Origin of the sequence: Pseudomonas sp. BF-B-15, assembly GCF_019946675.1 — a bacterium.
Classification (GTDB): domain Bacteria; phylum Pseudomonadota; class Gammaproteobacteria; order Pseudomonadales; family Pseudomonadaceae; genus Aquipseudomonas; species Aquipseudomonas migulae.
This window is the reverse complement of the sequence record NZ_JAGYFZ010000015.1, coordinates 1-55,861: the sequence shown is the minus strand read 5'-3', so window position 1 is coordinate 55,861 and position 55,861 is coordinate 1. Positions and strand designations below refer to the sequence as shown.

Sequence of the window (55,861 nt, the reverse complement as noted above, 5' to 3'; positions counted from 1 at the left end):
AGTAACGGACATGTACGCTGGTGTTGCCATGGATGCTCTCCTTGCTGAATAAATAAAGGTGCCCGGGAGGCGGTATCGCCCGGTGGGTGCATGACTGTTATCAAGGTCCGTGCCACAAACGATAAAAGCCATATAAAACAAGGCGTTGAGATTGTTTTGCGACTGTTTTTGAAACGCCGCGCAAGGCTCTACGCGTAATGTGCGCAAGAAGTTGCGCAGCACTGCGCAACTTCTTGCGCACTCGGCTGGAGGCCCTGATTAGCCGGATGTTGTGCAGTGAAACCGGAGGATTTGCTCGGTCGATTGCGCAACTTCTTGCGCATCAAGGCGGTTGGCCATCACTGAGAGAACCCGTGTAACAAGTGCAACGAACTGCGCAGCCGGGTGGTCAAAACTGCGCTGAGAAAACCGTACATTTCCCACATTCAAGGAGCGCGACATGAAAATCCTGATGGTTTTGACGTCCCACGATCAATTGGGCAATACCGGTAAGAAAACCGGCTTCTGGCTGGAGGAATTCGCGGCACCGTATTTCGCTTTCAAAGACGCCGGCGCTCAGCTGACGCTGGCGTCGCCCAAGGGAGGCCAGCCGCCACTGGACCCCAAAAGCGATGAGCCCGATGCGCAGACCGCTGCGACGGAGCGTTTTCGCAAGGATCCGGCGGCCCAGTCCGCATTGGCGTCCACCGCGTTGCTCGGCAGTGTGCGAGCCGAAGATTACGATGCGGTTTTCTATCCGGGCGGGCATGGCCCGTTGTGGGATCTGGCTGAAGACAAGGTTTCGATCGCATTGATCGAGGCGTTTTACAAGGCGGGCAAGCCGGTTGCTTTGGTCTGCCATGCGCCGGGCGTGTTGCGTCACGTCAAGGGCGCGGATGGCCAACCGCTGGTCAAAGGCAAGCGTGTGACCGGTTTCACCAACTCCGAGGAGGAGGCGGTGCAACTGACCAATGTGGTGCCGTTTCTGGTGGAGGACATGCTCCAGGAGAAGGGCGGGATTTTTTCCAAGGGGGATGACTGGGCGAGTTATGTGGTGACCGATGGTCTGCTGCTGACGGGGCAGAATCCGGCGTCGTCCGAGGCGGCGGCTGAAGCGCTGCTGGCGAAGCTGAAATAACCACGAACCTTGTAGGAGCCGGCTTGCCGGCGATAAGGCCCTGAAGAGCAATACAAATCCAAGGGCCCCATCGCCGGCAAGCCGGCTCCTACAAGGGGGGATTAACGGAGCGTTGCGAAGCATTCCTCGATCGAACGCCGTTGCGTCTCGGCATACAACCCCAACTCATCGATGGTCGATCGTCCCAGGGCTTGCTCGAATGCTTGCCGATTCGAATGCTCGCCGTAGTGAGTTTGTGCGGCATCCCCCAGGTTCGACTGGAAAATCCCCGCCGCGCTGACCGGCAGGAAATCTTCGTAAACCAGCGGTTCAACCCGCAAATAGCCTCCGCTGAGCAGATCTTCCAGAGACGAGGATTTAAGCGCCGGCGCTCCGACGCCTTTCTCCGTCACGAAATAGCGAAAGTACGCCAGTTCCTGTAGGCGCATGCCCTCGACGGTGTCAGGGAATTCGCTGAAATGCTGCGTCATCAGCGCGTTATAGCGTGCGGCGTTGCCTTCGTTGGGGAAGTCCCCGAGTTCGTCGCGAGCAGCATTGAGCAAACGGTCATACAGCGCTCGTCCTTTAGGCGTGAGCGCCGCGCCGCGCTGCTCGATTTCACCGAAACGAGCGCTGTGGCTGCCGCGACTTTCGGCCTGATCGGTGAAGGCGACAGGCTCGTCCAGCGCCTTGAAACTGGTCTGACGCAACAGGATCGGGCACTGCCGGCGGGGCGGGCCTTCGATCACCGCTTTAGGGGTAATGCCGTGGGCCGGCATTTGCGCCTGCACGATGTCGATGTCCAGCGTGCGCGGCGTCAGGTGGTTGATGTGCGGCCCCTTGAACGCCACCACGTCGGCGATCAGGCGATGCTGGGCGCTGAGTTTCTGGTACTGCTCGGCGGTGACCGTCGCGCTGTGGTGCCAGCGGAAGGTTTCCAGCGCTTGCTCGACGAAGTCCTGGGCCTCGGGCTCGGTGAGGCCACCTTCGGTTTCGGCACGATCAATGAGGTTCAATGCTTTTGGCGTGAAGATCGAGCGCTTATTCAGCACCGATTGCGCAAAGGCGCGCAGCTCAAGGTCTTCGATCAATTCCAGACGCAGCAACGAGGTGAACACTCGAAACGGGCTGACCTGCAGTGCGGCTTCATGCACCGCGCGGAACGCCGTGGAATGCACCGGCACGCCGGCCGGGGTCAGGTCGTAATAGCCGACCGGTTGCATGCCCATCACCGCAAACAGCCGGGCGAGGGTGGCCAGTTCAGCTGAAGTGCCGACGCGGATGGCGCCATGACGCTCCAGGTCCAGGCGCTGGATTTCGCCGGTGCTGTTCAACTGTCGGGCGATCTGCGGGTCGCTCTCCAGTACATGGCGGTTGGTCTGTTCCACCAGTTCCATCAGCGCGCCGTACAGCGGCACTTCTTCGCGGTACATGTCGGACATCGCTTTGGAGAAGCGTTGGCGGATCAGGTCAGGGCTGACAAAGCTCGGGTGGCTCATGAAAAAATTCCTGGCGCGGTGACGTAAAGGATGCAGAAAAGATCGCAGCCTTCAGCGCCGCCGACAAACGAAGAATCTTACGGACTTCATTCTTCCAAGGACTGCTTGCTCAATGCATCCTCTGGTCCTGAGGGCTTTCCGAGCGTTGGGATGCCAAAAACTCCCGATATAACCGCGCCGTGCTCCCTGGCTCTTCGACCATCGGCATATGGCCGATGCCGTCCCAGATTTCTACACGCAGATCCTCGATGCCTTTGCTCCAGATCGCCACGCTACTGACATCGATCAAGCGGTCCTTGCGCCCCCACAGCAGCAGCGCCGGGCACTTGATGTCGGGCAGTTTTGGCTCCATCGGCGGGCTGGTGCGAAAGTCGCTGAAGATTTCTGCCAACTCATCCCGGGATTGTTCATAACGCTGGGCGATGGCGTCCAGCACCACGCCGGGCACCCACGGTGGTTCGGCCATGGTCATGGCGTAGAAGCGCCGAAATTCTTCTCGGGAGTGAACCAGGAACGGGTTGTGCCCCTGGGCCAGGTGGCGTTCCAGGTCACTGATTTCGGGGGCGGTGACACCGGCCGGGTCGATCAGCGCAACCGACGCGATGCGCTCCGGGTAGGTGGCCGCGAGCCAGGCTGCCATGTAGCCGCCCATCGAGTTGCCGATCACGTGGACCTTCTCGACGCCGCAGACGTCGAGCAACTGGATCATTCGTTTGGCCTGCAAGGGAATGTCATAACCGCCGCCGGCCTTGAAGCCGGTTTCGCCATGCCCCGCGATGTCGGGAATGATCACCCGGTAGGTGCCGACAAAGTGCCGGGCAAAACGCAGCCAGATATTCTTGTCGGCGCTGTAGCCGTGGAGCATCAGCACACTGCTTGATGCTTCATAAGGCCCGCCTTGCCAGGTCGAGACGGTCATTTCGGCGATGGGCACGACGATTTTGTGTAGCCGATACAGCTTGGCTTCGGCCGCCATGTTCAAGTCATAGAGCCAATAACCGATGGCCGGGTAGCTCAACCAGCTCCAGGCCGCGAAAACCGCGATAGCGACAACCAACAAAAGCATCAGGCGTCTCCCTTCTCTCTGATCAGGACAGCATGTGATCGGCGGGTTTCAGTGCCCGGGTCAATCGGTGGTAGCTGAAACTGAACCCCGGAAACATGGCGATTACATGACCGCTCTTGCTTTGATACCAACTGTGGCAGCCTCCTGACTTCCATACAGTGCGTTCCATCTCCCGGTGGATCATTTCAGTGTAGGTACGTTCTGCCTCGGGGCGTACTTCGATGCTGCGCAAACCCTGTTCTTTTAACGTGCGAATGCAGTCGAGGATGTAATTCATCTGCGATTCGATGATGAACAGCGCCGACGTGTGGCCGATGCCGGTGTTGGGACCGGTGACGATAAACAGGTTGGGGAAGTCCGGCAGGCTGGTGCCGAGGTAGGCGCGAGGGTAGGTCGCCCAGAAATCCCTGAGTTGCTTGCCGTTTTTTCCGCTGACCGGGTAGGAAATGACCCCGTCAGTGGCGTCGTAACCGGTGGACCAGACGATCAGGTCCACGTCGATGTGCTGCCCGTCCTGCATGACAATGCCGGTTTCGTCGATGGCGGCAATGCCTTGCTCGCGGCTGTGCAAGGTCACGTTGTCGCGGCCGAGTGCCGGGTACAGGGTGCTTGAAACAATGACCCGCTTGCAGCCGATGGCGTAGTCCGGGGTCAGTTTTCGTCTGAGTTCAGGGTCGGGCACTTGTCGTTTGAGGAAGCGCAGGGCGTGTTGCTGGACCATGCGGATGGCCGGTTTCGAATATTTGAAGGCAATCACCCGGGTTTCGAATTGCCAGTAGATCATCCAGCGCAGCAGCTTGTAGGCGGGTTTGAGGCCGAGCAGCCAGCGCTGGAAAGGCCCAAAAGTGCGGTCGCCCCGTGGCAGCACCCAGTGCGGTGTGCGCTGGAATACATGCAAATGCGCGACGTCCGGAGCAATCGCCGGAATCACCTGGGCCGCGCTGGCGCCACTGCCAACGATGGCGACGCGTTTATGCCGATAGTCGTAGGCGTGATCCCAATGGTTGGTATGAAAAGTCTTGCCCTGAAAGCGCTCCTGGCCCTCGAAGCGTGGGACGACGGGCTGACTCAGCGGCCCTGTGGCGTTGATCAGGAACTGCGCGTAGAACGTGCCTTTGCTCGCGGTGTGCACCGCCCAGCGTTTGGCGTCGTCGTGCCATTCGATGCGTTCGACGTTCGCCTCCAGTTCCACCCTGTCGCGCAGGCCGAATTGCTCCACCACGTGCTGCGTGTAGCGGTGCAATTCGGCTTGTTCGGCGAACATTTGCGTCCAGCGATAGGGCGCAAAGGACAGCGAATACAGCGGCGAGGGCACATCGACGGCGGCGCCGGGGTAAGTGTTCTGGCACCAGGTGCCGCCGAAGAAGTCCCGACGTTCCAACAGACGAAAATCATCGATGCCGGCCTTGAGCAAATTGATCGCCGCACACTGGCCGCCGAAACCGCTGCCGATGATCAACACTTGGAAAGTCTGCATGGGCCTCCTTTTTTCTCGTTATTTGTCTCTTCAGGTATAGCCAAACATTCGGGGCTCGCCTCCTGTCTATACCGCGGTATTCAGACTGCTGGCCGGTGATGGCTATTTGACGTTGCCCTGTTAGACTTCGAGCACACCCGCTACCCCAGGTGTGATCAGGTTCCGTTCAGCGGTACAGAGGCCTTATGGGAAAAACGGGAGGAAAAGGACTTTCACTGGCCAGGAGGCTCTATGCATCGCGAAGCCTGGGGCTAGCCGCGGGACTGGTGTGTGTGGCCGCCGCGATGTACCCGCTTGATCCGCCATTGTGGGTCTGGGCGATGATGCTCTTCAACGGAATCTTCTGGCCACACGTGGCCTACCAATGGGCGCGTCGGGCGAAGGTTCCCTACCACGCCGAACACCGTAACCTGCTGGTCGACGCCTTTCTCGGCGGCTTCTGGGTCGCCGCCATGCAATTCAATCCGCTGCCCAGCGCAACCACCATTGCCATGATGGCGATGAACAATGTGGCCATTGGCGGTTTGCGATTCCTGCTGGTGGGCACGGTTGCGCAACTTCTGGGCGTTTGCGTCGGATACTTTCTGTTTGCGCCAGCCTTCATTCCTGAAACCAGTCAACTGCAGCTGTACGCCTGTTTACCTTTGCTGTGTCTGTATCCGTTGGCGCTGGGCTGGATCTGCTTTCGCCAGGCCACCACGCTTGGCCGGCAAAAGCGCGAATTGCTCGCCCTGAGTCGCACCGATAGCCTCACCGGCCTGCTCAACCATGGTGCCTGGAAGGACCAGTTGGAAGTCGAATTCCAGCGCTGTAAACGCCAGAATCGGGGTGGGGCTATTGCGTTGATCGACGTCGATCACTTCAAAGCCATCAACGACACCTACGGGCATGTCGCCGGCGATATCGTCTTGCGGCAGTTGAGCAAGGTGCTCAAACAGAACCTTCGGGCGACTGACGTGGCCGGCCGCTACGGCGGTGACGAGTTCTGTGTGATTCTCCCGGACCTTGCGCTCGGCAGCGCCGCGGCGGCCATGGATGCCCTGCGGGATCGTTTCGCGACCCTCAGTTACGAACAGAGCCCGGCGCTGAAAGTCAGCCTGAGCATCGGCCTTGCGGCTTTCACCCAGGCGCACACAGATGCGACGCTCTGGCTCAACGACGCCGATCAGGCGCTCTACCAGGCCAAGACCACCGGCCGCAATCGGGTCATCTGTAGCGGCGAGGGCGAACCTCGTCACGAACTGTTCGACCCGGTCTGAAAGCCTGCACAAATCCCCATGTGGGAGCGGGCTTCGGTCGGTAGAAACCGGGGACATCCTTTACGTTTTAAACCGCTGCCTTCGCCGAACCGCACAAACGAGTTCTCGCCGATTCTCAATCTGACTATTCCAGACCCAGCAGCGACAACGTCTGTTCGTAGAACGCTGTTTCCTGCGTTGCAATGCCGGGATAGGTCGGCAGGTAGTCCTCGTCGAAACACCAGGCCTGGGCGGAGGTTGTTGACGGCTGAGCATGAATGATCAGGCTTAGTGAGGAAGACATGCACTGGGGCGGCAGTTGTCGATGTACTTCGTAATAAGGTTGCATGTGCAGTACTTCGTTCTGGGCAAGTTTAAGTGTTGTTTCGTTGCCTAAGGGAGGTCGGGTACCCACACGCAATGGCGTCTGATCAAGTATTTTGCGTATAACGGTGGTGTAGCCGTCGCCGCTGTAGCCCACCGCATAAATCTCAAAATCGTGGGTGTGGTTCAAGTTGTAGATGAACGTTTCGCTCTCATCCTTGCTCGTCACTGGAGCCCAGAAACCCAGGCGGACGGTGTAGGCATCCGAATAGTGCAGCACGAAGGCGTAGGCGTTATACAAACTGTTTTTGGTGTTGTAACCGTCGCGTTGGAGGGTGTTGTAGAGATGCTCGCTCAGTAATGTTTTGTTGGTAGCGAGTTCGCGCAGGTCGGCAATGATTTGTGGTTTGTCACGATCCGGATCGTACCCTTCTATGCGCTCGATAAAAGTCTTCAGGTTCATGCGACTTCATCCCGGTGCTGGTCAAGCAAACGGTTCAGATGAGTATTTTGTAGCTTCCGCAATTGCGGCACGTATCTCCGAGCGTTACAGGGATCAGCGCCATATATGAGCTGGAACGCCTTCCACGCAACTGCGGGGTGATAGTGATAAATCAACTCTTCAGCCACTTTGCTAGAATCTGGGTCTTGTACGGCCTCAAGCAGTTCCAGACTGACCAGATAATGTGCGGCACTTTTGTCGTGGGGGAACCAGGCACATTTGCGTAATGACCTGCGTTCGAAAACACGGATATCGGCACTCTTATCCGGAAAGTTAAGGCTGCCGATAAACGCTGGGTGCCCGTTCCCTGTTGGATTGCTGTCAAACAGAACTTTTGTGCCGTCGATGAGCAGGGGGTTATCCGCGTCGACCGTGACTTGTGGTCCGAGTATCAGGTAGTCATCCGCCACTTCGTAAAGTTGAACGCGATACGACTGCGCATTGATTGCGAACAGAATGCTGTTACCCGGCACCGTATAGAGTTGCGGTGAAACAGGGGCATTGTCAGGTGCCTTCAAGCTGATATTGCCACTTGCGTTATAGTACAAAGTCAACGTTCCGGTATGGATGTTGGTTGAGCTCAAGATTGCTGCTCCCCTGGACAGTTCGGGGTCGTCAGCAGTTTTCTGATGCAATAAAGCGGCTAAGTGTTTTACTTCGGTGGTCAGATCCAGTGTCTTGAGAGTGTTAATAATTTGTTCTGGATGAAGGTCTGATCTGATAAGGGTCTTGATCATAGGCGTATCCATTGACTCAAAGTGTGTGAGTGAATGTGGGCGTATAGCCGCCATCAGCGATCGGGCGTGCAGTACAGGTTTTTGCTGGAAAAAAATGTGTGTATTGAGACTTTGGTGGTTAGACGTTGAAACTTGATTTAGTAGGGGTGCCTGGCGTTGCAAACTACGAAAGCCAAGCACTTGGTCGGACGTGTTGGTAGTGTTACTTAATAGATTGCGGTGCTTCAGTCAGTTGCCAGTAACGTTTGATTTCGTGGATATTGCCCACGTTGAGGCGAGGTGTATATCCGGACATGCAAGACAGTGCAGTAAGTTTATGTGTCGATGTGTTGATGATGTTGGTTTGAGCGTGAAATAGCGGGGTGCTACACCAGTTGTTGGTTGTTGTTTTCATGGTGGTCTCGCAAAATAATAATGGGTTGGTTTTGTTGTCGTAGTGACGTAAAGATAGTTGCACTGCTGGTGATGCAGGGCAAGGCTGTAGCTGTAAATGAATGTGAGTGGTTGTGTGTAAGTGTTGTGATGGAACTGACTTAAGAGGGTTTTATAGTTGGGTGTAGTGAGGGGGATTTATAATAAGTTGATGCCTGGCGTCACCTTGATGACGACGCCAGACTCGACTGAATGTCACTCTTTAACACTCATAAACTCTTCTGCCCAACGGATGTATTCCTCAGGCTGCGTATAGGTATGCGTCAGTTCCGTAGCGCTCAAGTCCGAGGTCTGAGTGAGGATCTGCCGCTGCTCGCGCAGGCTGTCGTAAGTCGCCTTGATCGCCGCAAAGTAAGCGCCATGACCGTCGATGGTGACCCGCACGCCCAACTCCGCCAGACGTTTGTCGTCGCGCAGCAGCGGGTTGCCGTAGGTGACCAGCATCAGTGGCACGCTCAGGTGTTCGGCGATCTGTTCGAGGTGGTCGAAGTCGCGCACGCCCACCATGCAAATCCCGTCCGCACCGGCCTTCTGGTACTGCTGGGTGCGGCTGATGATTTCCTGCACCGGCAGGATGCCCGCGTGGGTGCGGGCGATGATGGCCATTTCCGAGTCGACCCGGGCTTCCAGCGCTGCGCGGATCTTGCCGACACCTTCGGCGACGCCGATCAGGTCGGTGGACTTGCGGCCGAATTGCGCCGGCAGCAGGGTGTCTTCGATGGTCAGGGCGGCGATGCCGGCACGTTCGAGCTCGACGATGGTGCGCATCACGTTAAGGGCGTTGCCGTAGCCATGGTCGGCGTCGGCGATTACCGGCAATTGGGCGACACGGCCGATGCGAGTGGCCTGCTCGGCGAATTCACTCAGGGTGATCAGGGCGAAGTCGGGTGCACCCAGCACCTGTAGCGACGCGACGGAACCACCCAGGATCCCCACTTCGAAACCCAGGTCTGCGGCAATGCGTGCCGACATCGGGTCGAAAACCGACGCGGTGTGATAGCAGGTTTTGGAAGCGAACAGTTCACGGAAGTTACGGCGCAAATCTTGATGTGAAAGCCTGGACATATGAGTTCCACCAATGGAATGGAAGGGCTTGAGCAAAAGTGTCAACGCCGAAAAAACAAAAGGCTATCACGCTAAGGGGGGAAGAATGATGACGAATTTGCAGAGCGGGCCTGATCGAAACCGCCATTGAGCGGCGTGAGGTCGCTTCAAGCCGCCGCAGCCTGCTGCTGTTGATTGAGCAGCAGCACCGCGCGTACCGAGTTGCCGGGTTGCAGTTGCAAGCGTTTGGCGGTGAGCCGGTCGACGATCAGGCTGTTGCCGACCCGCCTGGCGGGGGCGGCGGTGATGCGGCAGTTTTCCAGTCGGCGGTTGTGGATCAGCCAGACCGGCGCCTGGTCGTCTGGCGTGCCGATGACCAGCGATAGCGCCTGGCTGTCGCGCACTGTGCGGATTTTCGACAGCGGTGCTTCGATGACCGGGCCGGCGTCGAAGATGTCGATGTAACCCTTGTGTGTGAAACCTTCGGCGGTAAGGATTTTCAATGCCGGTTCGGTGTTCGGGTGAGCCTTGCCGATCACGGCCTGGGCCTGTTCAGTGAGCAGGCAGGTATACAGCGGTTGGCGTGGCATCAGTTCGGCAATGAACGATTTGCTGCCCAGCCCCGACAAGTGATCGGCATGGTTGAAGTCCATCTTGAAGAAGTGCCGGCCCAGGCTGTCCCAGAATGGCGAGCAGCCTTGCTCGTCGGCGCTGCCACGCAGTTCGGCGATGAGCTTCTCGCCGAACAGGTGCGCAAACTCGGCAGCAAACAGCAAGCGCGCCAACGACAACAATCGACCATTGCTGCCGTGGCGTTGATCGTGACGCAGGAACAGGGAGCAAATCTCCGATTGCCCGGTCATTTCGTTGTTCAGGAACAGTGTCGGGATTTGCCGCCGGATGCCCAGATCCGGTGACGCACTGACTGTCAGCCCCACCCGATAGTTGTACCAGGGCTCACGCAGGCCAACGGCCCCCGTCAGGGCGCTGACACCCACCACTTGCTGATCGTCGTCTTCGAGCACGAACAGGTAGTCGGCATCGGCGCGTTCAACCTGTTCCGCGAAAGTCCGTTGCGCCCAGCGCACCCGGTGCGCCAGGCGGTCCTCGCTGGCGGGCAGGGTGGTAAAGCCGGGGCCGGCCTGCCGGACCAGCGCCAACAGGGCGGGCAGGTCGGTGATCTGGACCGGACGGACAATCATGATGCAGCTCCTTCTACGCGCAGGCTCGAGCGCTGTCGTTGGGCACTGGACGCGAGGATGCTCACAGCGCGATCACCCGGATCGGGCTGCCGTCGGTGACATTCAGTGCCTCGCACATCTCGGCGCTGAGGACCACGGGTTGCCCGGCGGTGTAGTCCAGATCGGCGACGATGGCGCGATAGTTACGCAGTGAATCGTTGCTCACCAGGTAGCGTCCGCGGGCATCGATGGTCGAGCCCGGTGTGGCGGTGCCATTCTGGCTTTGCGCGATAGTGCGGATGTTGGCGAGCCGTGCATACAGGGTCGGGCCGCCGTCGAACAGGTCGATGTAGCTGTTGGTCTCGAACCCCTCGCGCTCAAGGATATCGAAGGCCTCCTGGCCATCGGGGTGAATACGGCCGATGCAGTCCCGCGCGGCCTGGGGCAGCATCGGCACGTAGATCGGATATTGCGGCATCAGTTCGGCAAGAAATGTCCGGCTCTCCAGCCCGCAAAGGCGCTCGGCCTCGGTGTAGGGCAGGTCGAAGAAGTGTTTGCCCAGCGCATCCCAGAACGGCGACCGTCCTTCTTCATCGCTGAAGCCGACGATTTCGGTGATGACCGCTTCGGCAAAGCGCGGCAGGTGCGCGGCGATGAACATCAGGCGCGCCCGTGACAGCAATTCCGAGGACGGTGTGCGCACCAGTGCCGCATCGATGTGAAACCCGCGCAGCAAGGTGTGGCCACTGAGGTCGTGGCACAACGACAACGCCGGCACGCCGTGCTCGATGTTCAGTTCTCGCGAGGCGCTGGTGAAATGCCGGTTGCGCAGGCTGTAGAAGGGTTCGCCGAAACCGGCAGTGGCGAGGATTTCCGAACAGCCCGCGAGGCGCCGGGTGGTCAGGTCCTCCAGCACGAAGAAGTAGTTTTCCGGGCCATGCTGTTGCACGTTTTTATCGAACGAGGCGCAGGAGTCGAGAATCCGCTCGCGCAAGCGTTCGGTGTCGTCCGGCAGGGACGTCACGCCGACCAGGCTTTCTTGCGCCAGTCGCTGCAACTGGGGCAGGTCGGTTAACTCCACTGGGCGTAAGACCAGCATGGATGCACTCCTGTATCAAAGGGTTCGGCGGTTGGCACGAACCTGACTATCACTGTCGGTTTCCACGCATTGAATCGGCGGTCGCTTGATGCTGTTTGCCAGGCGCCACTCTTTTTCTTATCCAGTCAGTCGCTGCTTGCCGCAGGCAGCGTCATGCTGACACTGTCGGTCGGGTTCTGGGTGCGGGGGCGGTGGTGCATGTTGCTGGAAGCGGGCATCCGGGCTCCTGCTGGATGAGGGTGTTGTTTAGATTAGCCGTTACGGCAGTATTTATGGAACGATCGCCCCATGTCTAGTGAATTTTTGCTCGGCCATTTCTGGCCCTAAAATGGGGCGAAATGCCCGTATGTCGGGGGCTACACCAAAGTCGCTCAGCCTTGTAGGTCCTCGCTTACAGGGGTGTCGGAGATAGCGGTTTTTTAAGGGCGACAAGCGTTGGCAAGGGGTAAAACGAAACGCCCCCAATCGTGTTTCTTACGGCACAATTGCGTGATTGTTGGCGGCGTGACGCTGTTTTTCTTTCCTTTTACCGAGTGATCCTTCGTGCAGGCGACCCGTTTGACCCTGATGTGCCACGCTCGAACCGTCGCACAGAAATTGGCGCGTTTTCCTACGGATGAGCCGGTGGAGATGGATTGGCAATTGGCAAGAGGTTCGTTGGGTTCCCGACTCAAGAAGGCATCGCGCCTGTTCTGCGGTCCGGAATTGCGGACCCGGCAAACCGCCGGGTTGTTCGCCGATGACGTGGAGATTGTCGAGGCGCTGAGGGATTGTGATTTTGGGCGCTGGAATGGCTTGCGGATCGACGACCTGCAGCGTTCCGAACCCGAGACCTTGCAGGCCTGGCTCGATGATCCGCGTTCGGCGCCTCACGGTGGCGAGTCGGTAGCGCAACTCGGCGAGCGGGTGGCCGCCTGGCTGAAAACCCTGGAGGCAACACCGGGGCACAGCGTTGCCATCACCCACCCTTTTGTCATTCGCGCCGCGCTGACCCATGTGCTGCAAAGTCCCGCGTTCAATCTGATCGATGTCGAACCGCTGTCAGCCATCGAATTGCGCTTCAATGGTCGCTGGCGCTTACGTGTGTTGGGCACAGACCTTGAGGGAGCCTGTTGATGAAAAAACTGATGGTCATCGGCATCGGTGCCGGCAACCCCGACTACATCACGATGCAGGCCGTGAAGGCTCTGAACCTCGTCGATGTGTTTTTCCTCATGGACAAGGGCCAGAGCAAAGACAAACTGATCGACCTGCGCCGTGAGATTTGCCAGCGCTACATCACTGATCACACCTACCGTTTCGTTGAAGCCCACAGCCCGGAGCGCGAGCGCGGAGAGGTGGACTACAAGGCCAGTGTGGAAGACCTGAACCTTGCCAAGCAGCTGACCTTCGAACGGCTGATCAATGAGGAAATGTCCGACGGCCAGTGTGGCGGATTTCTGGTGTGGGGCGACCCGGCGTTGTACGACAGCACCATTCGGATCTTGCAGGCGATTCTGGCGTCCGGCCGCTGCGTCTTCGAGTTCGACGTGATCCCCGGTATCACCAGCGTTCAGGCATTGGCAGCCCAGCATAAAGTGCCGCTGAACCGGATTGGGCGCTCATTCGAAATCACGACGGGCCGCCGGCTGGCGGCAGGGCAGGTGAGCGATGCCGACAGCCTGGTGGTGATGCTCGACGCGGAAGATTCCTACCATCAGGTGGCGGATCAGGAGACAGAGATTTACTGGGGGGCTTACCTGGGGACACCGGATGAAATCCTCATCAGCGGCAAGCTCAAGGACGTGGCGGACGAGATCGAGCGAGTGCGCAAGGCGGCGCGGCTGGCTAATGGGTGGATTATGGATACGTACCTTTTGCGTAAGCCATGAAACCGCCTTCGCGGGCAAGCCTCGCTCCTACAAAGATCACGTATACCTTGTAGGAGCGAGGCTTGCCCGCGAAGGGGCCCTCAAACACACCTCAAATCTTCGCTTCAATCTCCCGCCCAAACCGCTCCCGATACACCGACGGCGGCACGCCGACCACGTTGCGAAACGCCACCCGGAAACTTTCCACCGAGCGATAACCACACTGCTCGGCGATCTGGTCGGTGTTTCTGCTCGTGCTCTCCAGCAATTCACGGGCCCGCGCCAGGCGTTCATGCTGCAACCACGCTTTGGGCGGCATGCCTGTGGCTTCGGTAAAACGACGCAGGAATGTCCGCTCACTCATGGCCGCCTCGCTGGCCAGGTCGCGGACCTCCAGCGGTTCATGCAAACGCTCCCGAACCCACTGCATCACGCGGGAAAGATCGCTGCGCGGCGTAGGACTGACCGGCGTCGGAATGAACTGCGCCTGTCCGCCGGTGCGTTGCGGCGACATCACCAGCCGTCGTGCCACCGAGTTGGCCACCTGGGTGCCGAAATCCCGTGCCACCAGATGCAGGCACGCATCGATACCAGCAGCACTGCCCGCCGAAGTGATCAGTTGGCCCGAGTCGACGTAGAGCACGTCAGGGTCCACCAGGATGTTCGGGAAACGCGCCGCCAGTTCCGAGGTGTAGCGCCAATGCGTGGTGGCACCATGACCGTCGAGCAAACCGGTCGCTGCCAGGACGAACACGCCCGAGCAGATCGACAGCAACCGTGCGCCCCGCGCATGGGCCTGGCGCAGGGCGGTGATCAACGCTTCAGGCACCGCAGCGTTGCGATCACGCCAACCGGGAATGATGATGGTTCGGGCGTCGCCGAGCAGTTCCATGCCGCCATCGGCCAGCACCTGAATGCCGCCCATGGCGCGCATCGGGCCTTGATCCACGGCGACGATCCGGTGTTCGTACCATGGGAAATCGAACTCTGGGCGCGCCAGGCTGAAAATCTCCACGGCGATGCCGAATTCGAAGGTGCAGAGGCCGTCGAAGGCCAGAATCGCGACTAATCCAGGGTTGGGTTGCATTTGGCGGAAAATTCCCGGTAGGTGTCTTGTGCGCCACTTTAGCCGCAAGCGTGCGGCGGATAAAGTCTTCTCACACCCACCCAAACGTTGGAGTACCGCTCATGACCAGCCTGGTCCGCAACATTCCCGCCGCCCCATCGGCCATTGCCCTGATGCATTTCAGCAACCGTCTGACCTTCGAGACCGATTGTTCCGACGTCCACGGCAGCCAGCAGGCAGGTGAAGTGGATTTTGTGCTAATGGACGTTCGCGGTCCGCTGGCGTTCGAGCGTGGTCATGTGCCGGGCGCGATCAATTTTCCGGGACGACTGCTGACTGCTGAAGGGTTGGCAACCTGGGCGAAATCCACGCTGTTCGTGGTGTATTGCGCCGGGCCGCATTGCAATGGTGCCAACAAGGCCGCGGTGAAACTGGCGGCTCTGGGCTATCCGGTCAAGGAAATGATCGGCGGAGTGACCGGGTGGCTGGATGAAGGGTTTGAGTTGAGCACTGAGGTGCAACGGCCAGCTGCCATCGGCTGCGAATGCTGAAAACGCAGTTCCAACATGAAACGCATTCCCTTGTAGGAGCTGGCTTGCCAGCGATGGCGGCCTCAGGATCGACGTAAGTTTCCAGAGCTTTCGCCAGCAAGCTGGCTCCTACAAGTTTGGGGTGTTCTTGCGATCTTTGGCTAATGCCCACCACTCATCCAGCGTCACCTGCAACCATTCAAAAACGGCGGCATGGGCGGCGCTGTCCGGTGCTCCCCGTGGCAGCGGCGATTCATCGGCAAAGTGCGCATTGAGCGTTGCCACCGATTCGGCATTCCACTCCGGATGAAACTGCAAACCCACCCGAGCAGGCCCTGCGCGATACATCTGCTGCTCGCACTGATCGCTGCTGGCCAATAGCTGCGCGCCGGGCGGCAAGTCGATGGCGTCTTCGTGCCATTCCAGCACCTTCAATACCCGGCCATCGGCAAAGCGCACTGGCGTCCAGCCGGTTTCGGTCCGATCCATTCGCCGCACATTTCCGCCCAGACTCAGCGCCAACAACTGCGCCCCCAGACAAATCGCAAACACCGCCGCGCCCTGTTCCAGGCTGCGCGCCAGCCACTGGCGTTCAGCCTCCAGCCATGCGGGGCCGGTGTTGGACTCATAGGGCCCGCCCAATAAAACCGCCGGTTCCGCGCTGACTGGCGGCAATTGACCGAGGTCGGCGCGGTAGACGTTCAGCAACAATCCCCGGGAGGCAGCCCAGTCGGCAATTGCACCCGGTCCTTCGGCGGGGTGGTGCTGGATCAGGTTCAAGGTGCGAATCTCATCGTTCATTCAGCTCGCCTTTTCTATAAGTATTTGTCGCATATGCACAATTTACGCGCTTGAAGCCGCTCTAGACTGCCCGCCACTTCGGTTTTCTCCAACAAAAAAGCGCTGACCGAACGCTACCAATCGAACGCTGCCAATAAAAGCCTCCGCCCACAGGAGTTATAAATGAAGAAGCTAGTGATGTTCGGTGCCCTGGCACTGTCGATGTTGTCCCTGACCGCTGTGGCCGATGACGCCAAGCCGATCCGCATCGGTATCGAAGCCGGTTACCCGCCATTCTCGATGAAAACCCCTGACGGCAAACTCACCGGTTTCGACGTCGATATCGGCGACGCGCTGTGTGAGCAGGCGAAACTGAAATGTACTTGGGTCGAGCAAGAGTTCGACGGCCTGATCCCGGCCCTGAAGGTCAAGAAAATCGACGCGATCCTGTCGTCCATGACCATCACCGACGACCGCAAGAAAAACGTCGATTTCACCATCAAGTACTACCACACCCCGGCGCGCTTCGTGATGAAGGAAGGCACCGACGTCAAAGATCCGCTGACCGAGCTCAAGGGCAAGAAAGTCGGTGTACTGCGCGCCAGTACTCACGACCGCTTCGCCACTGAAGTGCTGCAACCGGCCGGTATTGTCCTGGTGCGTTACGGCTCGCAGCAGGAAGCCAACCTGGACATGGTCTCCGGTCGCCTCGACGCGATGCTGGCCGACTCGGTCAACCTCGACGACGGTTTCCTGAAAACCGACGCGGGCAAGGGCTTCGCTTTTGTGGGTCCAACCTACGAAGACGCCAAGTACTTCGGCGGCGGCGCCGGCATCGCTGTGCGCAAGGGTGATAAAGAGCTGGCGGACAAATTCAACACCGCCATCACTGAAATCCGTGCCAACGGCAAGTACAAGCAAGTGCAGGACAAGTACTTCAATTTTGATGTTTACGGCGAGTAATCCAGCCGTATAAGAAAGTGGCAACCGTGAAAGCGGTTGCCACTTTTTTTATGTGCCGGTGTTTTTTTTGCCAACATATTTCCCTGTAGGAGCTGGCTTGCCAGCGATGACGGCCGTACATTCAACATCAATGTGACTGTTGGATCGCCTTCGCCGGCAAGCCAGCTCCTACAGGTTTCGTGATCCTGAGCGTCGGTTTCGACAGGAGTTTTTATGCAACGCATCGACCACCCATTGCCCTGGAGCCACCTGGGCTCCGAACGCACCCTCAGCGTATTTCGTTACGGCACGGGCTCGCGCAAGGTCTACATCCAGGCCAGCCTGCACGCGGACGAACTGCCGGGCATGCGCACGGCGTGGGAGCTGAAAAAACGCCTGGCCGAACTCGAAGCCCAAGGTCAGTTGCAAGGCGTGATCGAGTTGGTTCCCGTGGCCAATCCCATCGGCCTGGACCAACACCTACAAGGCAGCCACATGGGCCGTTTCGAACTCGGCAGTGGCAAGAATTTCAACCGCTCGTTCGTTGAACTGAGCGCGCCGGTCGGTGAGCTGATCGGCGATCAGTTGGGCGCCGATGCCCAGGTCAACATCGTGTTGATTCGTCAGGCCATGGGCCAGGTTCTCGACGGTTTGCCTGCACCGAAGTCGCAGCTGGAAGCCATGCATCGCTTGCTGCTGCGCCATGCCTGTGATGCCGACATCACCCTCGACTTGCATTGCGATTTCGAAGCGGCGATTCATATTTATGCGCTGCCGCAACACTGGTCGCAATGGAAGTCCCTGGCGGCTCGGCTGAAGGCAGGCGTTGCGCTGCTGTGTGAAGACTCCGGCGGCAGTTCTTTCGATGAGTCCTGTTCTTCGCCATGGTTGCGCCTGGCCAGGGCATTCCCCGAGGCGGCGATTCCACCGGCGAACCTGGCGACAACGCTGGAGCTGGGCAGCATGGGCGATACCCGGGTCGATCAGGCTCAGGCCAATTGCGAGGCCATTCTCGGCTTCCTTGCCGAACAGGGTTTTATCAAAGGCACCTGGCCGGCCGCACCGAGTGAATGTTGTGAAGGCATGCCGTTTGAAGGCACGGAATACCTGTTTGCGCCGCATCATGGCGTGGTCAGTTTTCTGCGCGAGGCCGGTGAATGGGTCGAGAAGGGCGATGCACTGTTTGAAGTGGTTGACCCGTTGAGCGACCGGGTGACCACTGTGTGCGCCGGCACCAGTGGTGTGTTGTTTGCGATTGATCGCGGGCGGTATACGCAACCGGGGACGTGGCAGGCGAAAGTTGCGGGGCGCGAGCCGATCCGCGTTGGGAAGTTGATTAACGATTGACCGGGATGCTTTGGTGTCGCTGATACCGCTATCGCGAGCAGGCTCGCTCCCACAGTTGAAATGCATTCCCCCTGTGGGAGCGAGACCGGCTTGCCGGCGATAGCGGTATCAGCAGCACTGCGAGTGCATCGGCAACAGGAGATGTTAGGCTCAACCCCGAATCCTGCGCTCTGTGAAGGAAGGTTTATGTTGAAGGTTCTCGCTCTGCTGACACTCCTGGCGTCCGCCGCCGTCCACGCTGAAACCCCGCTGCATACCGATCTGCCGCTCAAATACCTGGAGCAGGCCAACCCCGAATCGGTCAATCAACCCCTGGTGATTTTCCTCCACGGCTACGGCAGTAACGAGCAGGACCTGTTCGGCATCAAGGATGAATTGCCCGCCCGCTACAACTACCTGTCGGTGCGCGCGCCGATGGTCATGGAGGAGGGCAGCTATCAGTGGTTTCGCAAGAAGGGAGAAGGTGCCTACAACGGCGAGACGGATGACCTGAAGGCCAGCGGCCCGGTGTTGCTGGATTTCGTCGCACAGGCTGCGAAGAAATATCACACAGTACCGAACAAGGTTTTCCTGGTGGGCTTCAGCCAGGGCGCGATCATGTCTTACGAGGTCGCGTTGCGTCATCCCGAAGCCGTGGGCGGGATTGCGGCGTTGAGCGGGCGAATTTTGCCGGTGCTCAAGTCCGAGCTCAAACCCGATGAAAAACTTCAGAAGCTGGCGATTTTCATCGGGCATGGCACGGCGGACAAACGCCTTCCCTTCAACGACGGCACCGAGGCGAACAGCCTGTTACAGAGCCTGTCACTCAAGCCTGAATTTCATGCCTACCCAGGCGTTGGCCACAACATCAGTGCCGCCGAAATGCAGGATTTGAGCGCCTGGTTGCAGCGCCTCAACCCCTGAGCCTTACTTGCCGCTGACGATCTGTTTAACCAGCGCTTCGTGGCCGGCATTGTCGCTGAGACGGGAAATCACCTTTACCAGCGCCATGCGCGTGCCCGAGGCGGCCATCAGCGTGGTATCGAGGGTCTTGCCGCCGCCCTGGGTGGCGATGCTGTCGATCTCCCGCAGACCGAGGCCGGTGCCTTTCTGGGTCAGGCTTTTCTCACTGAGCTTGGTGAAATCCGGCAGCGCCTTGGCTTGTTGAGTGGCGAAGTCGGACGCCGTGGCGTCGAGGAACTCACCGTCGTTGTCCTTGGCGTTGACGCCACCAGGAATGGTGTTTTCAGCGGCAATCACCACAGTTTTCGTGGTTGCGTTGGTGTACATGGTGCCGCTCGCACCGGTCGCGTCCGCCGGCAGCGGGTTGGCAACGAAGCCCTTGGGCAGGTTGAATTTGAATTTTCCGCCCAGCATCGAGACGTTCTGCGCTGGCGCTACCTCTTTAGCCGCCTGTGCATTCAAAGCCCCCAGGCTGGCAACTGCTGCCAGCAGCAGGACAACGGCTTTTTTACTCAACAGTGACATTCAAAATCTCCAGGGTGGTCTCGCGGTGGGGGCGATCATCCCATGGAGGTCGTGACGCATTCCAGTGTGGGCTAACGGGCGGTCGGGTTGCTCAGCATTCGGGGCGAAGCATTCATTGATAGACCCCGTGTTCAATCCGGGTCAAATAGTCCTCTATGACTTGGACGCCGAGTGGGTTGTTGATCAGCTCCAAGGGGATTTTACTGCCCAAGTATCTGCATGGTTTCTTCAGCCAGTCTTCAACCGACTGCTGATCGCCAAATACGATTATGGCGTGCTTAAAGACCTCCTCAAACTGGAAGGAAACCGCATTTTGCGGGTGGTTGAGTCGCACCGTTTTGCTCTCCTTCAATTCGCGCCGAGATGGGTCTGTTACCGGATTTGGCTCTACCACGCTAATCCTTAAACTTCCGAAGGCCAACCCGAAAAACGCGTGGGAAAAATCCCTGGATTTTTGATTTTTGACGTCGTTTGTGGGAACCGCGATGAGGACAAATCCACGCATTCACGAATGTTGTTTAACCGCGCTCAGCGTTACTTCATGAAAGCTACAACACCTTGCGTCGTTGCCTACAGGTACGTAAGAATCCGCCGGCTTGTGCGCTTTTGGGGTGGGTTCTATTGTTTTCCGGTCGCTGAAAACACAGTGATCGGGTTTGGTAGACCCTCAGCATCGACGCATAGCGTCACCTTGTTCGGCCCTTTCTCAGGGCTGCGTTTTATGGTGGCCATGCGCAGGGCTCCTTCGGGGGCGCCGGTTCCGATGCCCGGTCTACCAACCTTCGTATGGCCGCCACCCTCCGTTTGGTAGCGAGAGGTTGATGGCTCCTTCTAAGTAGCATCGGAGCTCCATCTATGCCCAAACCAACACCCAATCCCCCCAGCCCGGACCTGTCCGCTCCAGCCCAAAGCGCTGACCAAGAAAAGCTCGAAGAGACCATCAAACTCGCCCTCGACTTTTACGCCAATCCTGCCGCGCACATTGCCCTGATCAACGCCACGCCAAGGCAACTCCACAGCATGTTCAGCGTCAACCCGGAACTCGATGTCCAGACCCTGCTCAGCCATGCGTGCGAGTCGCTGGCATCGGCCAATGTCATGGTCATGGACCTGGCGGATCATATGGAGGGGACCCGTCGCAATTCGCTGTTGGGCATTGCGCAGGTCATCATGCTTGGGGAGCTGGCGGTGAACCAGGCACTGGATAAACTCGACGCCGCCGAGTAATAGGGATGCCCGTGGTGAGAGGCTGGCCCTCACCACGGGATTTATGCCGTTACACGTCCCGGCGCACCGGGTAGCTCTCGATCACGTCCAGAAACTCGATCCGACGGTCGCTGGCCAACAGCGCCGGCAACAGCTTTTCGTAGTCCTGGCGATACGGCTTGCTCAGGTGACGGGTGATGAAGTCTTCCTTGCTGCAGTTCCAGGTTTCGTAGAGCACCAGAGTGTTCGGCTCGTCCTGCAACTGGTGGACCCAGGTGTTGACGAAGTCCGGCTCGGCCGACATCTGGTGCACCACGTCCAGCAGGCGCTGCTTTGTTTCGGCGAAGCGTTCCGGTTTGGCTGGCAGGTAAACGATAAACGCGACTTGATCACTCATTTCATCACCTTCGCATGCGGGGGAATGGATTACTGCGCCTGGTTTTGCGGGAACAGGTTGCGACGGGTTTCTTCGTCGAATTCCGCTTTCAGTACCAGCTTCTCTTTGAGGCCGTGAGCACGTACGGCTGCCGGGCGAGCGCCGATTTCATCGAACAGGCGCTTGACGTTCGGGTATGCCGCCAAACCGTTTTCGCCGAGGATGTACGGCGCGTAGTTGGCCCAGCCCCACAGCGCCATGTCGGCGATGCTGTAGGTGTCGCCGGCCAGGTATTGATGGTCGGCCAGGCGCTGATCGAGCACGCGGTAATGACGTTCGACTTCCTTGAGGTAACGGTTTTTTGCGTAGGCCAGGTCTTCCGGGGCGTGATGCAGGAAGTGCACCGCCTGGCCGGAAAACGGCGACAGGCCGGTGGCGATGAACATCAACCAAGACAGAAGCTCGGCCTGGCCGGCAACGGAGGTCGGCAGGAAGCGCTGATGTTTTTGCGCGAGGTGCAACAGGATCGCCTGGGAGTCGAACACGGTGGCGTCGCCATCGACCAGCGCTGGCACTTTGGCGTTCGGGTTGATCGCCAGAAAGGCTGGCTGGTGTTGCTCGCCCTTGAAGGTGTCGACGCCGATCAATTCGTACGGCGTTTGCAGTTCTTCAAGCAGCAGGGCGACTTTCATCGGGTTTGGCGAAGGGTGGAAAAAGAATTTCATGGTGTAGGCCTCAGTCAGTGGTTGGTCAGGAACTGAGGCTGATAGTGGGCGAAACCCGTTCGATTGACGTACGGGGTTGTTGTTCTACTCGTTCGAAATAGTTGAACGGGTTGCGGGCGTTGCCACCGGTTTGGCTAACAGGCGCCGGGTGACGCCGAGCATGGCTACCGACACCGCGACGCCCAGGCCAAAAGCCTTCAGGCCCATGCCCGGCAAGGTCAGCGCCAGGACCAGGCAGAACGCGCTGAACGAATACATGCCGGTGGCCGTGGCGCGCAACAAGGCGGCGGTAAACGCCGGGCCACGGGTTTGCTGGGAAAACACCGCCATCACGCTGCCCAGCACCGGGAACACCGCGAGCAGGCCGCTCCAGCGTTCGCCGACGGTGCTGGCGAGCCAGGTGACCGCGAGAGTGAGAAGGGCGCCGGCAATCATGCGCAGCAGCAATTTGTCGGACTTCGGTGCCGGGCCGGAGACGATCGGCTGCACCTTGGGAAACAGGTAAGGCGCCGCCAGCAGCGCGGTCGCGGCGGCGATCACCGAGAACACCAGGGACGGTGGAATCACCGACAGCACCACCGCCGCTGTGGCCCAGACCAGCAGCGAAACCGTCAGCGCCCAAGGCCATCCCGCGCGTTGGGCGACCTGGGCGTAGGTTACGCAGAAGGCAATCATCGCGAACATCGCGGATAACGCGGCGGTCGCCGATTGCGCGGCAAACACTTCGCCTTGTTCGATAGCGAGGAAAAACAGAATCGGCCCGACTACCACCGGCAACCCTGACAGCCAACCGGCGACACTCGGGCCCCAGCGTTTGCCCGCGAGGGAGATCAGTAAGAGAAACCCGGGAATGACCAGCAGTTTGAGCAGCAGCACGTAGGCGCCTCCGACCTGAGTGAAGCGGCAACGTTAGCATTGCGACAAGTAGATTGCTCTAAGGATTGGCTGTTTTTGTATACAAAGTTGAAAGCTTGTACAGCAACACTTTATGCGTATAAGTAACAGAACCCATACGCGCTGAATCGAGCCGATCATGACCCGACCACGATCACCTCTGCGACATACCCTGTGGCTGTTGGTATTACTGGGCAACCACGCGTTGGCCAATTGGCAGGAGTCTTTGCCTGGCGCCCAAATCGTTGGTACCGGCGAGTTCCGGATGTTCGGTTTCGATATCTACAACGCTCGTCTGTGGAGCGCCGCACAGCCATTTGCGAGCGACCAGCCGTTCGCCCTGGAGCTGATTTATCAGCGCAGGATTTCCCGGGACGATCTGGTCCAGGCCAGCGTCGAAGAAATCAAACGACTGTCGGGCGCATCGGTGAGTGCCGGGCAACTCGCGGTATGGCAGGCGCAGATGCAGCAGGCGTTTGTCGATGTGCAGGCCGGGACCCGACTCATCGGGGTTTACTTGCCGGGGCAGGGCGCACGTTTTTTTGTCGGCCCGCAGTTGCAGTACGAGGTGACGGACCCGGTGTTCGCCCGGGCGTTTTTTGATATCTGGCTCGACCCGCGCACGAGCAATCCCGAGTTGCGGGAGCAGTTGTTGGGCATTGCCAAGCCCTGATCATCACCCGCCGTTGCTTTTGCCTTTGTAGGAGCAGCCGGTCGACGCTCGATTGCTCGCGATGACAGCACCTCGGTGGTCCAGACGTTCCGCGTCATCGTTTATCGCGAGCAAGCTTGCTCCTACAAAAGCAAAGGCCGCAGCGGCGATCTTTGCGTTTTGTCTGTACACCGAAAAGCGCGAAACGTCTAAGCTGCGCCCTCCCGCCTGTTTTCTGGAATGTTTGCGTGAAATTCAGTTTGCCCAAAGTCGCCACTGCGCCGTTTTGTCCTCCGGAAGTGGCGGGCAGCGTTGCTGTTGACCCTCGCGCGTCATTTTTCAAGCGTGTCCTGCGTTTCGCCGGCCCGGGCTTGCTGGTGTCCATCGGCTACATGGACCCGGGCAATTGGGCCACCGCCATCGAGGCCGGTTCGCGGTTTGGTTACAGCCTGTTGTTTGTGGTGTTGCTTGCCAGTCTGGCGGGGATGGTGGTGCAGTGTTTGTGCTCGCGCCTGGGCATTGCCACTGGGCGCGATCTGGCGCAGTTGTCCCGCGAGCGCTACAGCACGCGGACCGCACGGACCCAATGGGTGCTGGCGGAGATCTCGATCATCGCCACCGACCTCGCCGAAGTGCTCGGCTGTGCGCTGGCGTTCCATCTGCTGTTGGGCTGTTCGCTGAGCGTCGGCATCGCCCTCACAGCGTTCGACACGCTGCTGGTGCTGGCCCTGCAGAACCGTGGCTTTCGCCGACTGGAAGCGATCATGCTGGTGCTGGTGAGCACCATCGGTGTGTGTTTCTTCGTTGAATTGTTGTTGATCAAGCCTTACTGGCCGGACGTCGCACGGGGTTTCACGCCGTCACTGTCGGCCATCGGCGATGCGGCGCCGCTGTACCTGGCCATCGGGATTCTCGGGGCCACGGTCATGCCGCATAACTTGTACCTGCACACCTCGATCGTACAGACCCGGATGATCGGCAAGGACCTGGCCAGCAAGCAGGACGCGGTGAAACTGGCGCGCATCGACACCATCGGTTCCCTGGCGCTGGCGCTGCTGGTGAACGCGGCGATCCTGATCCTCGCGGCCGCGGCCTTCCACAAGACCGGGCACACCGATGTGGTGGACATTCAGGACGCCTATCACTTGCTCGACCCGCTGGTGGGCGGCGCGTTGGCCAGCGTGCTGTTCGGCGTCGCGTTGCTGGCGTCCGGTCAGAGTTCGACGTTCACTGGCACCATCGCCGGGCAAGTGATCATGGAGGGTTACCTCAACCTGCGGATTCCCTGCTGGCAACGGCGCTTGATTACCCGGGGGCTGGCGTTGATCCCGGCGTTTATCGGTGTGTGGCTGATGGGGGATAACGCGATTGGCAAGCTGCTGGTGTTGAGTCAGGTGGTGCTGAGTTTGCAGTTGCCGTTTGCGTTGTATCCGTTGATTCGCATGACCAATGACCATCAGTTGATGGGGCCGTTTGTGAATCGATTGCCGACGCGGGTGTTGGCGTGGGGGTTGTTTGCGGTGATCAGTGGGGCGAATAGTTGGTTGATCTTTCAGTTTTTTGGGTGACTGTTCGGCCGCCATCGCCAGCAAGCTGGCTCCTACAGGGACATGGTGAACCTGTAGGAGCCGGCTTGCCGGCGATGAACGATGACGCGGTCTATCGCTGGAATGACTCAACCACAAAATCGATAAATACCCGGGTCTTGGCCGGCATCAGCGTCCGGCTCGGGTAATACAACGAGATCGGCCCCGCATCGGCGTGCCAGTCCGGCAACAGGCGCACCAGTTCCCCGCGCTCGATGTTCGCTGCCACATCCGGCAATACCAGCAGCGTCACCCCCAGGCCCAGGAGCGCTGCCTCACGCATGGCGGCAGGATCGTTGAGCACGATGTTTTCGTTCAGACCGGCGCTCTCTTCATGGCCCGCTCGATCGTGCATCACCCACTGACGAATCCGCCCGGTGCGAATGCCGCGCATCACAATGCCGGTGTGTCCGATCAGGTCGGCCGGTGTGCGCGGCATCGTGCGTCCTGCCAGGTAGGCCGGGGAGGCCACCGCGACGATATCCGCCGCCGCCAACGTCCGTGAGATGACTCCAGGCGTGAGTTCGAAGCCGCCGCCGATGGCCGCGTCATAACCTTCAGCAATCAAGTCCACCTGGCGATTTTCGAAGTGCCATTCCGGGCGAATCAACGGATAACGCGCCAGGAACTGCGGCAACAACGGCAACACATGACCGATGCCAAACGTCGGCGCCAGGCTGACCTTGAGCACACCGGCCGGCTCCCCGCGATCACTGCTCACGGCACTGATCGCCGCTTGCAACGCCTCCAGGTTGCCGCCGATGCCGGCCAGAAAACCCTCACCGGCTTCAGTGAGCGACAGCTTGCGGGTCGAACGCTGAAACAACCGAACACCCATATTGCGCTCCAGCATCGCCACGTTGCGGCTGACCGCGGCGGGTGTCAGCGCCAGCAAACGTGCCGCGGCGGAAAAACTGCCCGTTTCAGCACTGCGTACAAAAGATTCGAGGTTGGCGAGGGTTTCCACGGCTGGCACCTGATATGAATACTTGAAAATCATTCAAGTCATTACCCGCTAATCAAGGGCTAATGACAAGCGCAGTATTCACGCCAACGACAACCCCTTGGAGTGAATCACCATGAGTACTATCGGCATCATCGGCGCTGGCGCCATTGGTTCAGCGTTTGCCAGAGCCTTGTCCCGTCAGGGCATCGAAGTCGTCATCGCCAACAGTCGTGGTCCGGAGACCTTGGCCGCCCTGGTGGCGGAGCTCGGCCCGACTGCGCGCGCCGGCACCCGTGAAGAAGCGGCCGCCCAGCCAATCGTTCTGGTGGCGGTCAACTGGTCGAAGTTGCCGACAGCACTCGCTGGTCTGCCGGACTTCGGCGGGAGGATCGTGATCGACGCCAATAACTCGATTGAGGCGCCGTTGTTCAAGGCTGTGGATTTGCAGGGCCGTATGTCCAGCGAAGTGTTCGCTGAATGGGTGCCGGGGGCGAGAGTGGTGAAGGCGTTCAATCACCTGGCGGCGCGCTTGCTGGAGAGTGATCCGGCGGCGGAGGGCGGTCGGCGGGTGCTGTTTGTGTCGGGCGATGATGCCGAGGCGAAAGCTCAGGTGGTTGCGTTGACCGAGCGCTTGGGCTTCTTCGGGATTGATCTTGGGGAGTTGAGTGTCGGTGCGCGGTTGGCGCAGTTTCCGGGTGGGCCGTTGCCAGTGTTGAATCTCGTGAAGTTCGCCTGACACGGATTGCGGCAATAAACGCAAATCCTGTAGGAGCCGGCTTGCTGCGGGCGGCGTTCCGACGATGGCGGTGTATCGGGCAACATCAATGTTGAATGTTGCTCCGCCATCGCCAGCAAGCTGGCTCCTACAGAAATGCTCCCTCGTTTGAGAATGAGGGGTGTTGCCGGATGGCGCGGATCTTCGTGGGTCCCCGCGCCGTCCGTTGAACGCGTTAAGCCCGTTCGATCGCCAGTGCCACGCCCTGACCACCACCGATGCACAGGGTGGCGAGGCCTTTCTTGGCGTCGCGCTTGATCATTTCATGCAGCAAAGTCACCAGCACACGGCAGCCCGACGCACCGATCGGGTGACCGAGGGCAATGGCGCCGCCGTTGACGTTGACCTTGTTCAAGTCCCATTCCAGGTCCTTGGCCACCGCCAGGGATTGCGCGGCGAAGGCTTCGTTGGCTTCGATCAGGTCCAGTTGGTCGATGGACCAGCCGGCTTTGCTCAGGCAACGGCGAGTGGCCGAGACCGGGCCGATGCCCATGATCGCCGGGTCCACACCTGCGTTGGCGTAAGCCGCGATTTTTGCCAGCACCGGCAGGCCCAGGGCCTTGGCTTTGTCCGCGCTCATAAGGATCACGGCGGCGGCGCCATCGTTCAGCGACGAGGCGTTACCGGCAGTCACCGAACCGTCCTTTTTGAAGGCCGGTTTCAGTTTGCCCAGGGCTTCGGCGGTGGTGCCGGCGCGTGGCTGTTCATCGGTGGCGAAGGACAGCGGATCGCCCTTGCGCTGCGGAATCAGGATCGGCGTGATTTCATCGGCAAAACGCCCGGCTTCGATGGCGGCCGTGGCTTTCTGCTGCGAGGCCGCAGCGAAGGCGTCCTGTTGCTCGCGGGTCAGGCTGTACTTTTCAGCCAGGTTCTCGGCGGTGATGCCCATGTGGTAATCGTTGAACGCATCCCACAGACCGTCGCTGATCATGGTGTCGACGATTTGCGCGTGCCCCATGCGCAGACCGGTGCGCGCACCTGGCATGACGTAGTTGGACAGGCTCATGTTTTCCTGGCCGCCGGCAATGATCACCTCGGCGTCGCCGCAGCGAATCGCCTGGGTGGCCAGGTGCAGGGCCTTGAGGCCCGAGCCGCAGACCTTGTTCAGGGTCATGGCCGGCACGGTGAACGGTAGGCCCGCCTTGATCGCGGACTGACGCGCAGGGTTTTGCCCGGCGCCGGCGGTCAACACCTGGCCCATGATCACTTCATCGACTTCAGCCGGGTTCAGGCCGGTTTGCGTCAGCAACTGACGGATCACCGCAGCACCGAGGTCTACGGCGGACACATTGGCCAGCGAGCCCTGGAAGCTGCCGATGGCAGTACGGGTGGCGGCGACAATGACGACTTCTTGCATGGAATGATTCCTCACTGGGCAGCGAACTGCATTTCCGGAACGTGGTCCGGCACGATCAGTTTACCGGCAGTCTTGGCGACGATCTCTTCGACGCTGACGCCCGGCGCACGCTCTTTGAGAATGAACGCGCCGTTTTCGATTTCAAGATACGCCAGGTCAGTCAGTACGCGCTTGATGCAACCGGCGCCGGTCAGTGGCAGGCTGCATTGGGACAACAGCTTGGACTCACCGTCCTTGGACGCGTGGGTCATGATGACGATGATGTTGTCGGCGCCGGCCACCAGGTCCATCGCGCCGCCCATGCCCTTGACCAGCTTGCCGGGGATCATCCACGAGGCGATGTTGCCTTGCACGTCGACTTCAAAGGCGCCCAGCACGGTCAGGTCGACATGGCCCCCGCGAATCATCGCGAAGGACTCGGCCGAAGAAAAGATCGATGCGCCGGTACGCGCAGTCACGGTTTGCTTGCCGGCGTTGATCATGTCGGCATCGATGGTTTCTTCAGTAGGAAAAGGACCCATGCCGAGCAGGCCGTTTTCCGACTGCAGCATGACTTCCATGCCTTCGGGAATGTAGTTGGCGACCAGGGTCGGAATGCCGATGCCCAGGTTCACGTAGAAGCCGTCCTGCATTTCGCGGGCGACGCGTTGAGCCATTTGTTCGCGGGAAAGTGCCATTGTTGTTATTCCTTCATTCGGTCCGGGGGCAGGGGATCACTTACGCACGGTGCGCTGTTCGATGCGCTTCTCGAACGTGCCGCAAATGACCCGGTCGACGTAGATGCCAGGGGTGTGGATCTGCGCCGGGTCCAGCTCGCCGGGTTCGACAATTTCTTCGACTTCGACCACGGTGATCTTGCCGGCGGTGGCGGCCAGCGGGTTGAAGTTCTGGGCGGTGTGGCGGTAGATGACGTTGCCGAAATGGTCGGCTTTCCAGCCTTTGACGATGGCGAAGTCACCGGTGATGGATTCTTCCATCAGGTACTTGCGACCGTGGAATTCGCGCACTTCCTTGCCTTCGGCGACCGGGGTGCCGACGCCAGTAGCCGTGAAGAATGCCGGGATGCCGGCGCCGCCTGCGCGCATTTTTTCGGCGAGGGTGCCTTGAGGCGTCAGGACGACTTCGATTTCGCCTTTCAGCAGTTGGTCTTCGAACAGCTTGTTTTCGCCAACGTAGGAGGCCACTACTTTTTTGATCTGCCGGTCTTCCAGCAGCACGCCAAGTCCGAAACCGTCGACGCCGCAGTTGTTGGAAACCACGGTCAGGTCACGGGTGCCTTTGCGCTTGATCTCGGCGATCAGGTTTTCCGGAATGCCGCACAGGCCGAAGCCGCCAGCGATTACCGTCATGCCGTCTTCAAGACCTGCCAGAGCTTCCTCGTAGGAACTCACGCGCTTGTCGAAACCTGCCATATGCACCTCTTTTATTCTTTGTGGGCGGCTGGCTAGCCGTATGGGATGGAGTGTCGCGCTGGAGGATTTATTTGTTAAGTTGATTTTTAAGGTTGATTGATAGATAAAACTCACCAATTAATCCTGTAGGAGCATGGCTTGCCTGCGATGACGATCTCCAGGACGCCATCGCAGGCAAGCCATGCTCCTACAGAAAGCACCTGCGCTCATTACTGGAGCAGTTAGCCTATGACAGTCAAGCAGATCAGGGCTTTTTTAGCCGTGGCCCAGAGTCTGAGCTTTGCCGTCGCCTGCGAACGATTGCACCTGTCGCAATCGGCGTTGAGCCTGACCATCAAGGCGCTGGAGGAGGGCCTGGGCGGGCGGCTGTTTACCCGCAACACGCGCAACGTGGCGCTGACGCCCGAGGGGGAGTCGCTGGTGCCGTTGGCCCGCCGATTGATCGCGGACTGGGACAATGTCGAGGACGAATTGCGCCAGCGTTTTACCCTGCAGCGCGGGCGCGTGACGCTGGCGGCGATGCCGTCGTTTGCTGGCAACCTGCTGCCGCCGATCCTCAAGACGTTTCGCGCACGCTATCCCAAGGTCAACGTCACGGTGAATGACGTGATCAACGAGCAGGTGCTGGAAATGGTGCGCGATCGGCAGGTCGAGTTGGGCGTAGCGTTTGAACCGACGCAAAGTTCGTCGCTGCAATTCACGCCGTTGTACCGGGACCGGTTTGTGGCGGTGGTGCCGTTCGATTCGCCTTTTTCAGGGCGCGAAGACATTGATTGGCAGACGTTGCTTGAAGAGCCTTTCATTACCTTGCAGCGACCTTCGACGGTGCGGGTGATGCTGGAGGAGCACTTGCAAGCGCGAGGGATGAAGTTGCCGGTGGAGTTTGAAAGCCATCAGTTGGCGACAGTCGGGAGAATGGTCGCCAGTGGCCTGGGGGTGAGCGCGGTGCCGGCGTTGTGTGCCGGGCAGATGCGCGAGTTGGGCGCACGGTGCATTACCCTGCGTGACCCGGTGGTGGAACGGGCGATCGGGGTGTTGACCAAGCCTGGGGTGGAGTTGTCGGCTGCGGCGCAGGCGTTGTTCGATATTCTCAAGGAAGAACACTTCGACCAACGCCTTGCCCTGTGAAACCGCTCGGTTCTACTTTTTAGCGGTCGACAACGGTGGGGTTCGAGGCGGGATCATGCGTTTGGTCCCCGTCGATTCGAATGCCGAGGCGAAGCGCAGCAGCGTCGAATCGTCGTAGGCGCGACCGGCAAACGTCAGGCCGACGGGCATGCCGATGTCCGGCATCACGCCCATCGGCACGGTGACCGTTGGTACACCCAAATGCCGGATGGCGAGGTTGCCGTTGGCCACCCAGATGCCGTTGCTCCAGGCGATGTCCGCAGAGGCCGGGTCGATATCGGCATTCGCCGGCGCAACGTCGGCCACTGTCGGGAACAGCACCGCATCGAGCCCCAGCCGATCCATCCAGTCTTCCAGGTCGATTCGACGGGTTTTTTCCAGCCCGCGCAAGCCATCAGGCACTGTGGAAATCTGATCCCACGGGGTGATGCCGCGCTCGGCCATCCGCACGTATTCGTCCATGCCGGCGACCAGGTCGCCCTCGCGGTTGGGCAGGGTTCCCGGGTCGTGCGGGAAAATCAGCGGCCCGTCGACATCGACCAGACGGTTCAATTTCGGGTCGCCGTTGGCCTGCAGGAAGTCATCGAATGCCCAGGCCGTCAGGTCCCACAACTCATGATGCAGGAACTCTTTAGACACCAGGCCTCGGGTAAACACCGTCGGCGCACCCGGACGATCACCCTCGCAATTGGAGACCAGCGGGAAGTCGACTTCAATCACTTCGGCGCCCGCCGCTTCAAGTGCCTTGCGGGCCTCTTCCCAGAGCCCGATCACCGATGGACGCGTGTTGATGCGCTGCCCCGTCGGCCCACCGATGCCCGGTGCGTCGCTCGTGCCCGCGTCGGGATCGGCGTTGATGTACATGCGCGGAACGCCGAGGCGTTTGCCGGCCAGTGCATCGGTGTTCGCCGCAAGTTCGGCATAGGATGCCGGGCGCACCGAGGCGACGCTCGGAATCGGCACCCAGGGTTGCAGCCGCCACAGATCGCCGCGGGTGTCGGGATCTTCCGCCACCACCACGTCGAGCACTTCAAGCAGGTCGGCCATGGTTCTGGCGAAGGGCACGACGACGTCCATGGTCGGCGTCAGCGGCCAGTTGCCGCGCACCGAGATCACCCCGCGCGACGGCGTGTAGGCGCACAAACCGTTGTTCGAGGCCGGACCGCGACCGCTCGACCAGGTTTCTTCCGCGAGACCGAAGGCCGCGAAACTGGCGGCGGTCGCCGTCCCGGCGCCATTCGACGAACCCGAGGCGAAAGGGGCGGTGAGGTAGTCAGCGTTGTACGGGCTTTCGGCACGGCCGTAGACCCCGCGCTGCATGCCGCCGTTCGCCATCGGCGGCATGTTGGTTTTGCCCAGGCAGATCGCACCCGTGGCGCGAAGCCGTTCGATGGTGAACGCATCGCGATAGGCAATCAGGTGGGCGAAAGCGGGGCTGCCAGAGGCGGCGGTCAGCCCTTTGACCAGATAACTGTCTTTGGCGGTATAGGGAATGCCATCGAGCGGCCCCAGCGTTTGACCTTTGGCCCGACGGGCATCGGACGCCTGCGCTTCATTGAGCGCCTCGGGGTTGCGCACCACCACGGCGTTGAGCGCGGTGGCGGTGTCCGGGCCATCGTAGGCATCGATCCGGGCCAGGTAAGCCTGCACCAGTTCGACGGCGGTGGTCTGCCCGGATTCGAGCGCCGCGCGCAGTTCGGCAATGGACACTTCAGTGACTTCGATCATGCGCTTACCACCGGCTGCTGAGGGGTGACGGGTTGAATGTTTCCATCACGCGGGAGCGTTGGCTCAGGGGTATCACTTTTCTCAAAATGGGTTCTCATATCCGTTCTCGTTGCACTGCATTACGCGACAGCGTGCTATTTAACACCAAGTTGGGCCAGATAGAGTTGTCGATACGCGTCAACCAGTTGATCCAGGGTGAAAGCGCGATTGCGGCCACTGGGGTTGGGCAAGACCCAGACCGAGGCGTTACCGAACGTTTGCGACTGAAGCCCCCAGGCAACGTTGCGCTGGCCGGATAATGCGCCATAGGCGGCCTTGCCGAGAAAAGCCACAAAGCGTGGCGCATAGTGCGCGATCTTCTGTTCAAACTGCGCAGCGGCGGCGATGAATTCATCCACCGACAACTGATCAGCGCGCGCCGTTGGCCGCTCAACCACGGTCGTTAATCCACAGTGATACTGCACGATTGTCCGGTCATCTTCCGGGCGAACTTCCTGCGGCGTAAAACCGGCCAGATGAAGGGTGCGCCAGAAGCGATTGCTGCGGCCCGCAAAATGATGCCCTTGGGCGGCGGCCATCATGCCGGGGTTAATGCCGCAAAAAACCACCGCCAGATGCTTGGCCAGCCTGTCTTCGAGTCTGTTGCCCGTCATGACGTCGCTCAACCGCAGATCACATTGACCGCATTGCGTGCCAGCCCGGTCAGTTCCGCCCGGGATTTGCCCGCCCGCGCACGGATGGAAATGCTGTGCAGCAGGGAGGAGGCGAGCACGGCGAGGGCCGCAGCGTCGACATCGTCCTTGAGCTCTCCTTTATCAATGGCCACGCGCAGACGCGCTTCCAGGTCGGCATCCAGTCGGCTGAGTCGATCCGACAGCACATCGCGAATTTCCGGATCTTCGACCGCTTCGGTGGTCGCCGTGCCAATCGCAAAGCAACCACGGGGTTGGCCGTCACCCGAGAAGTAGATCGATAACTGCCCCTCGTAAAACTGCATCAATGCCTGGCGCAACGTCAGCTCTTCGCTCGTCAGCGCCTCGTGCATGGCGGCGGCGGCAAACTCCCAATACTGCTCAAGCGCTTTGATATAGAGCGCGTGCTTGTCACCGAATGCGGCGTACAGGCTCGGCCGGTTCATCCCGGCTGCGCTGGCGATGCTGTCCAGAGACGCACCGGAATAGCCGGTGTTCCAAAACACACCGAGCGCTTGTTGCAAGGCGGTCTGCGGGTCATAGGCGCGAGGACGGCCGCGTCCTTTGCCCTCGGTAGTTTTATTTTGTGCCATGTCGTACAAAATCCTTGAGTCTGGGAGTGGCGTGGCTATATTCTTACACCATCGCACAAAATTAAGGAACCAGAAATTCCTTGCTTGCGGGTTTGTTGTAGCGGAGCTCGATCGGGGTATTGCGGCTACGAAACAGGTGCGGCGGAGCGATCCTCCCGACCGCACACGGTAAGGCGCTGTTCCAGTGGGTGTTAGCCCGATTTCCCGGTTAAAGGTGTATTCGATCATGACTAAACAGTTCGATCTCTCAGCGACACAGACCCTCGGGCATCCCGGTCCGAACCCGGCTGACGCGCCCGTGAAGAAACCGTTCAAAGCGAAAATGCGGCCCCTGCTGATGGTCGGTGTGCCGCTGCTTTTCGCCGCGTTTGGCTACGCACGCTATCAGGCGGGCGAGCCCTTTGTTTCGACCGACAACGCCTACGCCCGGGTGGCCAAGGCCTCGATCAATGCACGTGTTTCCGGACAGGTCGTCGAGATTGCGGTTCAGGACAATCAGCCTGTGCGCAAAGGCCAGGTGCTGTTCCGCCTCAACCCGGAGCCGTTTCAGATCGCGGTCAACCGTGCAGAAGCACAGTTGAGCGTCGCACGGCTGCGCATCGATGGGCTCAAGGCCAGTTACCGGCAGCAGCAGGCCGAGTTGCAGTCCGCCAGGGAGTCGGCGGATTTCGACCAGAAAGAGTTCGCCCGCAAGAAAGCGCTGGTCGCCTCCGAGTTTGTCTCGCGGGCCGTTTACGAGCGGGCGGACACCGACCTGAAAGTGGCACGGCAGCGCATTGCGTCGATCGAGCAACAGATCGCCAGCACCGTCGTCGCGCTCAGCGGCAACCCGAACATCGACGCGGACAGTCACCCGACAGTGCGCGAGGCCAGGGCTCAACTGGACGAGGCGCAGCTCTACCTCGGGTATGCGACGGTGTACGCGCCGGACGATGGCATTGTCGCCAAGGTTGACGACTTGCAGGTGGGCAACTTCGTCAACAACGGCGCGCCGGCCTTTGCGCTGCTGTCCGATCGCGAGATCTGGATCGAGGCCAACTTCCGCGAGACGCAGGTCACCCATATGCGCCCCGGGCAGGCAGCGACCATCAGCATCGATACCTATCCCGATCACGTGTTCAAGGCCCACGTTACCAGCATGAGCCCGGGGGCCGGCTCGGACTTCGCCCTGCTGCCGCCAGAGAACGCGACCGGCAACTGGGTCAAGGTGGTGCAGCGCGTTCCGGTGCGCCTCGAACTCGATGAGGCGGATCCTGCCCTGGCGCTGTTCTCGGGCACCAGCGCCACGGTCAAGGTCGATACCGGTTATCGCACGCCGTGGTGGCATCCGCTCAAAGCATTGTTGACTGCGGGTGGCGCCTGATGAACAGCCAACAGAGTGGACACCCGGCGGGAGAGGGGGCGCATGCGCTGAGGTTCGCGGCGCTGCTGGCGACGTACATGCAGTCGGCGAACCTGCCTGTTCCGAACGCGGTACTCAGGTTGATTCAGGGCAGCCTGTCGATGACCGACGATCAGGCAGGCTGGATCTTCACCTCGTACCTCGCGGCAAGCGCCATCACCCTGCCGGTCGCGCAATGGCTCGCCGGGCGTTATGGCTTGAAGCGTGTTTATCTGACCGCGCTGGCCTTTTTTGCCCTTGGCTTGCTGCTTGCGACGTTGGCCACGACGCCGCTGGAATTCGTCGGCGCGCGGATCATCCAGGGGCTCGCGAGTGGCGTGCTTGCGCCGTTGTCGATGGCGATTTCAATGGAGACCCTGGCCCTCGAGAAGCGTGCGAAGTTTGGCGCGACGTGGACCGCCATCGTGCTGTTCGGCATCGTCAGCGGGCCGAGCATCGGTGGCTGGGTCGGCGAACACTTCGACTGGCGGCCGATCTTCTACATCAGCCTGCCGTTGTCGGCGTACATCTTCCTGGTGATGGCGCTTTTGCTGAAGGAGAAGAAGGCCGAGCAGCGGCCGTCATTCGACTTCTTTGGCTTTGGCACTTTCACGCTGGGTTTGATCAGCCTGCAAATGCTGCTCGACCGTGGTGAACGCCTGGACTGGTTTGCCTCGACCGAGATCTGTCTGGAAGCGCTGGGCAGTGCACTGGGGTTCTATCTGTTCGCGGTGCATGTGCTGACGGCGAAGGTGCATTTTCTCAACAAGCGATTGTTCGACGACCGCAATTTTGTGCTGTCGACGGTCATCTTTTTCGCCGTGGGTTTCGTGCTGTTGTCGACCATGGCGCTGACCTCGCCGATGCTCGACGAGATTCTCGGCTACCCGCCGGACACCACGGGGTTCCTGACGATCCCGCGTGGCGTCGGACTGGTCGGCGCGTTCCTGCTGATGGGGCGTGTTCCCGAGCGCTTCGACCGCCGCGGGTGCGTGGCGGCAGGCGTCGCCCTGGTGGTCTATGCCAACTGGCTGATGCTCGGTTATTCGCCGTTGATGGACGAGTGGCCGGTGGCGGTGGCCGGTGCGGTTCAGGGCATTGGCATCGGCGTCTTGATGCCGTCGCTGACCAAGGTTGCGTTCAGCACGCTCGCCCCCGCATTGCGCCCCGAAGGCACTGGTTTATTCAACCTGTCACGGGTGTACGGCAGCACGCTGGGCGTTGCGATTGTGCAGTTGTTTTTCTTCAACAACACGCAAGCGATGCACTCGGCGCTGGTCAGCAACCTGACGCCTTATCGCGCCGCTGCGCTTTCCGTGCCGACGTCCCTGCAAGCCCTGGAAGGGCTCAACGAAATGATCACGGGCCAGGCGGCTTTTATCGCGCTGATCGGTCAATTCAAGATTTTGCTGGTGGTGATGCTGGTGGTGAGTCCACTGGTGGTCTTCCTTCGCAAGCCGGCTACGGCCAACTAGTTTTCGTGGAGTGTGCCAAATGAAATCTCATGCGCTCGCAATCAACAGACAGACATTCAAAACCACGTTCGGCGCGGCGGCAGTGCTGGTGTTCCTGACCGCCTGTACCGTCGGCCCCGACTACCAGATGCCTGCGCCGAGCCAGTCGCAGCACTACGATCAACAGGCCGAACAGCGTCTTGGTCAGCGTGGCAACAAGCAGATTGATCTGGGCCAGAAGGTCCGCGGTGACTGGTGGACGGCGTTCCGCTCGCAGAAGCTCGACACGGTGGTGCGTCGGGCCATTGCGGGCAACCTTGAACTGGTGGCGGCGGATGCAACCATTCGCCAGGCGGCGTCCTCGGTGACGGCGGCGGAAGGTGCGTTGTACCCGCAAGTCGATTTTGGCGCCCAGGCGGGCCGTCAACGGGTTCATAACGCCAAAGAGCCGGCCGTCTCCAACTTCTATGCGATCGGGCCACGGGTCGGTTTTGACCTGGACGCGTTCGGCGGCAACAAGCGCTTGGTGGAACAGCAGGAAGCGTTTGCCGATCTGCAAAAGCATCGCTATGAAGCGGCGTACCTGACCCTGACCGGGAATGTCGCCAGTCAGGCGTTGCTGGTGGCGTCGGCGAATGCGCAGATGCAAGCCGTCGAGAGGCTGCTGGCCAACGACGCGAAAAACCTCGACCTCGTGCGCATGGCCCACGCCAATGGCAGCACCACGCAGATCGATGTTTCGCTGGCCGAAACCAGGCTCGCTCAAGACCGCACGTTGTTGCCGCCTCTGGCTCAGCAACGCGACTCGGCTCGCCACGCACTCTCGATTCTGACGGGCAAAGGCCCGGGCGACTGGATCGCGCCGGACTTCGACCTGGCCGAGTTTGTATTGCCGGCCAACGTGCCTGTCAGCTTGCCTTCTGAAATGGCCCACGACCGGCCGGATGTGCGCCAGGCAGAAGCAGAACTGCACATGGCCAGCGCTGCCGTCGGCGTCGCGACCGCGAACCTCTATCCCCACGTCACGTTGTCCGCGTCGCTGGCACAGGCCGCTTCGGGCAATGGCGGCGCCGCACTCTGGGGCTTCGCGGCAGGGCTGGCGGGGCCGATCTTTGATGGCGGAACGCTCAAGGCTGAACGTCAGGCTGCCATCGACGGCTACAACGCGACGCTCGCCGGTTACCAGCAAACCGTGATCAGTTCGTTCGGCCAGGTCGCCGACACGTTGCAAGCCATCAACCATGACGCCGAGGAAAACCTCGCCCAGGAAGACGCGTTGCGTGCGGCCGAAACCAGTTTGCGCTTGAACCAGCAAGCCTACGCGCAAGGAGAGAACAGCATTCTCCAGGTGCTGGAAGCGGAGCGCGCTTATCAGCAGGCGTTGCTGGGCCGAATCCGGATCAAGACAGCGCAATACCTCGACACGGTGCGCCTGTACGTGGCGCTCGGCGGTAATTCCGTTGGCGCATTCGAGCAACGGGTGGCCACACGCGAAGCACAGAACCCTGCGTATCAATAACGGCTGCGGCCCCGACAATTGGAGTAAAGAGATGCCTTACGAAGCCTTTCACGATGCACTTCGCGATCACCGTTTTGCGCTCAACCATGGCGCGGGTGAAATGCCGGCGGTTGGGTTCGGCACGCTGTTTCGAGATCTTGCGGTCACCACGCAAGCGGTCAAGGAGGCCCTGCACGCGGGCTTTCGTCATTTCGATTGTGCAGAACGTTATCGAAATGAAGAACAGGTCGGCATTGCCCTGCAAGAGGTGTTGGCGAGCGGAACAATCCGCCGCGAAGAGCTGTTCATCACCACCAAGCTGTGGAACACCAACCATCGCCCCGAGCGGGTTCAACCGGCGTTCGAGGCCAGTTGCCGACGGTTGCAAGTGGACTATATCGACTGCTACCTGATCCATACGCCGTTTGCCTTTCAACCCGGTGAAAACCAGGACCCGAGGGACGAGCAAGGCAACGTCATCTACGATTCAGGGGTCACGTTGATCGAGACATGGAGGGCACTTGAGCGCCTGGTGGATGAAGGTCGGTGCAAGTCCATCGGCTTGTCGGACATCACGTTGCCGGCGTTGCAGGCGATTGTCGCCTAGGCGCGGATCAAGCCCGCCGTCGTGCAGGTCGAGTCCCATCCTTATTTGCCTGAATGGGAACTGCTTGAGTTTTGTCAGCAACATGGAATTATCGTCCTGGCGTTTGCACCACTCGGCCATGGCATGGAGCCCAATGTGCTGGAAGATTCGGTGATTACCGGGATCGCCCGGCGCGTGCAGAAGACCCCGGCGCAAGTGGCGCTGGCCTGGTCGGTGCAGCGGGGCGTGGCGTTTCTGACCACGTCGGCGACACCGAGCCACATCCGGGAAAACTTCGATCTGTCCACGCTGCCACACCGGGCGATGCTTGAAATCAAGGAAGAGATCACCATTCGGGTACGGTTCAACTCGGTGGTGGAAACCGGTGTTCCCGGGTTTATTGCGCGCAAGAAGTAATACGATTCGAGAGGGGCGGCTTTCTGTAAGGCCGCCCTTTTTTATCCAGACCCTTGAGGCCTAGCGATGGACATTTTCCAGACCATGCGTTTTTTCGTGGCTGTCGCCCAAACCGGCAGCTTTACGGCGGCGGCGCAGATGCTGGACACCACCACGACCAACGTTTCCAAAGCGGTGACCAGTCTGGAGGCGCGGCTGCAAACACGTCTGATCAACCGGACCACTCGACGCCTGGCTTTGACCGAAGCCGGTGTGCGCTACTTGCAGCGCTGCGAGAAAATTCTTGAAGAGGTGCGTGAAGCCGATGAGGAGGCAGGAACCGCTCACATCACGCCGGTGGGTCGGCTGAAGATTCATGCGATGTCGGCCATCGGCAACCATTACGTGATCGATGCGATTGCCAAGTACCGAGAGACTCACCCCTCGGTGATGTTTGATCTGACCCTGACCAATCGGCTGCCCGATTTGCTGGAGGAGGGGTATGACATGTCGATCGTGTTAGCGCGGGACCTGCCCGATTCCGGGTTTGTCGCGCAAAGGCTGGGCATCACTTACAGCATCCTCTGCGCTTCGCCGGCGTACTTGAAGAAACGCGGACACCCTGATTCTCCAGGGTCGCTTGGCGTACATGATTGTCTGCGGATTGTGAATACGGTCATGCCGGTTGAAAACTGGGCATTCGAGGGGCCGGACGGCGTGGAGACGGTGAACGTTCCGATCTCTCCCTTTCACGTCAACACCGCCGATGCGATGACGGTCGCGATCAAGAATGGAATGGGGATCGGTATTCAACCCATTGCGTCCGCCGTGGACGGACTGAGAGCGGGCACGTTAGTGCGCGTATTGCCGGATTATCATTTCGAGGAATTCAACTTGTTTGCCATCTACCCGTCACGAAAGTTCGTGGATGCGAAGATCAAGACATGGGTGGAGTTTCTGAAAGACTACATTCCGGGTCTGTTGGCCTCCGATGAGGACATTGTCGGTTCGCCAGCAAAACCCTGACAGGCGCGGCAGGCATGGAGTGTCGACCCTCCATCGTCCGCACGCTACTCAACCGTTCGAGCAGCCTGTGCCCATGACTTGATATTGCAGGATATGCCGTTGACCGTGAGAGTCTTCATACGTCATTTGGGCCGGCACCGGCGCGCATTCGTTTGCAATGTCCGACACCGTAATGATCTTCTGAATATCGAGCTTCATTCCGTAGGTGTAACTTTCAACGGGTACCTGGCCGGCTTCAGCATTGGCATGGCTTTCGTCTGCAAAGGCCTGTGCGGTTAAACTTCCAAGAGCAAGGAACAGCGCAGCTTTTAAAGCGTTCATGGTATTCACCTTGGCATCGACTATTTCGGGGTTGTTGCCTGGCGAGCAAGTTGCTGACAACTTCAATGGCTCGCTGGGTAGAGTCGATGCTAGGTGTTTACGACTTCGCCATATATCGGTCGACCGGACAAACACTGTTGTCGGATTTCACATGAATCCTGAATCGGCAGGCTCAGGCCGGCTGTTTTCGTTCTTGAGTTTTCAGCGTCTTTCAGACTCAAATGGTCCTTTTCGGGACGGTGACGATATGGAACATCGGTGTGAAGTAGCAGTGCTCGGACTCGGCGCGATGGGCGCCGCGACGGTGTATCAACTGGCGAAATCCGGGGTCAGGGTCATCGGCGTTGACCGCCACCATCCTCCCCACACGCAGGGCTCCAGCCATGGGGACACGCGCATCACTCGGCTCTCGGTCGGCGAAGGTGCGGCGTACGTGCCCATTGTCCTCAACTCGCATCGGATCTGGCGTGAACTCGAAGCACTGTCCGGCGAGTCGCTGTTCGAGCAGTGCGGCGTGCTGGTGTTGAGCTCCAGCCCCGGCTATGACGCCAACGATGCCAACGACTTCACGAACCGCACCCTTCAACTGGCGAACACCTACGGCATCGAGCATGAGGTGTTGTTCGCCGAACAGATTCGCCAGCGATTCCCGCAGTTTTCCCAGGTGCTGGACACTGCCGTCGGCTACTTCGAACCGAGTGGCGGTTACGTCCGGCCGGAACGCTGCATCGCGGTGCAATTGCAGCTCGCCGAGGAACACGGCGCCACGTTGTTCAAGGGCGAAACCGTCACGCACATCCGCTCGGACGAGCAGGGCGTCACCCTCACCACTGATCAGCGCACGATCCGCGCCGACAAAGTCGTGGTCAGTGCCGGCATGTGGTCCCGGGATTTGTTGGGACAGCCGTTTGACCGCTTGTTGCGGGTGTGTCGGCAGAAGCTGTTCTGGTTTGAGCAGGAGGAGCACGCACGGTTTGCCGAGGTGTCACCGACGTTCATCTTCAGCCACGGTCCGGCGCAGTCCTTTTACGGCTTCCCGCCGTTACCGGGCGAGGGCAGCGTGAAAGTCGCGACGGAGCAATACATTGAAGAATCCTCGCCAGACACGCTGGACCGCACCGTCAGCGCCGTTGAAGAAAGCGACATGTTCGAACGTCAGGTGCGCGGCCGGATCGCAGGCGTGACATCGCGTGTGGTCAAGTCGGCAGTGTGCGCGTACACCGTCACGCCGGATTCGCACTTCATCATCGACGAGCATCCGACACTGAAAAACACCCTGGTGGTGTCGGCCTGTTCGGGACATGGTTTCAAGCATTCCGCAGCGTTGGGCGAGGCGGTTGCGCAGTGGTGCGTGCGTGGCAGCAGTGACCTGGACCTGTCGGCGTTTTCGTTGAAGCGGTTTGCCTGACTTGCCGATCCCGGCCACCCCGCGATCCGTAGGAGCCCGGCTTGCCGGCGAAGGCGTCCATGAAATCGCCATCGCCGGCAAGCCGGCTCCTACAGGTTTGGTGTGAATCCCCAATCCCGGGCATCCCCGCGATCCGTAGGAGCCGGCTTGGTGTGAATCCCCAATCCCGGACATCCCCGCGATCCGTAGGAGCCAGGCTTGCCGGCGAAGGCGTCCGTGAAATCGCCATCGCCGGCAAGCCGGGCTCCTACGGGTTTGGGGTGAATCCATCATCCCGGACACCCCACGATCGCAGGCGCCAGGCTTGCCGAGGTGGGTGAGCTGATACTAATTGGCCATCATTTCCGGTAGAGTGTGCGCCGCCCGAGAGACGGATCCCGGGCGTTTACCCAAGGAGTCATTCAGTGAATCACCTCAGCAAAGTTGTTGCCGTTACCCTGTTCGGCCTGGTTCTGGCGGGTTGCACCGGCGCCCCGATGAAGACTCAGCAATACGATGCAAGCCAATACACGGTGGTTGGCCACAGTGAAGCGAGCGCCACGGGCCTGATGCTGTTCGGCGTCATCCCGATTCGCCAGAACAGCCGTTTTGTTCGCGCGCAAGACGCGGCGATCAAGGCCAAGGGCGGCGATGCACTGATCAACACCCAAGTGCAGGAAAACTGGTTCTGGGCCTGGGTCCTGAGCGGTTACACCACCAAGGTTTCCGGTGATGTGATCAAGCTGAAAAACGTTCAGTAAGCGATCGCCAGTGCAGCCTGCCGCAATGGCAGGCCGCACTTGTCGTCCCGGTCAGATCAGGTTGATCACGACATCGATGTTGCCACGGGTCGCCTTCGAATACGGGCAGGTCTGGTGCGCGGCATCCACCACCGACCGTGCAACTGCCGGGTCCAGGCCGGGAAGGCTGACGTTGAGGCGCGCCTGCAGGAAAAAGGCGTTTTCGGTCTTGCCCAGGTCTATTTCGGTATCGACAGACACGTCAGTCGGCAAGGTCACTTGCAACGCGATGGCTGCCTTGCCCATGGCACCGATGAAGCAGGCCGACCAACCAGCGCCCAGCAGTTGTTCAGGGTTGGTGCCGCTGCCGGAAGAACCTATGGCGCTAAGCTTGACGTCCAGACGGCCATCGTCGCTTCGCGATTCGCCATTGCGGCCTCCGGTTGTGTGGGTCTTGCCGGTGTAAAGCACGGTGTCGATTTGATTGATCATGGCGGTTCCTGCTGAGGTTGGTGGGCGCTTCTAAATCGCTGTTCATCGGAAAACATCTGAATTTCCGATGTGGCCCACTTTTCCACTTCCATGTAATGCGGATGTGTCCTGAACCGGCGCTTGTGTATCGCCGTGTAAGATCACCCCGCAAAAATACACACTGATACAAATCGACAGTGATTGTAGGAGCGAGCTTGCTCGCTCCTACGGGTAAAGCCTTCACGCCTGCTTGTTCAACGCTGCCTCCGCCGCCGCAATTTCCGCCTGGCGCTTGATGATCAGGTCACCCATCGGCGGCCCCTGAAAGCGCCGCGCTTCAAAACCGAACCAGACGATGGCCGTCAGCACCAGGAAGCCGATGGTGATGTACAGCGCCCAATCGTTCGGTGGCTGGATGCCGATGACGAAGATCACCACCATCGAGAGCACCGAGAGCACGGCGAACAAGGAGTAAAAAGCGTGCCCCATGTTCCACGGCCCCATGGTTGGCCACTTCGAGGTTCCGTAGGCGAACAGGCCCAGCACGATGGGAATGATGAAAGAGAAAAACAGGAAGATCACCGTGCAGGAGACCACGATGGTGTAGACCGGCGTTGCCCCGATCGAGATCACCGACGAGCCCCAGTCGAACAAGACCGCCAGGGTCGCGCCGGTCCAGATGGCTGCCACCGGGCTGCGATATTTCGGCGAGACCGAGGCCAGTGCTTTCGAGCAGGGCAGGCCACCGTCGCGGGAGAACGCGAAGATCATGCGTGACACCGAGGTCACGGTCGCCAGCCCGCAGAGAAACTGCGAGATGAAAATCGCCACGTACAGCGCGAATTTCACGTTAGGGCTCACCTGGGCGTTCATGCCCCAGAAGAACACGTTCCAGCCCTGTTTCGCCGCTTCGTCCATGTTCGGCAGCATCAGCACGAACGAACAGAGCATCACCCAACCGAACAGCAACGACCAGATCACGGACATGACCATGCCGCGCGGCACCGACATCGCGGCATTACGGGTTTCTTCTGAGGTATGCGCCGACGCGTCATAACCGGTGATGGTGTAGATCGGCAACAGCAGGCCGAGCATGAACACCCAGCTGTTCGACACCTGTGGCCAGACACTGCCGCCGGCTTCACCGGAATAGTTGCCGAAAGTCCACAACCGGGCGAACTCATAGCTGGGTGCGGAGATCAGGCAGACGATGGTCAGCGCGAGCGCCGTGGCGAAAATCAGGTAGCCCGAGAAGTCGGTGAGTTTCGCGGTCAGGCCGATGCCCAGATGGTTACACAAGGCCTGGATGCCGGTCAGGATCGCCAGGAAAATCACCCTCACCGTGGTGGTGTCTTCCATTCCCAGCGCCGGTCCGAAGGCCCCGAAAAAGAAGTAATAGGTGCCGACGTTGATCGCGCCGAGCACCGTGACCAGTCCCAGCAGATTGAACCAGGCTGTCAGCCAGCCGGTGAAGCGGTTTCCGAGAATCGAGCCCCAGTGATAGAGACCGCCAGCGGTGGGGTAGGCCGAAGAAATCTGCGCCATGGCCAGCGCGAACACCCCGGAGATCAGGCAACCGATGGGCCAGCCGATGCCAATCGCCGCACCCCCTGCGCCCGAGGTGCCCTGGGCCAGTGAGTTAATGCCGCCTGAAAGGATGCAGATGATCGAAAAGGAAATCGCGAAGTTGGAGAAAACACCCATTCGTCGCGAGAGTTGCTGGGCGTAGCCCATGCTGTGCAGCACCTTGACGTCCTCGTCGTGCGCGTCGGTGCCGGGCTGGCTTGCTGGGTTCATGCTGTGTACCCCATCAGGTTTTGATTCAATCCATTGGCGTGTGCGCAATGGGCTGGCCTTCAACACCTTGTCGTACTGCTCCTTTTTCCAACCGATACTGCTCTGGATCTAAACGCGGCCGTGATAAGCCGCGTCGAAAATGCTGGCCACACCGAGCTTGGTCAATGGCAGGGGATTGCCGCTGGCCGAGGGATCGACAATCGCCATGTCCGCGATCAGGTCGGCCTGCCGGTCATCCACGCCCAACTCAACCAGCGTGTGCGGCACGCCGATGTCTTTGCGCAGCTTGAGCACGAAGGCCAGAAAACTGTCGAAGCCGGGGGAGGGCAGGCGCAGATAAGCCGCGAGGCGGATGATGCGTTCCTCGATGGCCGGGCGATTGAACTGCAACACATACGGCATGAACGTGGCATTGGTCATGCCGTGATGGGTGTCGTACAGCGCGCCCACCGGATGCGAGAGCGCGTGCATTCCACCGAGGCCTTTCTGGAACGCGGTGGCGCCCATCGCGGCGGCGGCGAGCATGTGTGCGCGCGCTTCAAGGTCCGAAGGTGTATGGACGGCGCGCACCAGAGCGTTGGCCACCAGGCGCATGCCTTCCACCGCAATGCCGTCGGCCAGCGGGTGAAATCCGGGAGCGCAATACGCCTCCAGGCAATGGGCGAACGCATCCATGCCGGTGCCGGCGGTGACTTTTGCCGGCATGCCCACGGTGAGTGCCGGATCGCTGATGACCACGCGCGGCATCATTTTCGGGTGGAAGATGATGCGTTTGGTGTGCGTGCGCTCGTCGATGATCACCGCCGCACGGCCGACTTCGGAACCGGTTCCCGCTGTGGTCGGCACGGCAATCACCGGGGCGATGTGGCTGTCGTCGGCTCGGGTCCAATAGTCGCCGATGTCTTCGAAATCCCACACCGGTCGGGTCTGGCCGCTCATGAACGCGATGAGCTTGCCCATGTCCAGGCCGCTGCCACCGCCGAAGGCAACCACGCCATCGTGCTGGCCGGTGCGCCAGGCTTCGAGCCCTCCGGCCAGGTTGGCCTCGACCGGATTGGGCTTGAGGTCACAAAACAGCGCGACGCCAAGGCCGGCGGCGCGCAACGCATCCACCGCCGCCGTGGTGATCGCCGCACGCCCCAGGCCGCTGTCGGTGACCAGCAACGGGCGTTGGATACCCTGGCTGCGGCAGATCTCGGCCAGCTCGGCGATGCGCCCGACACCGAAGCGAATGCTGGTGGGGTAGTTCCAGTTTCCAGTCAGGTTCATGGCCTACACCTCGTGGCGCAGATGAAAGGATTTGGCGCGGGTCAGGTGCTCGTAGCCCAGGCGCGACAGGGTGACGCCGCGTCCGCTGTTCTTGACCCCGGTCCAGGCCAGCGCCGGGTCGAGGTAATCGCAGCGGTTCATGAATACGGTGCCGGTGGCGATCTCGTTGCCGAGGCGTTCGGCGGCGGCGAGGTCCTCGGTCCAGATCGACGCGCTGAGTCCGAACTCACTGTCGTTCATCAAGGCGATGGCTTCTTCGTCGCCAGTCACCGGCATGATGCCGACCACAGGGCCGAAGCTTTCGTCGCGCATCACCGACATTTCATGAGTGACGTCCACCAGTACCTGCGGCGCCAGGTAGGCGCTGCCCGGTGCGTCGGCGGGAAACGCCTTCGGATCGATCAGCGCTTTGGCGCCCTCGGCCAGCGCGTCGGCAATCTGTCCGCGAACAAAATCTGCGGCGGCCGGCGAGACCATCGGACCCAGCGTGGTGGCTTCGTCCAGCGGGTTGCCCAACACGTACTGGCGAGTCAAATCGGCGAAGCGCTCGACGAAGGCGGGATAGATTTTCTCGTCCACATAGATGCGCTCGACCGCACAGCAGCTTTGCCCGGAGTTGAAGAAGCTGCCGTCCACCAGGTTTTCCACGGCGTGTTCGAGATTGGCGTCGGCGCGAACGTAGGCCGGGTCTTTGCCGCCGAGCTCCAGGCCCATGCCGATGAAATCCGTGATGGCGGCTTGTTGGACTTGCAGGCCAGCGTCCACCGAACCCGTGAAGTTCACCTGTTGTACGTCGCCGGTAACGATGGCTACTGAGGTACTGGCATGACTGAGCAGCAGGTTCTGGAACAACCCTTCAGGCAGATTGGCCCGGCGAAAAGCTTCTGCGAAACGCTCGCCGACCAGCAGGGTTTGCGAGGCGTGTTTGAGGATGACGCTGTTGCCCGCCATCAACGCCGGAATAATCGTGTTGACGGCGGTCAGATAGGGGTAGTTCCACGGGGCGATCACGAGCACCGTACCTAGCGGCTCGCGTTTGATGTAACGCCGAAAACCTGCGACCGGTGCGGGTTCAACGGCTGCAAGCGCTTCGGGCGCAATAGCGATCATGTGCCGGGCTCGCTCTTCGAAACCGCGCAGCTCGCCAGCGCCATAACGCACCGGTCGACCCATTTGCCAGGCCAGCTCCGGCACGATTTCATCTTTCATGGCGAGCATCGCGTCCACAGCGGCACTGCAAAAAGCTGCACGCTCGCTCAGTGGTCGGCGCTTCCATTGCGCCTGGGCAGTTGCAGCCGCCTCAAGCGCCTGAAGGAGCCGGGCCGTATCTATTTGCTGGCGCTCGACGTACACCCGGCCATCGACCGGAGAAATAAGCTGAATCTTCGCAGTCATGGTGTGCTCAATAGCGCTCGAAGCCGCGCTGCAGTTCCCAGTCGGTGATCCGCCGGTCGTACTCTTTCTGCTCCCACTCGGCGGTGTGCACGTAGTGATCGACCACTTCATCGCCGAACGCCTCGCGCAACATGCTCGACCCCTTGAGGGCGGAGCAGGCATCGCGCAGGGTTTTCGAGACTTCCGGCAAATGCTCATCGAGGTAGGCATCGCCCTCGAACGGCGCGGCGAGTTCGAGCTTCTCGTCGATCCCGGCCAGGCCCGCCGCGATCAGCGCGGCGAAGGCCAGATAAGGGTTGAGGTCGGCGCCGCCGATGCGGCATTCGATGCGGATGGATTTGCTGCCTTCGGCACACAAACGAAAGCCGGCGGTGCGATTGTCGCGGCTCCAGACCGCCCGCGTCGGCGCGAAAGTGCCAGCCTGGAAGCGCTTGTACGAATTGATGTAGGGCGCCAGAAAACAGGTGATGTCGTTGGCGTACTTGAGCTGCCCGGCGACCCAGGCGCGCATCAGTTTCGACATGCCGAACTCGGCTTTGGCATCGAAGAACAATGGCTTCTTGGCGTTCTTGTCCCACAGCGAATTATGGATATGGCTGCTGGACCCGGCGGCGTCATAACGCCACTTGGCCATGAACGTGATCGCCTTGCCTTGCAGCTGCGCGATCTCTTTGCAGGCGTGCTTGATGATGACGTGGTGGTCGGCCATGGTCATGGCATCGGCGTAACGAATGTTGATTTCTTCCTGGCCGGGGCCCCATTCGCCCTTGGAGTTTTCCACGGGAATGCCCGACGCTTGCAGATGCTTGCGAATCGCCCGCAGCACCGGTTCCTCGCGGGTGGTCTGGAGGATGTTGTAATCCTCGATGTAATGCCCGGCGGTTTTCGGTTGGTGATAGTTGCGCTGGTGGATCGCCTCGTAGCTCTCATCGAACAGGTAGAACTCAAGCTCCGAAGCGAACATGCCGGTGTAGCCCCGTTCACGCAGGCGCTCGACCTGTTTTTTCAGAATCGCCCGCGGGCTGTGGGGCAAGTCCTTTCGATGGTGATGATCGAGCACATCGCAGAGCACCAGCGCCGTGCATTCCAGCCAGGGCACACGCCGCAGCGTGGACATGTCCGGTTTCAGGACGAAGTCGCCATAGCCTTTGCTCCAACTGGCTGCGGCGTAACCCGGCACCGGTTCCATGTCGATGTCGTCGGCCAGCAGGTAATTGCAGCAGTGGGTTTCTTCGTGGCCGCTGTCGATAAAAAACTCGACCTGGAAGCGCTTGCCGACCAGGCGTCCCTGCATGTCGACCATGCAGACCAATACGGTGTCGATTTCGCCAGCGGCAGCCGCGCGCTTGAGTGCATCAAAGCTGAGGAGGGGCTCGGTCATCACGTCAATCCTGCGTGAAAGGGTTGGGCCTGTCTGAGATAGCTGTTGCAGACGCTCTCCAGAACAACCAAAACCCTGCAGAATCGAGCATCGTGAGCAATAAGCTGATCCAAGCTTAGCCTACTGTTGAAAACTGCAAGTCCTTATGAGCCGCTAAATTCACAGCTTGTAGCCAATCTGCCGCAACAGGTTTTTGCGCCACAGAATGTCTTCGTCGCCTTCAATTTCCTTGGCGCAGAAGCCATCCACCACACCCAGAATCGCGCGTCCCTGTGCTGTCTCGGCGAGCACCACTTCAGTGGGGTTGGCGGTTGCGCAAAAGATCCGGCACACCTCTGGAACCGTTTTGACCGTGTTCAATATGTTCAGCGGATAGAAGCCGTCACCCAGGAAGATGATGAAGCTGTGCCCGGCGCCGATGGCTTGGGCATTGCTCTGGGCCAGTTTGATCATGGCGGGATCGGTGCCGGACCAGCGCACCATGCATTTGCCCGAGGCTTCGCAAAAAGCCACGCCGAAGCGGATGCCTGGCACTGCGTTGATCAACGCTTCGTGAATGTCCTCGACGGATTTGATGAAGTGGGTCTGGCCCAGAATGAAATTCGTGTCTTGCGGCTTGTCGATTTTCTGCGTGATGAGTTGCATCTCGAACACCTCCTTTCACGACGGTGTTGCCAGGGGCTGGCAACCGTTCAAGTCTCACGATTCATTTTAGGAGATTCGCGCCCAGGCCGACGCTTGAGCGACCGGCGCACGTCGGGCGGCGGTAATCGGGTAAGGTAGGCGCGAAAATGCACCGGGTGCGCCGATTGACTTCACTGGAACCGAACATGATGAAAGCTGTAACCCTCACCTTCGTCCTTTCACTGACCGCAGGGGCATTTTGCACGCCGGCGGCAGCGGCGGGGGATGCTGAAGCCGGGGCGAAACTGTTCACGCGGATCTGCGGCGGCTGCCATCAGGTGGGCGAGTCGGCGCGGGGCGGCTTCGGCCCGCAACTCAACGGTATTTTCGGCCGTCCCTCGGGAAGCGTGACGGACTACCAGTACTCCGACGCGATGAAATCCGCCGGCATTGTCTGGACGCGCGAGACACTGACGGCTTACCTCGAAGCGCCGAAGAAAGTGGTGCCCGGCACCCGGATGATTTTCTGGGGGCTCAGCGATCCGCAGAAGATCGAGGATGTGCTGGCGTACTTGCAGACGTTTCAGCCGAAGTAATCGAATGCGTCGTTGAAATGTACGTCGATGTACATTTTGTGTACGCACGAGGGCGTGCAGCGTAGAGTGGAGCGACATTTTCAGAACACGGTGGTACCCGAGGATGTCGCAGACAGGAAAGACACGGACCAAGGCCCAGGACGCCGGCTGGCGCGGCTCGGTCAATGGCTGGCTGGACGCCGCCTACGATGCCCTCAAGGAATCCGGTGTGGACGCGGTGCGCGTGATGCCGCTGGCCAAGCGGCTGAACCTGTCGCGCACTAGTTTCTATTGGTTCTATGAGGATCGCGAGCAACTGCTGGCGGCGCTCCTGACCCGCTGGCGCGACAAGAACACCGGCGGGCTGATCAGCCAGTGCGAGAGTTACGCCGAAAGCATTTCCGAAGCCATCCTCAACGTTTTCGAATGCTGGGTGAATCCCGAGCTGTTCGACTCGCAGTTCGAGTTTGCCGTGCGCAGTTGGGCGTTGCAGTCCGCCGAGGTGGCCGACGAAATCGCCGCGGCTGACGAGGCGCGGATCAATGCCCTGGCCGGCATGTTTCGCCGGTTCGGCTACGAGACCGACGCCGCCGATGCGCGGGCCAGGACGATCTACCTCACGCAGATCGGCTACATCTCGATGAAAACCACTGAGGACATCGTCGTGCGTTTCCGACGCATTCCGCAGTACGTCACGGTGTTTACCGGCAAGGCACCGAAGCGTCGCGAGCTCGACCGTTTTTTTGGCAAGTTCGGCTACGCGGAAAAAGAGCCGGGTGTTTTCGTGTCGCTGGTCGACACCTTCGAGGAGGCGACGCCCGATGCCGAATAGAACCCTGGGCATCATCGGCGGCACCGGCTGGTTGGGCCGTTCAATCGCTGACGCGGTGCTGGAAAGCGGCTTCATCGCTGCCGATTGCCTGCTGATTTCGAACCGTTCCGGCACCAGCACGTTCGGGCCAGACGTGCGGGTGCTGGCGGATAACCAAGCGTTGGTTGAGCTTAGCGATGTCGTGGTGTTGTCGATCCGCCCGGAGCAATTTCGTGAACTGCAGATCGACGCCCGGGGCAAACGGGTGATTTCACTGATGGCCGGTGTTCCTGCGTCGACCATCAGCGCCGCTACTGGTGCGCAAGTCGTGGTGCGGGCCATGCCGAATGCAGCCGTGGAAATCCGCCAGTCGTACACGCCTTGGTACAACGCCGGTGAGTTGAGCGAACAGGACCGCGAGTGGGTACAACGACTTTTTGAATGCGTCGGTTCGGCGGACGAAGTGCCCAATGAGGATTGCATCGATTACCTCAGTGCTCTGTCCGGCACCGGGCCTGCTTTCCCGGCCATGCTTTACAGGGCGCTGGTTGAATCGGCGGTGGTCGCGGGGATTCCCGAGGCGATCGCACAACGTGCCGCGCACGGCGTGGTGGTGGGTGGCGGTCAGTTACTGGCCAGCCGTGATCCCCTGCAAATGATCGACGCCCTCATGGCTTATCGCGGTGTGACGGCAGCGGCGTTGCAGTCGATGGCTGATCAACATATCGACACCATCGTGGGCCAGGCTGTACAGGCCGGTGCGGCTGTCGCCCGACGCGGGATGTAAAAAAGAGGGAGCAAAAGCTCCCTCGATTGATGTTTGGCGAGGTTCAGATTTCCTTCACCAACCGCAAGGCATCGTAGATCGCCGCATGCGTGTTGCGGGCCGCCACGGCGTCACCGATCCTGAACAGCTGGAAACGCCCTTGAGGGTTGGTGACGATGTGTTGCGCGTGACCAGCAATCAGGTCGTGCTGTTCCACCGCGCCGCCATTGCTTGAGTGAGGGCGAAGATCGAAATACAGGTCGTCCAGCGGCAGCGTGCCGTGGTTGACCACGACCTGATCGACGACACGCTGTTTGTTGACCTTGCCGTAGTCGCTGCCGAAGGTCGCGACCAGCTTGCCATCGCGCTTTTCCACCGACTCGACGCGGTACGTGACGGTAAAAGTGACGTCGAGGTCTTGCAGGCTGCGCATGTAGGGCACCAGGTTCATCGCCATCACTTCCGGCGCAAATGCACGGTCGGGCGTGACGATCTCCACGGTCGCGCCGCTTTGTGCGATGACTTCGGCAGCCTGCAAGGCGGCATGGTCGCCGGCATCATCGAAAATCAGCACGTTGCGGCCAGGCTTGATGTCGCCGGAAATAATGTCCCAGGTCGACACCACCAGTTCGTTGCCTCGGGCAAGGACCTCGGTGTCGGGCAGGCCTCCGGTCGCGACGATGACCACGTCCGGCTCGTGGGCCAGCACGGTGTCGGCTTCCGCCCAGGTGTTGAAGTGAAACTTCACGCCAAGGCGCTCGCACTGCGCCATTCGCCAGTCGATGATGCCGATCATTTCGCGGCGGCGTTCGTTCAGGGACGTCAGCCGGATCTGCCCGCCGGGCCGGTCCGCCGCTTCCAGCACAGTGACGTCGTGGCCGCGTTCGCCCGCGACACGCGCTGCTTCCAGCCCGGCGGGGCCGGTGCCGATGATCAACACTTTGCGTTGGCGCGCCGCCTTGGGGATTTCGTGGGGCATGGTGGTTTCGCGACCGGTCGCCGCGTTGTGTATGCAGTAGGCGGCGCCGCCCTGATAGATCCGGTCCAGGCAATAGTTCGCGCCCACGCAAGGGCGGATGTCTTCCTCGCGCTTCTCGATGATCTTGCGCACGATATGCGGATCGGTCATGTGCGCGCGGGTCATGCCCACCATGTCGACCTTGCCCGAGGCAATCGCGTAGCGCGCCGTGGCGACGTCGGGAATCTTCGCCGCGTGGAAGGTCGGGAAACCCGTCGAGGCGCGGATCTCACCGGCGAAATCAAGGTGCGGTGAGTTGCGCATGCCCTGGATCGGGATGACATCAGTCAGGCCCGCGTCGGTGTCGATGTGGCCGCGCACCACGTTGAGGAAATCGATCAGCCCGCTGTCCTTGAGCATGTGCGACACCTGCATCCCCTCACTGGCGTTGAAGCCGCCCGGCAGCGTTTCGTCGCCGGTGTAGCGCACACCCAGCAGGAAGTTTTCGCCGACACGCTGGCGAATCCCGCGCAGGATGTCGAAGGTAAAGCGCATGCGGTTTTCCAGCGAGCCGCCATAAGGGCCGTCGAGATCGTTGGTCAGCGGCGACCAGAACTGATCCATCAAATGCCCGTAGGCCTGCAATTCCAGGCCGTCCATGCCGGCGGCCTGCATGCGTTCGGCCGCGTCCACGTAGTCCTTGATGATCCGCTCGATGTCCCAGTCTTCCATCTTCTTGGGGAATGAGCGGTGCGACGCCTCGCGACGGTGCGAAGGCGAGACCACGGGCAACCAGTCGGCCTTGTCCCAGCGAGTGCGCCGGCCCAGGTGGGTCAACTGGATCATGACGGCGGCGCCATGTTCGTGGCATTCATCGGTCAGGTCCTTGAGCCATCCGACCACTTCGTCCTTGTAGGCCAGCACGTTGTTGAACACCGGCGGGCTGTCCCGGGAGACCGCTGCCGAGCCCGCCGTCATGGTCAGGGCAACCCCGGCCTTGGCGCGCTCGACGTGGTAGGCGCGATACAGCGCCTGGGGCATGCCGTCGATAGGGTAGGCCGGCTCGTGCGCCGTGGTCATGATCCGGTTTCTGAGGGTCAGGTGCTTGATCTTGTAGGGTTGCAGCAAGGGATCGCTGGACATCGTGGTGCGCTCCAAAGTGGGCTTCATCAGGCTCGGCGACTTGAAATTAGGATAAATGTACATAGGTGTCAATTGCTCATGACACACGTGTACATTTTTCTTGCGCAACACAAAAGTCACCGATAAGATCAGGCTCGAAAGGGTGCAGAGGAGCTACCGGACAGTCGTGCCCGGCACGATGTGAAAAGGGATTGCGAGGGATTCGGTGGAGAAGGGCTGTGCTGCCCGAATTCGAAGCAGCGAAGACTGCACTGTTCACGACCGTAAGGCCGTTCAAACGAAGACAACCTGCCTATCACCGTAAAATAGGAAGACGCCTGATGAACGCTCATTCGTATCGAAAAACAGCCTGTGCCTGCCTGTTCGGACTGGCGCTTGGAACCCACGCGGCGCTGACTCAGGCGGCGGAACAGCAACCTGTGCGCATTGGCTGGGTCAACTGGTCCGACACCGAAATCACCGTCAAGCTCGCCACCACCGCGTTGCAGGAACATTTAAAACAACCGGTGAAACTGGTGATGGCCGACATCGGCATTCAGTTCCAGGCCCTGGCCAACGGCAATATCGACCTCATCCCGATGGTCTGGCTGCCGAGTACCCACAAGGCGTTCTACGACAAATACAAGGACCGGCTCGAAGACCTCGGCGTGCTCTATGAAGGACGTATCGGCATGACGGTGCCGACCTCGGTGCCGATCAGCGAAGTGGCGAGCGTAGAGGACCTGAACAAACCGCAGGTCAGGGAAAAGCTCGACGGCAAGATCCTCACGTCCGAGGTCGGCAACGGCCAGTACAAGCTCACGGTCAAGGCCATCGAGGAGTACAAGCTCGACGGTTACAAGCTGGTGGCCTCATCGGAATCCGGCATGCTCAATGAGTTGGACCGTAACCTCAAACGCGGCAAATGGTCGTTGGTGAATGCCTGGAGTCCGCACTGGATGTTCTCCAAATATCCGCTGCGCTATCTGGATGATCCCAAGAAGATCTTTGGCGGCGCCGAGCAGATTCACGCCATGGCGCGCAAGGGTTTCAGCCAGGAGTATCCGGAAGTGGCGTACTTCTTCGCCCACTATTCGATCCCTCAGGCTGATCTCGAAGCGTTGATGATGCAGGCGCGCCAAAGCTCTTCCGACCAGGCCGTCGCCGCTTATTACGCCGCCAACAAGCCCCGTTTCGAAGCGATGTTCGAGAAGGGCGCGCAGAGTGTCAGCAGTCGCCAGCCTTGAGTGCACTGGCAGACGGCAGGTGACTCATCGACCGATGATGCACAAATCCCCGGTGGCGCGGATCAATGCCTGGCCATGCAGGCCATCCTTGATCAGCGCCGACCGCTCTTTGGCCAGCCACTGGGCGCAGTTCGGGTCTTTGCGATAAGGCGCGAAATCGGCGTAGTGCTGCAACAGGCGGTTTTGCAGCTCATCCAGCTGTGGCCGGATTTGATTCGCAAGGTCCGGCCGCGGCACATCAGGCGCGTTGCCTGCCGCTTGCCATTGCGCGAGCAGTCCGTATTGCACCAGCTTGTTGGCTTCGATCTGTGCGGCGATCAACTCGGCGATTTCGTCCGGGTCGAGTTTGCGGGTAACCGCTTGATTCCTGGCATTGGCGATGACTTGTGCTTCCCGGGCGCTGTCCTGGATCGGTTTGTGGCTGTCCCATTTGGTCAGCGCCACCAGATCAGCAATGTTCAGGCGTTCGTTTATCGTCACCAGCAGCGGTTGCAAACTGGCGGGTGCCGGGGAGGGCGTGCCGGCTTGTGCGCCGCAAGCGAGTAAACCGGACAGGGCGCAGGTCAGCAGCAGGCGTGGGGAGAAAAACATGGGCAACCTCATTGGATACGGGACTCGCAATCAGGAGCTATGTATCACAGGTGTGCCAGTGGCATTAAGGGGGAGCTGATTTTATTTGTGCACGAAAAAGCCCGGCGGGTCAGGCCGGGCTTCTTTTTGAGTACCGCGGTAGGGTTATTCATTCATACGGCGCGGCTTTCGATCAGACGGTCGGAACCACCTTCGGCAACGCGGTTTTCGATCAGACGGTCAGAGCCACCTTCGGCAACGCGGTTTTCGATCAGACGGTCGGAACCACCTTCAGCGACGCGGTTTTCGATCAGACGGTCGGAGCCACCTTCGGCAACG

At 60.1% G+C, this 55,861-nt stretch carries 55 protein-coding genes and 1 pseudogene (1 of these 56 cut by a window edge); 24 read left to right on the top strand and 32 right to left on the bottom strand.

Going from position 1 to position 55,861, the window contains the following annotated elements; all coding sequences use genetic code 11:
* A protein-coding gene (locus KGA97_RS07445; RefSeq protein ID WP_007919523.1) for an Hcp family type VI secretion system effector crosses the window boundary here: on the bottom strand, positions 1-30 show its start. 486 nt of this gene lie to the left of the window's left edge; 30 of the gene's 516 nt are visible here — the first part of the coding sequence; the start codon lies at positions 28-30; its stop codon lies beyond the left edge, outside the window.
* Positions 31-439: 409 nt separating this feature from the next.
* Here KGA97_RS07445 and KGA97_RS07440 point away from each other — a divergent pair, with 409 nt between their 5' ends.
* Positions 440-1,117 (top strand): type 1 glutamine amidotransferase domain-containing protein, encoded by a 678-nt coding sequence (locus KGA97_RS07440; protein ID WP_223480496.1) that lies wholly within the window; start codon positions 440-442, stop codon positions 1,115-1,117.
* A gap of 101 nt (positions 1,118-1,218) precedes the next feature.
* On the opposite strand, the gene KGA97_RS07435 is transcribed toward KGA97_RS07440, so the two are convergent.
* From KGA97_RS07435 to KGA97_RS07425, 3 genes are all read right to left on the bottom strand, one after another.
* Positions 1,219-2,595 (bottom strand): VOC family protein, encoded by a 1,377-nt coding sequence (locus KGA97_RS07435; protein WP_223480495.1) that lies wholly within the window; start codon positions 2,593-2,595, stop codon positions 1,219-1,221.
* 109 nt (positions 2,596-2,704) lie between these two features.
* Positions 2,705-3,661 carry an alpha/beta fold hydrolase gene (locus tag KGA97_RS07430; RefSeq protein ID WP_223480494.1) on the bottom strand — a complete coding sequence of 319 codons (957 nt, stop codon included), beginning with the start codon at positions 3,659-3,661 and terminating at the stop codon, positions 2,705-2,707.
* A gap of 22 nt (positions 3,662-3,683) precedes the next feature.
* Complete coding sequence (locus KGA97_RS07425; RefSeq protein WP_223480493.1) at positions 3,684-5,138, bottom strand: flavin-containing monooxygenase; 1,455 nt, start codon at positions 5,136-5,138, stop codon at positions 3,684-3,686.
* Positions 5,139-5,323: 185 nt separating this feature from the next.
* Here KGA97_RS07425 and KGA97_RS07420 point away from each other — a divergent pair, with 185 nt between their 5' ends.
* Positions 5,324-6,397: a diguanylate cyclase gene (locus KGA97_RS07420; RefSeq protein WP_008026745.1), complete on the top strand. Its 1,074-nt coding sequence runs from the start codon at positions 5,324-5,326 to the stop codon at positions 6,395-6,397.
* Positions 6,398-6,521: 124 nt separating this feature from the next.
* On the opposite strand, the gene KGA97_RS07415 is transcribed toward KGA97_RS07420, so the two are convergent.
* The 5 genes from KGA97_RS07415 to KGA97_RS07395 all read right to left on the bottom strand — a co-directional run bounded on the left by KGA97_RS07415 (position 6,522) and on the right by KGA97_RS07395 (position 11,695).
* Positions 6,522-7,163 carry a transposase gene (locus KGA97_RS07415; protein WP_223480492.1) on the bottom strand — a complete coding sequence of 214 codons (642 nt, stop codon included), beginning with the start codon at positions 7,161-7,163 and terminating at the stop codon, positions 6,522-6,524.
* Positions 7,160-7,939, bottom strand: a complete 780-nt coding sequence (locus KGA97_RS07410) for a hypothetical protein (protein ID WP_223480491.1) — start codon at positions 7,937-7,939, stop codon at positions 7,160-7,162. The genes KGA97_RS07415 and KGA97_RS07410 overlap by 4 nt, the downstream gene beginning before the upstream one ends.
* Positions 7,940-8,566: 627 nt before the next feature.
* On the bottom strand, positions 8,567-9,436 hold the full coding sequence (locus tag KGA97_RS07405; protein ID WP_008026744.1) for an oxaloacetate decarboxylase: 870 nt from the start codon (positions 9,434-9,436) through the stop codon (positions 8,567-8,569).
* A gap of 146 nt (positions 9,437-9,582) precedes the next feature.
* Complete coding sequence (gene astA, locus KGA97_RS07400; RefSeq protein WP_223480490.1) at positions 9,583-10,617, bottom strand: arginine N-succinyltransferase; 1,035 nt, start codon at positions 10,615-10,617, stop codon at positions 9,583-9,585.
* A gap of 61 nt (positions 10,618-10,678) precedes the next feature.
* A complete protein-coding gene (locus KGA97_RS07395) occupies positions 10,679-11,695 on the bottom strand; it encodes an arginine N-succinyltransferase (protein ID WP_223449695.1) in 1,017 nt (338 codons plus the stop codon).
* Between the two features lie 543 nt (positions 11,696-12,238).
* On the opposite strand from KGA97_RS07395, the gene KGA97_RS07390 reads away from it, so the two are divergent.
* Complete coding sequence (locus KGA97_RS07390; RefSeq protein ID WP_223434988.1) at positions 12,239-12,811, top strand: histidine phosphatase family protein; 573 nt, start codon at positions 12,239-12,241, stop codon at positions 12,809-12,811.
* A complete protein-coding gene (gene cobF, locus KGA97_RS07385) occupies positions 12,811-13,566 on the top strand; it encodes a precorrin-6A synthase (deacetylating) (RefSeq protein ID WP_008044931.1) in 756 nt (251 codons plus the stop codon). Before KGA97_RS07390 ends, cobF begins: the two co-directional genes overlap by 1 nt.
* A gap of 91 nt (positions 13,567-13,657) precedes the next feature.
* Here the strand turns inward: cobF and ftrA are convergent, their stop codons facing one another.
* Positions 13,658-14,632, bottom strand: a complete 975-nt coding sequence (gene ftrA / locus KGA97_RS07380; protein WP_223480489.1) for a transcriptional regulator FtrA — start codon at positions 14,630-14,632, stop codon at positions 13,658-13,660.
* A gap of 101 nt (positions 14,633-14,733) precedes the next feature.
* On the opposite strand from ftrA, the gene KGA97_RS07375 reads away from it, so the two are divergent.
* Entirely contained in the window at positions 14,734-15,162 is a 429-nt protein-coding gene (locus KGA97_RS07375; protein WP_223480488.1) for a rhodanese-like domain-containing protein, read from the top strand.
* Between the two features lie 108 nt (positions 15,163-15,270).
* Here KGA97_RS07375 and KGA97_RS07370 read toward each other — a convergent pair whose 3' ends face one another.
* A complete protein-coding gene (locus KGA97_RS07370; RefSeq protein ID WP_223480513.1) occupies positions 15,271-15,930 on the bottom strand; it encodes a type 1 glutamine amidotransferase in 660 nt (219 codons plus the stop codon).
* A 174-nt stretch (positions 15,931-16,104) separates the two neighbouring features.
* Here KGA97_RS07370 and KGA97_RS07365 point away from each other — a divergent pair, with 174 nt between their 5' ends.
* The 3 genes from KGA97_RS07365 (at position 16,105) to KGA97_RS07355 (ending at position 19,113) form a co-directional block, all read left to right on the top strand.
* On the top strand, positions 16,105-16,884 hold the full coding sequence (locus KGA97_RS07365; protein ID WP_008026734.1) for an ABC transporter substrate-binding protein: 780 nt from the start codon (positions 16,105-16,107) through the stop codon (positions 16,882-16,884).
* A 213-nt stretch (positions 16,885-17,097) separates the two neighbouring features.
* Positions 17,098-18,210 carry a succinylglutamate desuccinylase/aspartoacylase family protein gene (locus KGA97_RS07360; protein ID WP_223434985.1) on the top strand — a complete coding sequence of 371 codons (1,113 nt, stop codon included), beginning with the start codon at positions 17,098-17,100 and terminating at the stop codon, positions 18,208-18,210.
* 186 nt (positions 18,211-18,396) lie between these two features.
* Complete coding sequence (locus tag KGA97_RS07355) at positions 18,397-19,113, top strand: alpha/beta hydrolase (RefSeq protein WP_223434984.1); 717 nt, start codon at positions 18,397-18,399, stop codon at positions 19,111-19,113.
* Positions 19,114-19,116: 3 nt separating this feature from the next.
* Here KGA97_RS07355 and KGA97_RS07350 read toward each other — a convergent pair whose 3' ends face one another.
* Together KGA97_RS07350 and KGA97_RS07345 are read right to left on the bottom strand one after the other, a co-directional pair.
* Positions 19,117-19,677, bottom strand: a complete 561-nt coding sequence (locus tag KGA97_RS07350; protein WP_008044937.1) for a hypothetical protein — start codon at positions 19,675-19,677, stop codon at positions 19,117-19,119.
* Between the two features lie 112 nt (positions 19,678-19,789).
* Positions 19,790-20,182, bottom strand: a complete 393-nt coding sequence (locus tag KGA97_RS07345) for an MbcA/ParS/Xre antitoxin family protein (protein ID WP_081500243.1) — start codon at positions 20,180-20,182, stop codon at positions 19,790-19,792.
* A gap of 350 nt (positions 20,183-20,532) precedes the next feature.
* Here KGA97_RS07345 and KGA97_RS07340 point away from each other — a divergent pair, with 350 nt between their 5' ends.
* Complete coding sequence (locus KGA97_RS07340) at positions 20,533-20,904, top strand: DUF6124 family protein (RefSeq protein ID WP_223480487.1); 372 nt, start codon at positions 20,533-20,535, stop codon at positions 20,902-20,904.
* Positions 20,905-20,953: 49 nt separating this feature from the next.
* On the opposite strand, the gene KGA97_RS07335 is transcribed toward KGA97_RS07340, so the two are convergent.
* The 3 genes from KGA97_RS07335 to KGA97_RS07325 form a co-directional block, all read right to left on the bottom strand.
* Entirely contained in the window at positions 20,954-21,280 is a 327-nt protein-coding gene (locus KGA97_RS07335) for a putative quinol monooxygenase (RefSeq protein WP_223480486.1), read from the bottom strand.
* A gap of 29 nt (positions 21,281-21,309) precedes the next feature.
* Positions 21,310-21,984 carry a glutathione S-transferase family protein gene (locus KGA97_RS07330; RefSeq protein WP_223480485.1) on the bottom strand — a complete coding sequence of 225 codons (675 nt, stop codon included), beginning with the start codon at positions 21,982-21,984 and terminating at the stop codon, positions 21,310-21,312.
* 84 nt (positions 21,985-22,068) lie between these two features.
* Positions 22,069-22,860 (bottom strand): hypothetical protein, encoded by a 792-nt coding sequence (locus KGA97_RS07325; protein ID WP_008044943.1) that lies wholly within the window; start codon positions 22,858-22,860, stop codon positions 22,069-22,071.
* Positions 22,861-23,017: 157 nt separating this feature from the next.
* Between KGA97_RS07325 and KGA97_RS07320 the strand changes: the two genes are divergently transcribed.
* Together KGA97_RS07320 and KGA97_RS07315 are read left to right on the top strand one after the other, a co-directional pair.
* A complete protein-coding gene (locus tag KGA97_RS07320) occupies positions 23,018-23,551 on the top strand; it encodes a chalcone isomerase family protein (RefSeq protein ID WP_223480484.1) in 534 nt (177 codons plus the stop codon).
* Positions 23,552-23,778: 227 nt separating this feature from the next.
* Positions 23,779-25,098: an Nramp family divalent metal transporter gene (locus KGA97_RS07315; RefSeq protein ID WP_223480483.1), complete on the top strand. Its 1,320-nt coding sequence runs from the start codon at positions 23,779-23,781 to the stop codon at positions 25,096-25,098.
* A gap of 91 nt (positions 25,099-25,189) precedes the next feature.
* Here KGA97_RS07315 and KGA97_RS07310 read toward each other — a convergent pair whose 3' ends face one another.
* Positions 25,190-26,083, bottom strand: coding sequence for a LysR family transcriptional regulator (locus KGA97_RS07310; RefSeq protein WP_223480482.1), 894 nt, complete (start codon positions 26,081-26,083; stop codon positions 25,190-25,192).
* Positions 26,084-26,195: 112 nt separating this feature from the next.
* On the opposite strand from KGA97_RS07310, the gene KGA97_RS07305 reads away from it, so the two are divergent.
* Positions 26,196-26,798, top strand: a complete 603-nt coding sequence (locus KGA97_RS07305) for an NADPH-dependent F420 reductase (RefSeq protein ID WP_223480481.1) — start codon at positions 26,196-26,198, stop codon at positions 26,796-26,798.
* A 214-nt stretch (positions 26,799-27,012) separates the two neighbouring features.
* On the opposite strand, the gene KGA97_RS07300 is transcribed toward KGA97_RS07305, so the two are convergent.
* The 3 genes from KGA97_RS07300 to KGA97_RS07290 are packed head-to-tail and all read right to left on the bottom strand — an operon-like array spanning position 27,013 to position 29,606.
* Positions 27,013-28,194 carry an acetyl-CoA C-acetyltransferase gene (locus KGA97_RS07300; protein WP_207286150.1) on the bottom strand — a complete coding sequence of 394 codons (1,182 nt, stop codon included), beginning with the start codon at positions 28,192-28,194 and terminating at the stop codon, positions 27,013-27,015.
* An 11-nt stretch (positions 28,195-28,205) separates the two neighbouring features.
* Positions 28,206-28,871 carry a CoA transferase subunit B gene (locus KGA97_RS07295; protein ID WP_008026717.1) on the bottom strand — a complete coding sequence of 222 codons (666 nt, stop codon included), beginning with the start codon at positions 28,869-28,871 and terminating at the stop codon, positions 28,206-28,208.
* 36 nt (positions 28,872-28,907) lie between these two features.
* Positions 28,908-29,606 carry a CoA transferase subunit A gene (locus KGA97_RS07290; protein WP_008026716.1) on the bottom strand — a complete coding sequence of 233 codons (699 nt, stop codon included), beginning with the start codon at positions 29,604-29,606 and terminating at the stop codon, positions 28,908-28,910.
* Positions 29,607-29,834: 228 nt separating this feature from the next.
* Between KGA97_RS07290 and KGA97_RS07285 the strand changes: the two genes are divergently transcribed.
* Positions 29,835-30,734 (top strand): LysR family transcriptional regulator, encoded by a 900-nt coding sequence (locus KGA97_RS07285; RefSeq protein ID WP_008044962.1) that lies wholly within the window; start codon positions 29,835-29,837, stop codon positions 30,732-30,734.
* A 12-nt stretch (positions 30,735-30,746) separates the two neighbouring features.
* Here KGA97_RS07285 and KGA97_RS07280 read toward each other — a convergent pair whose 3' ends face one another.
* The 3 genes from KGA97_RS07280 to KGA97_RS07270 all read right to left on the bottom strand — a co-directional run bounded on the left by KGA97_RS07280 (position 30,747) and on the right by KGA97_RS07270 (position 33,747).
* On the bottom strand, positions 30,747-32,462 hold the full coding sequence (locus KGA97_RS07280) for an amidase (RefSeq protein ID WP_223480480.1): 1,716 nt from the start codon (positions 32,460-32,462) through the stop codon (positions 30,747-30,749).
* A gap of 134 nt (positions 32,463-32,596) precedes the next feature.
* Positions 32,597-33,115, bottom strand: a complete 519-nt coding sequence (mug, locus tag KGA97_RS07275) for a G/U mismatch-specific DNA glycosylase (RefSeq protein WP_223480512.1) — start codon at positions 33,113-33,115, stop codon at positions 32,597-32,599.
* Positions 33,116-33,123: 8 nt separating this feature from the next.
* Entirely contained in the window at positions 33,124-33,747 is a 624-nt protein-coding gene (locus KGA97_RS07270; protein ID WP_207286147.1) for a TetR/AcrR family transcriptional regulator, read from the bottom strand.
* 226 nt (positions 33,748-33,973) lie between these two features.
* Between KGA97_RS07270 and KGA97_RS07265 the strand changes: the two genes are divergently transcribed.
* The 5 genes and pseudogenes from KGA97_RS07265 (at position 33,974) to KGA97_RS07245 (ending at position 40,088) form a co-directional block, all read left to right on the top strand.
* Positions 33,974-35,110 (top strand): HlyD family secretion protein, encoded by a 1,137-nt coding sequence (locus tag KGA97_RS07265; protein WP_223480479.1) that lies wholly within the window; start codon positions 33,974-33,976, stop codon positions 35,108-35,110.
* On the top strand, positions 35,110-36,603 hold the full coding sequence (locus KGA97_RS07260) for a DHA2 family efflux MFS transporter permease subunit (protein ID WP_223480478.1): 1,494 nt from the start codon (positions 35,110-35,112) through the stop codon (positions 36,601-36,603). The genes KGA97_RS07265 and KGA97_RS07260 overlap by 1 nt, the downstream gene beginning before the upstream one ends.
* 19 nt (positions 36,604-36,622) lie before the next feature.
* A complete protein-coding gene (locus KGA97_RS07255; RefSeq protein ID WP_223480477.1) occupies positions 36,623-38,101 on the top strand; it encodes an efflux transporter outer membrane subunit in 1,479 nt (492 codons plus the stop codon).
* 31 nt (positions 38,102-38,132) lie between these two features.
* Positions 38,133-39,083: pseudogene (locus KGA97_RS07250) on the top strand (aldo/keto reductase).
* Positions 39,084-39,149: 66 nt separating this feature from the next.
* Positions 39,150-40,088, top strand: a complete 939-nt coding sequence (locus KGA97_RS07245; RefSeq protein WP_223434974.1) for a LysR family transcriptional regulator — start codon at positions 39,150-39,152, stop codon at positions 40,086-40,088.
* A gap of 48 nt (positions 40,089-40,136) precedes the next feature.
* Here KGA97_RS07245 and KGA97_RS07240 read toward each other — a convergent pair whose 3' ends face one another.
* Entirely contained in the window at positions 40,137-40,409 is a 273-nt protein-coding gene (locus KGA97_RS07240; protein WP_223480476.1) for a DUF2790 domain-containing protein, read from the bottom strand.
* Positions 40,410-40,656: 247 nt separating this feature from the next.
* Here KGA97_RS07240 and solA point away from each other — a divergent pair, with 247 nt between their 5' ends.
* Both solA and KGA97_RS07230 read left to right on the top strand, forming a co-directional pair.
* Positions 40,657-41,817: an N-methyl-L-tryptophan oxidase gene (gene solA, locus KGA97_RS07235; protein ID WP_223480475.1), complete on the top strand. Its 1,161-nt coding sequence runs from the start codon at positions 40,657-40,659 to the stop codon at positions 41,815-41,817.
* A 404-nt stretch (positions 41,818-42,221) separates the two neighbouring features.
* Positions 42,222-42,557, top strand: coding sequence for a hypothetical protein (locus tag KGA97_RS07230; protein ID WP_008033343.1), 336 nt, complete (start codon positions 42,222-42,224; stop codon positions 42,555-42,557).
* A 51-nt stretch (positions 42,558-42,608) separates the two neighbouring features.
* On the opposite strand, the gene KGA97_RS07225 is transcribed toward KGA97_RS07230, so the two are convergent.
* The 6 genes from KGA97_RS07225 to KGA97_RS07200 all read right to left on the bottom strand — a co-directional run bounded on the left by KGA97_RS07225 (position 42,609) and on the right by KGA97_RS07200 (position 49,494).
* Positions 42,609-43,028: an organic hydroperoxide resistance protein gene (locus KGA97_RS07225; protein ID WP_223434971.1), complete on the bottom strand. Its 420-nt coding sequence runs from the start codon at positions 43,026-43,028 to the stop codon at positions 42,609-42,611.
* Between the two features lie 219 nt (positions 43,029-43,247).
* Positions 43,248-44,804, bottom strand: coding sequence for an amino acid permease (locus tag KGA97_RS07220; RefSeq protein WP_223434970.1), 1,557 nt, complete (start codon positions 44,802-44,804; stop codon positions 43,248-43,250).
* A gap of 108 nt (positions 44,805-44,912) precedes the next feature.
* Positions 44,913-46,073 (bottom strand): iron-containing alcohol dehydrogenase, encoded by a 1,161-nt coding sequence (locus KGA97_RS07215; RefSeq protein ID WP_008040449.1) that lies wholly within the window; start codon positions 46,071-46,073, stop codon positions 44,913-44,915.
* Positions 46,074-46,076: 3 nt separating this feature from the next.
* Positions 46,077-47,468 (bottom strand): aldehyde dehydrogenase family protein, encoded by a 1,392-nt coding sequence (locus KGA97_RS07210; protein ID WP_223480474.1) that lies wholly within the window; start codon positions 47,466-47,468, stop codon positions 46,077-46,079.
* Between the two features lie 7 nt (positions 47,469-47,475).
* Positions 47,476-48,849, bottom strand: a complete 1,374-nt coding sequence (locus tag KGA97_RS07205) for a glutamine synthetase family protein (RefSeq protein ID WP_008040447.1) — start codon at positions 48,847-48,849, stop codon at positions 47,476-47,478.
* Between the two features lie 159 nt (positions 48,850-49,008).
* Positions 49,009-49,494 (bottom strand): adenosine-specific kinase, encoded by a 486-nt coding sequence (locus KGA97_RS07200; protein ID WP_008040446.1) that lies wholly within the window; start codon positions 49,492-49,494, stop codon positions 49,009-49,011.
* Positions 49,495-49,679: 185 nt separating this feature from the next.
* Between KGA97_RS07200 and KGA97_RS07195 the strand changes: the two genes are divergently transcribed.
* The 3 genes from KGA97_RS07195 to KGA97_RS07185 all read left to right on the top strand — a co-directional run bounded on the left by KGA97_RS07195 (position 49,680) and on the right by KGA97_RS07185 (position 51,646).
* Complete coding sequence (locus KGA97_RS07195; RefSeq protein WP_192420752.1) at positions 49,680-50,069, top strand: c-type cytochrome; 390 nt, start codon at positions 49,680-49,682, stop codon at positions 50,067-50,069.
* A gap of 103 nt (positions 50,070-50,172) precedes the next feature.
* Positions 50,173-50,880, top strand: a complete 708-nt coding sequence (locus tag KGA97_RS07190) for a TetR/AcrR family transcriptional regulator (RefSeq protein ID WP_008033332.1) — start codon at positions 50,173-50,175, stop codon at positions 50,878-50,880.
* On the top strand, positions 50,870-51,646 hold the full coding sequence (locus tag KGA97_RS07185) for a pyrroline-5-carboxylate reductase family protein (protein ID WP_223480473.1): 777 nt from the start codon (positions 50,870-50,872) through the stop codon (positions 51,644-51,646). Before KGA97_RS07190 ends, KGA97_RS07185 begins: the two co-directional genes overlap by 11 nt.
* Positions 51,647-51,689: 43 nt before the next feature.
* Here KGA97_RS07185 and KGA97_RS07180 read toward each other — a convergent pair whose 3' ends face one another.
* Positions 51,690-53,726 (bottom strand): NADH:flavin oxidoreductase, encoded by a 2,037-nt coding sequence (locus tag KGA97_RS07180; RefSeq protein WP_223480511.1) that lies wholly within the window; start codon positions 53,724-53,726, stop codon positions 51,690-51,692.
* 320 nt (positions 53,727-54,046) lie between these two features.
* Between KGA97_RS07180 and KGA97_RS07175 the strand changes: the two genes are divergently transcribed.
* Complete coding sequence (locus KGA97_RS07175) at positions 54,047-54,952, top strand: glycine betaine ABC transporter substrate-binding protein (RefSeq protein ID WP_008033329.1); 906 nt, start codon at positions 54,047-54,049, stop codon at positions 54,950-54,952.
* Between the two features lie 24 nt (positions 54,953-54,976).
* Here KGA97_RS07175 and KGA97_RS07170 read toward each other — a convergent pair whose 3' ends face one another.
* The gene (locus KGA97_RS07170) at positions 54,977-55,543 is read right to left on the bottom strand and encodes a chorismate mutase (RefSeq protein ID WP_008040441.1); all 567 of its coding nucleotides are present in this window, start codon (positions 55,541-55,543) and stop codon (positions 54,977-54,979) included.
* Positions 55,544-55,861: the final 318 nt, after the last annotated feature.

Coding starts and splice junctions, on each gene's coding strand:
- KGA97_RS07440 (WP_223480496.1), top strand. CDS start 440: ATGAAAATCCTGATGGTTTTGACGTCCCACGATCAATTGGGCAATACC.
- KGA97_RS07435 (WP_223480495.1), bottom strand. CDS start 2,595: ATGAGCCACCCGAGCTTTGTCAGCCCTGACCTGATCCGCCAACGCTTC.
- KGA97_RS07430 (WP_223480494.1), bottom strand. CDS start 3,661: ATGCTTTTGTTGGTTGTCGCTATCGCGGTTTTCGCGGCCTGGAGCTGG.
- KGA97_RS07425 (WP_223480493.1), bottom strand. CDS start 5,138: ATGCAGACTTTCCAAGTGTTGATCATCGGCAGCGGTTTCGGCGGCCAG.
- KGA97_RS07420 (WP_008026745.1), top strand. CDS start 5,324: ATGGGAAAAACGGGAGGAAAAGGACTTTCACTGGCCAGGAGGCTCTAT.
- KGA97_RS07415 (WP_223480492.1), bottom strand. CDS start 7,163: ATGAACCTGAAGACTTTTATCGAGCGCATAGAAGGGTACGATCCGGAT.
- KGA97_RS07410 (WP_223480491.1), bottom strand. CDS start 7,939: ATGATCAAGACCCTTATCAGATCAGACCTTCATCCAGAACAAATTATT.
- KGA97_RS07405 (WP_008026744.1), bottom strand. CDS start 9,436: ATGTCCAGGCTTTCACATCAAGATTTGCGCCGTAACTTCCGTGAACTG.
- astA (WP_223480490.1), bottom strand. CDS start 10,617: ATGATTGTCCGTCCGGTCCAGATCACCGACCTGCCCGCCCTGTTGGCG.
- KGA97_RS07395 (WP_223449695.1), bottom strand. CDS start 11,695: ATGCTGGTCTTACGCCCAGTGGAGTTAACCGACCTGCCCCAGTTGCAG.
- cobF (WP_008044931.1), top strand. CDS start 12,811: ATGAAAAAACTGATGGTCATCGGCATCGGTGCCGGCAACCCCGACTAC.
- ftrA (WP_223480489.1), bottom strand. CDS start 14,632: ATGCAACCCAACCCTGGATTAGTCGCGATTCTGGCCTTCGACGGCCTC.
- KGA97_RS07375 (WP_223480488.1), top strand. CDS start 14,734: ATGACCAGCCTGGTCCGCAACATTCCCGCCGCCCCATCGGCCATTGCC.
- KGA97_RS07365 (WP_008026734.1), top strand. CDS start 16,105: ATGAAGAAGCTAGTGATGTTCGGTGCCCTGGCACTGTCGATGTTGTCC.
- KGA97_RS07360 (WP_223434985.1), top strand. CDS start 17,098: ATGCAACGCATCGACCACCCATTGCCCTGGAGCCACCTGGGCTCCGAA.
- KGA97_RS07355 (WP_223434984.1), top strand. CDS start 18,397: ATGTTGAAGGTTCTCGCTCTGCTGACACTCCTGGCGTCCGCCGCCGTC.
- KGA97_RS07350 (WP_008044937.1), bottom strand. CDS start 19,677: ATGTCACTGTTGAGTAAAAAAGCCGTTGTCCTGCTGCTGGCAGCAGTT.
- KGA97_RS07345 (WP_081500243.1), bottom strand. CDS start 20,182: ATGCGTGGATTTGTCCTCATCGCGGTTCCCACAAACGACGTCAAAAAT.
- KGA97_RS07340 (WP_223480487.1), top strand. CDS start 20,533: ATGCCCAAACCAACACCCAATCCCCCCAGCCCGGACCTGTCCGCTCCA.
- KGA97_RS07335 (WP_223480486.1), bottom strand. CDS start 21,280: ATGAGTGATCAAGTCGCGTTTATCGTTTACCTGCCAGCCAAACCGGAA.
- KGA97_RS07330 (WP_223480485.1), bottom strand. CDS start 21,984: ATGAAATTCTTTTTCCACCCTTCGCCAAACCCGATGAAAGTCGCCCTG.
- KGA97_RS07320 (WP_223480484.1), top strand. CDS start 23,018: ATGACCCGACCACGATCACCTCTGCGACATACCCTGTGGCTGTTGGTA.
- KGA97_RS07305 (WP_223480481.1), top strand. CDS start 26,196: ATGAGTACTATCGGCATCATCGGCGCTGGCGCCATTGGTTCAGCGTTT.
- KGA97_RS07300 (WP_207286150.1), bottom strand. CDS start 28,194: ATGCAAGAAGTCGTCATTGTCGCCGCCACCCGTACTGCCATCGGCAGC.
- KGA97_RS07295 (WP_008026717.1), bottom strand. CDS start 28,871: ATGGCACTTTCCCGCGAACAAATGGCTCAACGCGTCGCCCGCGAAATG.
- KGA97_RS07290 (WP_008026716.1), bottom strand. CDS start 29,606: ATGGCAGGTTTCGACAAGCGCGTGAGTTCCTACGAGGAAGCTCTGGCA.
- KGA97_RS07285 (WP_008044962.1), top strand. CDS start 29,835: ATGACAGTCAAGCAGATCAGGGCTTTTTTAGCCGTGGCCCAGAGTCTG.
- KGA97_RS07280 (WP_223480480.1), bottom strand. CDS start 32,462: ATGATCGAAGTCACTGAAGTGTCCATTGCCGAACTGCGCGCGGCGCTC.
- mug (WP_223480512.1), bottom strand. CDS start 33,115: ATGACGGGCAACAGACTCGAAGACAGGCTGGCCAAGCATCTGGCGGTG.
- KGA97_RS07270 (WP_207286147.1), bottom strand. CDS start 33,747: ATGGCACAAAATAAAACTACCGAGGGCAAAGGACGCGGCCGTCCTCGC.
- KGA97_RS07265 (WP_223480479.1), top strand. CDS start 33,974: ATGACTAAACAGTTCGATCTCTCAGCGACACAGACCCTCGGGCATCCC.
- KGA97_RS07260 (WP_223480478.1), top strand. CDS start 35,110: ATGAACAGCCAACAGAGTGGACACCCGGCGGGAGAGGGGGCGCATGCG.
- KGA97_RS07255 (WP_223480477.1), top strand. CDS start 36,623: ATGAAATCTCATGCGCTCGCAATCAACAGACAGACATTCAAAACCACG.
- KGA97_RS07245 (WP_223434974.1), top strand. CDS start 39,150: ATGGACATTTTCCAGACCATGCGTTTTTTCGTGGCTGTCGCCCAAACC.
- KGA97_RS07240 (WP_223480476.1), bottom strand. CDS start 40,409: ATGAACGCTTTAAAAGCTGCGCTGTTCCTTGCTCTTGGAAGTTTAACC.
- solA (WP_223480475.1), top strand. CDS start 40,657: ATGGAACATCGGTGTGAAGTAGCAGTGCTCGGACTCGGCGCGATGGGC.
- KGA97_RS07225 (WP_223434971.1), bottom strand. CDS start 43,028: ATGATCAATCAAATCGACACCGTGCTTTACACCGGCAAGACCCACACA.
- KGA97_RS07220 (WP_223434970.1), bottom strand. CDS start 44,804: ATGAACCCAGCAAGCCAGCCCGGCACCGACGCGCACGACGAGGACGTC.
- KGA97_RS07215 (WP_008040449.1), bottom strand. CDS start 46,073: ATGAACCTGACTGGAAACTGGAACTACCCCACCAGCATTCGCTTCGGT.
- KGA97_RS07210 (WP_223480474.1), bottom strand. CDS start 47,468: ATGACTGCGAAGATTCAGCTTATTTCTCCGGTCGATGGCCGGGTGTAC.
- KGA97_RS07205 (WP_008040447.1), bottom strand. CDS start 48,849: ATGACCGAGCCCCTCCTCAGCTTTGATGCACTCAAGCGCGCGGCTGCC.
- KGA97_RS07200 (WP_008040446.1), bottom strand. CDS start 49,494: ATGCAACTCATCACGCAGAAAATCGACAAGCCGCAAGACACGAATTTC.
- KGA97_RS07195 (WP_192420752.1), top strand. CDS start 49,680: ATGATGAAAGCTGTAACCCTCACCTTCGTCCTTTCACTGACCGCAGGG.
- KGA97_RS07190 (WP_008033332.1), top strand. CDS start 50,173: ATGTCGCAGACAGGAAAGACACGGACCAAGGCCCAGGACGCCGGCTGG.
- KGA97_RS07185 (WP_223480473.1), top strand. CDS start 50,870: ATGCCGAATAGAACCCTGGGCATCATCGGCGGCACCGGCTGGTTGGGC.
- KGA97_RS07180 (WP_223480511.1), bottom strand. CDS start 53,726: ATGTCCAGCGATCCCTTGCTGCAACCCTACAAGATCAAGCACCTGACC.
- KGA97_RS07175 (WP_008033329.1), top strand. CDS start 54,047: ATGAACGCTCATTCGTATCGAAAAACAGCCTGTGCCTGCCTGTTCGGA.
- KGA97_RS07170 (WP_008040441.1), bottom strand. CDS start 55,543: ATGTTTTTCTCCCCACGCCTGCTGCTGACCTGCGCCCTGTCCGGTTTA.